General features: G+C 69.3%; 54 protein-coding genes (1 of these 54 only partly in view). 27 read left to right on the top strand and 27 right to left on the bottom strand.

Annotation, left to right across the window (positions count from 1 at the left end; translation table 11 throughout):
* Positions 1-314 (top strand): integrase core domain-containing protein (locus ACIBX3_RS49060; RefSeq protein ID WP_397127599.1); only part of this gene is annotated, 314 nt, incomplete at its 5' end.
* Positions 315-562: 248 nt separating this feature from the next.
* Here ACIBX3_RS49060 and ACIBX3_RS49055 read toward each other — a convergent pair.
* The 5 genes from ACIBX3_RS49055 to ACIBX3_RS49035 all read right to left on the bottom strand — a co-directional run bounded on the left by ACIBX3_RS49055 (position 563) and on the right by ACIBX3_RS49035 (position 5,164).
* Positions 563-838, bottom strand: coding sequence for a hypothetical protein (locus ACIBX3_RS49055; RefSeq protein ID WP_397127598.1), 276 nt, complete (start codon positions 836-838; stop codon positions 563-565).
* Between the two features lie 311 nt (positions 839-1,149).
* On the bottom strand, positions 1,150-3,360 hold the full coding sequence (locus ACIBX3_RS49050; protein ID WP_397127597.1) for a hypothetical protein: 2,211 nt from the start codon (positions 3,358-3,360) through the stop codon (positions 1,150-1,152).
* A complete protein-coding gene (locus ACIBX3_RS49045) occupies positions 3,357-3,599 on the bottom strand; it encodes a hypothetical protein (protein ID WP_397127596.1) in 243 nt (80 codons plus the stop codon). Before ACIBX3_RS49045 ends, ACIBX3_RS49050 begins: the two co-directional genes overlap by 4 nt.
* A 537-nt stretch (positions 3,600-4,136) precedes the next feature.
* Complete coding sequence (locus ACIBX3_RS49040) at positions 4,137-4,349, bottom strand: DUF397 domain-containing protein (RefSeq protein ID WP_397127595.1); 213 nt, start codon at positions 4,347-4,349, stop codon at positions 4,137-4,139.
* Positions 4,337-5,164 carry a helix-turn-helix domain-containing protein gene (locus ACIBX3_RS49035; RefSeq protein WP_397127594.1) on the bottom strand — a complete coding sequence of 276 codons (828 nt, stop codon included), beginning with the start codon at positions 5,162-5,164 and terminating at the stop codon, positions 4,337-4,339. Before ACIBX3_RS49035 ends, ACIBX3_RS49040 begins: the two co-directional genes overlap by 13 nt.
* 149 nt (positions 5,165-5,313) lie before the next feature.
* On the opposite strand from ACIBX3_RS49035, the gene ACIBX3_RS49030 reads away from it, so the two are divergent.
* The 6 genes from ACIBX3_RS49030 to ACIBX3_RS49005 all read left to right on the top strand — a co-directional run bounded on the left by ACIBX3_RS49030 (position 5,314) and on the right by ACIBX3_RS49005 (position 11,357).
* Entirely contained in the window at positions 5,314-5,805 is a 492-nt protein-coding gene (locus tag ACIBX3_RS49030) for an ATP-binding protein (protein WP_397127593.1), read from the top strand.
* A 187-nt stretch (positions 5,806-5,992) separates the two neighbouring features.
* Positions 5,993-6,268, top strand: coding sequence for a hypothetical protein (locus tag ACIBX3_RS49025; protein ID WP_397127592.1), 276 nt, complete (start codon positions 5,993-5,995; stop codon positions 6,266-6,268).
* Positions 6,265-6,663 (top strand): hypothetical protein, encoded by a 399-nt coding sequence (locus ACIBX3_RS49020; RefSeq protein ID WP_397127591.1) that lies wholly within the window; start codon positions 6,265-6,267, stop codon positions 6,661-6,663. Before ACIBX3_RS49025 ends, ACIBX3_RS49020 begins: the two co-directional genes overlap by 4 nt.
* 103 nt (positions 6,664-6,766) lie before the next feature.
* Entirely contained in the window at positions 6,767-7,492 is a 726-nt protein-coding gene (locus tag ACIBX3_RS49015) for a Mut7-C RNAse domain-containing protein (protein WP_397127590.1), read from the top strand.
* Positions 7,493-7,857: 365 nt separating this feature from the next.
* On the top strand, positions 7,858-8,424 hold the full coding sequence (locus ACIBX3_RS49010; RefSeq protein ID WP_397127589.1) for a hypothetical protein: 567 nt from the start codon (positions 7,858-7,860) through the stop codon (positions 8,422-8,424).
* 365 nt (positions 8,425-8,789) lie between these two features.
* Complete coding sequence (locus ACIBX3_RS49005) at positions 8,790-11,357, top strand: BTAD domain-containing putative transcriptional regulator (RefSeq protein WP_397127588.1); 2,568 nt, start codon at positions 8,790-8,792, stop codon at positions 11,355-11,357.
* A 23-nt stretch (positions 11,358-11,380) separates the two neighbouring features.
* Here ACIBX3_RS49005 and urtE read toward each other — a convergent pair whose 3' ends face one another.
* Genes urtE through urtA form a run of 5 tightly spaced genes read right to left on the bottom strand, consistent with a single transcriptional unit; the run spans position 11,381 to position 15,868 of the window.
* Positions 11,381-12,073 carry an urea ABC transporter ATP-binding subunit UrtE gene (gene urtE, locus ACIBX3_RS49000; RefSeq protein ID WP_397127587.1) on the bottom strand — a complete coding sequence of 231 codons (693 nt, stop codon included), beginning with the start codon at positions 12,071-12,073 and terminating at the stop codon, positions 11,381-11,383.
* Positions 12,048-12,800: an urea ABC transporter ATP-binding protein UrtD gene (gene urtD, locus ACIBX3_RS48995; RefSeq protein ID WP_397127586.1), complete on the bottom strand. Its 753-nt coding sequence runs from the start codon at positions 12,798-12,800 to the stop codon at positions 12,048-12,050. Before urtD ends, urtE begins: the two co-directional genes overlap by 26 nt.
* Positions 12,784-13,818, bottom strand: a complete 1,035-nt coding sequence (gene urtC, locus ACIBX3_RS48990; protein ID WP_397127585.1) for an urea ABC transporter permease subunit UrtC — start codon at positions 13,816-13,818, stop codon at positions 12,784-12,786. The genes urtD and urtC overlap by 17 nt, the downstream gene beginning before the upstream one ends.
* The gene (gene urtB / locus ACIBX3_RS48985) at positions 13,815-14,663 is read right to left on the bottom strand and encodes an urea ABC transporter permease subunit UrtB (protein WP_397127606.1); all 849 of its coding nucleotides are present in this window, start codon (positions 14,661-14,663) and stop codon (positions 13,815-13,817) included. The genes urtC and urtB overlap by 4 nt, the downstream gene beginning before the upstream one ends.
* Entirely contained in the window at positions 14,663-15,868 is a 1,206-nt protein-coding gene (gene urtA, locus ACIBX3_RS48980; protein WP_397127584.1) for an urea ABC transporter substrate-binding protein, read from the bottom strand. The genes urtB and urtA overlap by 1 nt, the downstream gene beginning before the upstream one ends.
* A gap of 198 nt (positions 15,869-16,066) precedes the next feature.
* On the opposite strand from urtA, the gene ACIBX3_RS48975 reads away from it, so the two are divergent.
* Genes ACIBX3_RS48975 through ACIBX3_RS48945 form a run of 7 tightly spaced genes read left to right on the top strand, consistent with a single transcriptional unit; the run spans position 16,067 to position 21,128 of the window.
* Positions 16,067-16,369 carry an urease subunit gamma gene (locus ACIBX3_RS48975; protein WP_397127583.1) on the top strand — a complete coding sequence of 101 codons (303 nt, stop codon included), beginning with the start codon at positions 16,067-16,069 and terminating at the stop codon, positions 16,367-16,369.
* A complete protein-coding gene (locus ACIBX3_RS48970) occupies positions 16,366-16,677 on the top strand; it encodes an urease subunit beta (protein WP_397127582.1) in 312 nt (103 codons plus the stop codon). Before ACIBX3_RS48975 ends, ACIBX3_RS48970 begins: the two co-directional genes overlap by 4 nt.
* Complete coding sequence (locus ACIBX3_RS48965) at positions 16,670-18,388, top strand: urease subunit alpha (protein WP_397127581.1); 1,719 nt, start codon at positions 16,670-16,672, stop codon at positions 18,386-18,388. The genes ACIBX3_RS48970 and ACIBX3_RS48965 overlap by 8 nt, the downstream gene beginning before the upstream one ends.
* Positions 18,388-19,152 (top strand): urease accessory protein UreF, encoded by a 765-nt coding sequence (locus tag ACIBX3_RS48960; RefSeq protein ID WP_397127580.1) that lies wholly within the window; start codon positions 18,388-18,390, stop codon positions 19,150-19,152. The genes ACIBX3_RS48965 and ACIBX3_RS48960 overlap by 1 nt, the downstream gene beginning before the upstream one ends.
* A 14-nt stretch (positions 19,153-19,166) precedes the next feature.
* Positions 19,167-19,841: an urease accessory protein UreG gene (ureG, locus tag ACIBX3_RS48955; RefSeq protein WP_397127579.1), complete on the top strand. Its 675-nt coding sequence runs from the start codon at positions 19,167-19,169 to the stop codon at positions 19,839-19,841.
* A gap of 47 nt (positions 19,842-19,888) precedes the next feature.
* Positions 19,889-20,650, top strand: coding sequence for an urease accessory protein UreD (locus ACIBX3_RS48950; RefSeq protein WP_397127578.1), 762 nt, complete (start codon positions 19,889-19,891; stop codon positions 20,648-20,650).
* Positions 20,651-20,654: 4 nt separating this feature from the next.
* On the top strand, positions 20,655-21,128 hold the full coding sequence (locus tag ACIBX3_RS48945; RefSeq protein WP_397127577.1) for a hypothetical protein: 474 nt from the start codon (positions 20,655-20,657) through the stop codon (positions 21,126-21,128).
* A 102-nt stretch (positions 21,129-21,230) separates the two neighbouring features.
* On the opposite strand, the gene era is transcribed toward ACIBX3_RS48945, so the two are convergent.
* The 8 genes from era to ACIBX3_RS48905 form a co-directional block, all read right to left on the bottom strand.
* Positions 21,231-22,139, bottom strand: coding sequence for a GTPase Era (gene era / locus ACIBX3_RS48940; RefSeq protein WP_397127576.1), 909 nt, complete (start codon positions 22,137-22,139; stop codon positions 21,231-21,233).
* Positions 22,140-22,157: 18 nt separating this feature from the next.
* Positions 22,158-22,634: an NUDIX domain-containing protein gene (locus tag ACIBX3_RS48935; RefSeq protein WP_397127575.1), complete on the bottom strand. Its 477-nt coding sequence runs from the start codon at positions 22,632-22,634 to the stop codon at positions 22,158-22,160.
* 1 nt (position 22,635) lies between these two features.
* The gene (locus ACIBX3_RS48930; protein ID WP_397127574.1) at positions 22,636-22,953 is read right to left on the bottom strand and encodes a cytidine deaminase; all 318 of its coding nucleotides are present in this window, start codon (positions 22,951-22,953) and stop codon (positions 22,636-22,638) included.
* 10 nt (positions 22,954-22,963) lie between these two features.
* Positions 22,964-23,596, bottom strand: a complete 633-nt coding sequence (locus ACIBX3_RS48925; RefSeq protein ID WP_397127573.1) for a hypothetical protein — start codon at positions 23,594-23,596, stop codon at positions 22,964-22,966.
* 410 nt (positions 23,597-24,006) lie between these two features.
* Positions 24,007-25,302 carry a hemolysin family protein gene (locus tag ACIBX3_RS48920; protein ID WP_397127572.1) on the bottom strand — a complete coding sequence of 432 codons (1,296 nt, stop codon included), beginning with the start codon at positions 25,300-25,302 and terminating at the stop codon, positions 24,007-24,009.
* A complete protein-coding gene (gene ybeY, locus ACIBX3_RS48915; protein ID WP_397127571.1) occupies positions 25,299-25,775 on the bottom strand; it encodes an rRNA maturation RNase YbeY in 477 nt (158 codons plus the stop codon). Before ybeY ends, ACIBX3_RS48920 begins: the two co-directional genes overlap by 4 nt.
* Entirely contained in the window at positions 25,772-26,812 is a 1,041-nt protein-coding gene (locus ACIBX3_RS48910) for a PhoH family protein (RefSeq protein WP_397127570.1), read from the bottom strand. The genes ybeY and ACIBX3_RS48910 overlap by 4 nt, the downstream gene beginning before the upstream one ends.
* A 129-nt stretch (positions 26,813-26,941) precedes the next feature.
* Positions 26,942-27,286, bottom strand: coding sequence for a histidine triad nucleotide-binding protein (locus ACIBX3_RS48905; RefSeq protein WP_397127569.1), 345 nt, complete (start codon positions 27,284-27,286; stop codon positions 26,942-26,944).
* A 279-nt stretch (positions 27,287-27,565) separates the two neighbouring features.
* On the opposite strand from ACIBX3_RS48905, the gene ACIBX3_RS48900 reads away from it, so the two are divergent.
* Positions 27,566-28,078 carry a SigE family RNA polymerase sigma factor gene (locus ACIBX3_RS48900; RefSeq protein ID WP_397127605.1) on the top strand — a complete coding sequence of 171 codons (513 nt, stop codon included), beginning with the start codon at positions 27,566-27,568 and terminating at the stop codon, positions 28,076-28,078.
* Positions 28,075-28,719, top strand: a complete 645-nt coding sequence (locus ACIBX3_RS48895) for a hypothetical protein (protein ID WP_397127568.1) — start codon at positions 28,075-28,077, stop codon at positions 28,717-28,719. The genes ACIBX3_RS48900 and ACIBX3_RS48895 overlap by 4 nt, the downstream gene beginning before the upstream one ends.
* Positions 28,720-28,723: 4 nt before the next feature.
* On the opposite strand, the gene ACIBX3_RS48890 is transcribed toward ACIBX3_RS48895, so the two are convergent.
* The 4 genes from ACIBX3_RS48890 to ACIBX3_RS48875 all read right to left on the bottom strand — a co-directional run bounded on the left by ACIBX3_RS48890 (position 28,724) and on the right by ACIBX3_RS48875 (position 32,037).
* Positions 28,724-29,449 (bottom strand): 16S rRNA (uracil(1498)-N(3))-methyltransferase, encoded by a 726-nt coding sequence (locus ACIBX3_RS48890; protein ID WP_397127567.1) that lies wholly within the window; start codon positions 29,447-29,449, stop codon positions 28,724-28,726.
* Positions 29,446-30,585, bottom strand: coding sequence for a molecular chaperone DnaJ (gene dnaJ, locus ACIBX3_RS48885; RefSeq protein WP_397127566.1), 1,140 nt, complete (start codon positions 30,583-30,585; stop codon positions 29,446-29,448). Before dnaJ ends, ACIBX3_RS48890 begins: the two co-directional genes overlap by 4 nt.
* 11 nt (positions 30,586-30,596) lie before the next feature.
* Positions 30,597-31,610, bottom strand: a complete 1,014-nt coding sequence (gene hrcA / locus ACIBX3_RS48880) for a heat-inducible transcriptional repressor HrcA (RefSeq protein ID WP_397127565.1) — start codon at positions 31,608-31,610, stop codon at positions 30,597-30,599.
* A gap of 169 nt (positions 31,611-31,779) precedes the next feature.
* Positions 31,780-32,037, bottom strand: a complete 258-nt coding sequence (locus tag ACIBX3_RS48875; protein ID WP_397127564.1) for a hypothetical protein — start codon at positions 32,035-32,037, stop codon at positions 31,780-31,782.
* Between the two features lie 90 nt (positions 32,038-32,127).
* Between ACIBX3_RS48875 and ACIBX3_RS48870 the strand changes: the two genes are divergently transcribed.
* The 3 genes from ACIBX3_RS48870 to ACIBX3_RS48860 are packed head-to-tail and all read left to right on the top strand — an operon-like array spanning position 32,128 to position 34,183.
* On the top strand, positions 32,128-32,628 hold the full coding sequence (locus ACIBX3_RS48870) for a hypothetical protein (protein ID WP_397127563.1): 501 nt from the start codon (positions 32,128-32,130) through the stop codon (positions 32,626-32,628).
* A gap of 17 nt (positions 32,629-32,645) precedes the next feature.
* Entirely contained in the window at positions 32,646-33,452 is an 807-nt protein-coding gene (locus ACIBX3_RS48865) for a DUF3097 domain-containing protein (protein WP_397127562.1), read from the top strand.
* Entirely contained in the window at positions 33,449-34,183 is a 735-nt protein-coding gene (locus tag ACIBX3_RS48860) for a DUF4870 domain-containing protein (protein ID WP_397127561.1), read from the top strand. The genes ACIBX3_RS48865 and ACIBX3_RS48860 overlap by 4 nt, the downstream gene beginning before the upstream one ends.
* 3 nt (positions 34,184-34,186) lie before the next feature.
* On the opposite strand, the gene hemW is transcribed toward ACIBX3_RS48860, so the two are convergent.
* The gene (gene hemW, locus ACIBX3_RS48855; RefSeq protein ID WP_397127560.1) at positions 34,187-35,407 is read right to left on the bottom strand and encodes a radical SAM family heme chaperone HemW; all 1,221 of its coding nucleotides are present in this window, start codon (positions 35,405-35,407) and stop codon (positions 34,187-34,189) included.
* Positions 35,408-35,615: 208 nt separating this feature from the next.
* Here hemW and ACIBX3_RS48850 point away from each other — a divergent pair, with 208 nt between their 5' ends.
* Positions 35,616-36,863: a glycoside hydrolase family 18 protein gene (locus ACIBX3_RS48850; protein ID WP_397127559.1), complete on the top strand. Its 1,248-nt coding sequence runs from the start codon at positions 35,616-35,618 to the stop codon at positions 36,861-36,863.
* Between the two features lie 27 nt (positions 36,864-36,890).
* On the opposite strand, the gene ACIBX3_RS48845 is transcribed toward ACIBX3_RS48850, so the two are convergent.
* Both ACIBX3_RS48845 and ACIBX3_RS48840 read right to left on the bottom strand, forming a co-directional pair.
* Entirely contained in the window at positions 36,891-37,529 is a 639-nt protein-coding gene (locus ACIBX3_RS48845; RefSeq protein ID WP_397127558.1) for an MOSC domain-containing protein, read from the bottom strand.
* A gap of 41 nt (positions 37,530-37,570) precedes the next feature.
* The gene (locus ACIBX3_RS48840) at positions 37,571-37,903 is read right to left on the bottom strand and encodes a hypothetical protein (RefSeq protein WP_397127557.1); all 333 of its coding nucleotides are present in this window, start codon (positions 37,901-37,903) and stop codon (positions 37,571-37,573) included.
* Positions 37,904-38,028: 125 nt separating this feature from the next.
* On the opposite strand from ACIBX3_RS48840, the gene ccmA reads away from it, so the two are divergent.
* Together ccmA and ACIBX3_RS48830 are read left to right on the top strand one after the other, a co-directional pair.
* Positions 38,029-38,652: a heme ABC exporter ATP-binding protein CcmA gene (ccmA, locus tag ACIBX3_RS48835; RefSeq protein WP_397127556.1), complete on the top strand. Its 624-nt coding sequence runs from the start codon at positions 38,029-38,031 to the stop codon at positions 38,650-38,652.
* 76 nt (positions 38,653-38,728) lie between these two features.
* The gene (locus tag ACIBX3_RS48830; protein WP_397127555.1) at positions 38,729-40,297 is read left to right on the top strand and encodes a DUF6297 family protein; all 1,569 of its coding nucleotides are present in this window, start codon (positions 38,729-38,731) and stop codon (positions 40,295-40,297) included.
* 8 nt (positions 40,298-40,305) lie between these two features.
* On the opposite strand, the gene ACIBX3_RS48825 is transcribed toward ACIBX3_RS48830, so the two are convergent.
* On the bottom strand, positions 40,306-40,797 hold the full coding sequence (locus ACIBX3_RS48825) for a GNAT family N-acetyltransferase (protein WP_397127554.1): 492 nt from the start codon (positions 40,795-40,797) through the stop codon (positions 40,306-40,308).
* Between the two features lie 59 nt (positions 40,798-40,856).
* On the opposite strand from ACIBX3_RS48825, the gene ACIBX3_RS48820 reads away from it, so the two are divergent.
* Both ACIBX3_RS48820 and ACIBX3_RS48815 read left to right on the top strand, forming a co-directional pair.
* Positions 40,857-41,150, top strand: a complete 294-nt coding sequence (locus tag ACIBX3_RS48820) for a hypothetical protein (protein ID WP_397127553.1) — start codon at positions 40,857-40,859, stop codon at positions 41,148-41,150.
* A complete protein-coding gene (locus ACIBX3_RS48815; protein ID WP_397127552.1) occupies positions 41,147-41,563 on the top strand; it encodes an acyl-CoA thioesterase in 417 nt (138 codons plus the stop codon). Before ACIBX3_RS48820 ends, ACIBX3_RS48815 begins: the two co-directional genes overlap by 4 nt.
* A 3-nt stretch (positions 41,564-41,566) precedes the next feature.
* Here the strand turns inward: ACIBX3_RS48815 and lepA are convergent, their stop codons facing one another.
* Positions 41,567-43,399: a translation elongation factor 4 gene (gene lepA / locus ACIBX3_RS48810; protein WP_397127551.1), complete on the bottom strand. Its 1,833-nt coding sequence runs from the start codon at positions 43,397-43,399 to the stop codon at positions 41,567-41,569.
* Positions 43,400-43,454: 55 nt separating this feature from the next.
* On the opposite strand from lepA, the gene ACIBX3_RS48805 reads away from it, so the two are divergent.
* The 3 genes from ACIBX3_RS48805 to ACIBX3_RS48795 all read left to right on the top strand — a co-directional run.
* The gene (locus ACIBX3_RS48805) at positions 43,455-44,453 is read left to right on the top strand and encodes a hypothetical protein (protein WP_397127550.1); all 999 of its coding nucleotides are present in this window, start codon (positions 43,455-43,457) and stop codon (positions 44,451-44,453) included.
* A 133-nt stretch (positions 44,454-44,586) separates the two neighbouring features.
* Positions 44,587-44,856: a 30S ribosomal protein S20 gene (rpsT, locus tag ACIBX3_RS48800; RefSeq protein ID WP_397127549.1), complete on the top strand. Its 270-nt coding sequence runs from the start codon at positions 44,587-44,589 to the stop codon at positions 44,854-44,856.
* A 174-nt stretch (positions 44,857-45,030) separates the two neighbouring features.
* Positions 45,031-45,515 carry the beginning of an FtsX-like permease family protein gene (locus ACIBX3_RS48795; RefSeq protein WP_397127548.1) on the top strand. 2,548 nt of this gene lie beyond the right edge of the window, so only the first 485 of its 3,033 coding nucleotides appear in the window; its start codon is at positions 45,031-45,033; its stop codon lies beyond the right edge, outside the window.

Below are 45,515 nucleotides of genomic sequence, written 5' to 3'. Positions count from 1 at the left end.
CTATTTTCCATTCCGATCGTGGGTCGAACTACACGTCGGGAGTCTTTGGTGAGAAGCTGAAGCGGATGGGTATGCGGCAGTCTGTGGGCCGGACCGGGGCGTGTTGGGATAATGCGATGGCCGAGTCGTTCTTCTCCGTTCTGAAGAACGAATGGCTCAGCCGGTTCACGTTCAGTACGCGAGATAAGGCCCGCCGTCAGGTTGTCCGTTACATCGAAGGGTTCTATAATCGCAAGCGTCTACATTCGGGACTCGGATATCAGACTCCCCAAGAAGTCGAAGACCAGTACCTGACCCGGCACTCCGCAGCGTAGGTCAGACCACCAGACGCTGTCCGGAATCTCCGAGGCCCCTCAGGGCATCGACGCCAACACCACCACGGCCGCCCTCAAGGCCATCATCTCCGCGGTGAATCGCGCTTCCCGCTGACCGGGTAAATTCCACGCCCGGCCCCGCAATGATCTGCGAGGCCGTCGCTCGGCACGCGCCCACAAGGCCACGCCCTGATCGCTCGACCGCGGCCCGTGATCAATGGGAGGCGCGGTCGAGTCGTTTGTGGGTTTTATGTGCCGGGAGTGCAGTCGTACAGGGCGCCGTAGCGTTTCTGGGCGATGCGCATGAGCTCGGTCATGTCCTTGATCGCATCCCTGCCTTTGGCGACCTGGGGCAGGTAGATGTCGATCAGTCGCTCTTTACTGCCGCAGCGGAACTTCGCGCTTACTCGGTACGGCTGGTCGGCGAACGGGGCACTCTGCACGAATGCGGCCAAGCCATCACCAAGGTCCTTGGGAAGCGTGACTCCGCCGTGCCTGGTGTAGACCGAACGCCTGTCGTCCATGAGAAAGTCCAAATGCTCTCGCGACATCCCGGGACCCTCCTGCATCCACCACACTCTGAGAGGCCGAGGGGTCGTATCAGAAGTCCTGCAGTCGCCATCTTTCTCGGTGCCGTTGGTTCTCTCGACGAGAGGTCCGGTCGCACCACTGACGAGGCGAAATGCCTGCTCTGGGAGGAACTTACAGACGTACGGTGCGGAATCCACGACCGGCTGTGGAACTGGGGCCGGCGTGGAGATGGTCTGCTTGTCTGGGGTACAGGCTGCGGTGAGCAACACGAGAGTGGTCAGAGCAACGTGTAGGCGAGAACATCTCATTTGCCACCTCCGGAGGAGGAGGGGATCTGAAGGCCGAGATAGTCATCCACCTCGCTGGTCCGGCGGAAGGTGCCGTTGAAACGATCCAGCAGGTCGTTACTTCCTCCCACTACGCGAGTCCACTCAAGGAACTCGCTGTATTCCTGTGGAGTCATCTCGGTGAAGGGCTTGAGTGTTGGTGGATTTCCGCTCACGAATGTCTGCTTGTGCAGGTTCAGTCCGTCAAGCAGGCCCTTGTCCAACATGGCTGTGGCAAGCATCTGCTCCGCGAGCCTCTCCACTGCTAGCCGATTGTCCGCCAGCGTCTGGTGCGTTTCGTCCAATCCTCGCTTTTGTTCGAACATCCGCTGAGCGACCTGTCTGGCCATCTCGTCATATGCGGCTCCGGCGAGCTTGTCGTATCCCTTTCCGAGCATTTCGCCGAAGGCGCCGGTGGCCAGTTGGCCCATCTGCTTGGCTCCCGGGACGGGGAGTAGCCCCAGCGCGTTGCCCACCATGTTCTTCAGCGCCTCGTCCGCCTTCTTGTCGTCCAGCCCTTGAGCGATCAGCACCTGGCGGCGGATCTCCACGATGTGGCCAAATGGACGCGCCTCCGCCACCGTCCGGTCCGTCAGGAATTGCTTAATGTCGGCCTTGTCGACCCGTCCATCCTCGTCGAAGTCGAACTCCTTGACGTCGGCCTTCGTGAAACCGAGCCGCTCGGCGTTGGCGGCGTTGAGCCCGACCGGAGGCACGGTCCCGAACGCCTCCCGCATGTGTTCGGTCTGCGCTCGAATCAGTGCCTCGAACGCGCGATCGTCAGCGGTGGCCAGCGCCAGCGCGTAGGACATCTCCTTGGCCGCGACCTGGCCGAAGGTCGCATGGTTCAGGAGGAGCCGGGAGACCTGGTCGATGTTGGCGGCGATCGCGCGGCCCAGGGCATAGCGCAGGGGGGCGTGACGATCGAATATGTCTCTGTTCTTGATCTCCAGGTTGCCGCTGTCGGCCTTGCCGAAGGCGCCCCGCACCTCGTCAGCGAGGGCCTTCGTCATTTCGGCGGCCAACTTCTTGGAGGTCGCGTCCTGGCCGGTCGTCGCGGTCACCAGCATGTCACTGATGGGCTTGTAGTCGTTCAGATAACGGGAAGCACCCCACCGAGTCGTCAGCAAATAATCCAGCACGGACTCCTTCCACCCAGCCGGGGTGTGGTCCAGGAGGGCGTGGGACGCCTCCCGGCTGAACTTCGCCGCATGGAAAAGGTCCTCCACCACCGATGATTGGCTCTTCACACCTGGACCGCCCATCTGCGCTCCCGGTCGCAGCATGGTGCCGAGGCCCAGCGCGCCGGCCAGGTCGACTATGGGGAGCTGAACGCCCCCGAACCTACCGCCCAGCGGATCCTTGCTCGCCGCCCATTCGCTCTTGCGCTGCTCGTTCTCGTAGACGATGACGTCGCGCCCGACGACCTCCATGAACTCCTTCGAAAACGGCGGCTTCCCGTCATGGGCCCGCCAGATGAGCGCCTGCGCCTGGTAACCCGAGTACTTCGTGCCACCACCCTTGTGCTCGGCCCGCCCCTCCTTCACCAGCTCCGTGAGGAAGTCATCGCCCATGTACGCGGGATTCTTCGGGTCGGTTCCCTTGGACAGAGCCGTGCTCAGCATGCCCAGCACCTTTTTGCCGTGGCTGGAGAGCTGGGCCATGCGAGCGGAGTCCCCACGAGCCCTGGCGTCGCGCAACTGCATGGCGAGCGAGCCTGGCACCCGCGTCACACCCCGGGGACCCAGCGCGGCGAGGAACGCCTTGACGAACTCCGGGTCCCCGATCCGTGACACGTACTTCTCCAGCTCGGCCCCAGCCTTGGCTGCATCTCCGTCCGCGGCCTTCACCGCGGCACGAGCCGCCAGTGTCCCGTCCAACAGCCCCTTGGCCGCATCCAGGCTGTCAGGCATCTCCAGGAAGCTCCCGGCAGGCGTGCTCCTGCCGAAGGTGACCTTCTGCCGTTGCAACTCGTGGACGAGCTTCTGCCGCCGCCGCAGATCTTCGGCCTGTGTGGTGACCCTCCCGGCCAGTTGCCGCAGCCGCGCCGCCGGAGCGGTGTCGAGCCCGGCCCCCTGCAGTTCACCGTGCAGAGCCTGCGCCAGCTCCTCCAGCCGCCTCGCACTCTCGGTGTGCTTGCTCGCCATCGTGTCGAACTCGGGCTGTTTGACCCCGGTGAACTCCGTCATGGCTTGTCCGGGAGCGACGCCAGCTTCTGGTTCGCGCTGTGGACGGCCTCCCTGAGCATGTCCCGCAGCTCCCGCTGGTCGGCGTGAACCTGAGCGTCGAACCGGCCACCCGCCGGCCCCACCCACGTGTCGTTCTCCATCAGGCGGCAGGACGGATCAAGCGCCCACCAGTGCTCGTCCGACAGCCGCTGGATCCGCTCCGCGACGGCCCGCATCGCCTGGCGGTCGAGGTCGGCCAAGATGATCCCCTCGTACGGCTCGCTGCACCAGAACAGATCAGGAGGCGGCGTCTCCCACGTCGTTCACACCGTAATCAACATCACGTCAACAGAACAAGCTTAAACGCAGTGAAAGGTATAGCACGTTCGAGGTTTGTTCGAGAATGAGGTGTTTTGCCTGATAGGCGCATACGGAGTCGATCTTCCGCCAAGCTTGCCGGGGAATAGTCGACTGCGACCCGCGGATCTTTTTCCCTCGACGGAAAATGAAATCGGCAGCGGTGATTGAACATCAACTGAAACAGAAGATCCCTGCCACCACGAGGCAGGCCGCGGCAGAGAGCGCAACTGAGCGCGGGCTACGTGCTCGAATACCGCCCAGGCCTACCGATTGCGGTGGTGGTGATGATGGTCAAGCGGACATCCGTCAACGCCGACGACGTCATCGAGCGGGCCAAGTGACAGGCCAAGGGAAGTGGGGGTACGCCGGATGGCTTGGGGACTCCCGAACGACGGTCAGCAGAGCCGCTGGCCGTGCCGGTGGGTGTCCGGTATGGGTTAGTCGAACTCGCCGGCTTTTACGCCGCCGATGAAGGCGTTCCATTCGCCTGGAGTAAAGACCAGTGCAGGTCCGGTAGGGTTCTTGCTGTCGCGGACGCCTCGGCGTCCACCGGACAGCTCCGCAACCTCGACGCAGTTGCCGCCGTCAGGTCCCGATCGGGTGGATTTGCGCCACGTGGCTGTGTTGAGTTCTCGGGTCAGCTCGTCCATTGCTGCAGCGTCTCCTTGATCAGATCTAGGGATTCGCGTTGGGGCAGTGCGTCGGAGCGAATCGCCTCATATCGATATGTTAGGACGCTTACGTCCTCCGGTCGCTCTGTTACTCGGCTCATGATCCCAGCGGATTCGACATAGGCCGTGTCGAATACCCCATGAGCTTGCGCGATGGCGAATCCGCCGGCAAGACCGGTGGTGGAGTAGGCATTGAGACGGAGGACTTGGATCGTGATCCGGGGAGCTTGGGCCGCTTCGATGAGGCGGGCAAGCTGCGCGGACATTACGGCGGGGCTGCCGATAGGGCGATGGAGGACAGCCTCATCGATCACGATCCACAACAACGGTGGTTTGGGCCGCCTGAGGATGCTCTGGCGTTCCATACGAGCGATCACATGCTCCTCGACCTGTTCAGAAGTCGCGCCGACATCGCCGCTCAGCACGGCCCTGGCATAGTCCTCGGTCTGAAGCAGGCCGGGCACCACCAGCGGCTCCCAAGTCCGGATCGCCTCCGCCGTGGCCTCCACGTCGAGCCAAGGCCGGAACCACGGCGGGGCCGACGCATGGCTGACCATCGGCCAGAGCCGCATCAGCGCCCCCTCCGCTTCCAGCGCCTCGTCGCACAGGCGGGCGAACTCCTCCGTCGGTGACCGCCTGGCCGTCTCGATCATGCTGATCGTCCCGACGGAGTACGACACCGCCTTCGACAGACGGAGCTGGGACCAGCCTCGGGCTTTGCGGTGTCGCCGCAACTCGAAGCCGAAGAGCGCCGTCGGCGAGTCGGCGGGGCAAAGCTCGCTTTCCCTCGGCACCTGACCTCCTGGGGGATCGCCACCGTTTCAACGAAGGTTTCAGCGGAACGGTTGATGCCATGTCGAAGTCAACTGACTACAGAGTGTAGCCAAATCTTGAGAGGGTGGACAAGGCAGATCGAGATCGGCTTCTTCAGGAAGGTGAAGTGATGAAAGCGAGCGTCGAGCCGAAGGTCGTCGGGTCGATCGATCTGGCGGCCATTCGCGAGTCCGTCTCGCGCGCACGCGCCGAAGTGCGCAGATGGCTGGGAGACGACCACCCCTCCGTCGAGGATGCCGCACTGGCCGCGTCCGAACTCCTGACGAACGCCCTCTGCCACTCCAATGCCAGGCCGTATGACCTCATCGGCCTCACCGTCGCCGTCACCGACGGAGTGATCTACGTGGAGGTACGCGACCCCGGTTCCACGTTCTCCGCGCCCTACCTCCGGCAGGAGCCGGAGGCCGAGACCGGTCGTGGGCTCCTGATCATCAGTAAGATCTCCCAGGACTGGGGGGTTCGAGAGCACGGCCGAGGGCTTGGCCGTACCGTCTGGTGCGCCATCCGGGCAGTCCCGCCTTCCCCTGGCCCGTCCGCTGCTCGTGGACCTCGAAGACCGTCTGCGCCGCGCGCTCACACAGTTCGTCGCGGTGCCTCCTGAGGCTGATCCAGCGATGATCGCCCTCAGGATGGGCCGATAGGGGAACGGACAGCTGCTCAGATTCCGCACGGCGAACGTGCGGTCACTATGTGACGAGCAAGAGCCGTTCTTCGTCGTCCCTGAGCATGAGCCAACGCGGCTTCGATGGTCGCGAGACACACAGCCCCCTACTGGGTAGGGTGCAGGTATGGCACAAAAGTTCTCCATGAGCCTCCCCGACGACGTGTACGACCTCGTCAAGGAGATGGCCGAGCAGGAAGGCACCACCGTATCCGGTTACCTCGCCGGCCTCGCGAAGGAGCGTGCTGACGCCGACCGGACGTCCCGCGAACGACTCGCCCGGCTGACCTCGAAGGATCGCGCCGCTGACCCCGACGCCTACGATCAGCGCCGCGAGGAGATCCGCCAGCGCATGCACGCCGCGAAAGCCGCAGCCGCCGTAAAGAAGATCAACGCCACGTGATCGCTGGATACGTCGCGGACCTCACGGCGGTGCTGCGGGTCCTGTCCGACAACGAGCAGGGCAGCGACGCCCGCCACGCCCTGGAAGTGCTCACTCAGGAGGGCGACGCCCTCCTGCTCCCCGTCACCACTCTCGCCCAGGCCGCAATCCTCGGGGACCCGGACCCCGCTCAGATCATGTGGCTGTTCGGGTTCCGGTCCTGCGTGATCGAGGACCTGACCAGACAGGAGGTCTTCCGGGTCGTCCGGCATGCCCGGCATGCGCCCCGCCCGCTCGATGTGCCCCTGCATCAGGCCCACACCGCCTACCTCGCCATGGATCGGGGCTGGCCGGTCCTTACGGGAGACGCCGCGAGCTGGGAGGGGTACGGTCACCTGGAGTTCTTTCAGGTCTAGTGGCCGATAGCGTTCGATGGTGGACACCCGCCCGCCGGCAGGGCGGCCCCCGAGCGGGGCACGCGCGTTATAGGTATGAATTCACGGTATCCGGTGACACAGAATGGATTTCGTGACCGCACGCCTGCGCATCGCCCCAGAGCTGAGGATGTTCCTGCCCGTGAGCCGCCGCCAGGAATGGCAGGAGGTGACGCCGGACGGCACCTCGACGCTGGGTCACCACGTCGAGTCGATCGGCATCCCGCTGACCGAGGTGGGACCGATGACCGTGAACGGCCGCGGCGTCGCGCCCGCCTACCAGCCGGCGGACGGCGATGTGGTGGAGGTGCGGCCGATGCCCCGGCCGCAGCAGTTGCCCGAGGAGCCGCGCTTCCTGCTGGACGTGCACCTGGGCACGCTGGCCCGGCGGCTGCGGCTGCTCGGCATCGACGCCGCGTACCACAACGACATGGACGACCCCGCCCTCGTGGTGCAGGCCAACGAGGAGCGCCGGGTGCTGCTCACCCAGGACCGCGGGCTGCTGCGCCGCCGCGCGCTGTGGCTGGGCGCGTACGTACGCGGCTCCAGCCCCACCGACCAGCTCCGCGACCTCCTCGAACGCTTCTCCCCACCGCTGCGCCCGTGGACGCGGTGCACGGCATGCAACGGCCGGCTGGAGCCGGTGGCCAAGCAGGAGGTGGCGCCTCTCCTGGAGGCGGGCACGAGGCGCAACTACGACGCGTACGGCCGATGCCTGGAGTGCGGCCAGGTCTACTGGCACGGTGCGCACAGCGACCGGCTGGAGGAAATCGTGCAGTCGGCACGTGCATGGACCAATAGCGCACATTAACGACTGTTCGCGCAAATAGGTAAGGGGACTTTCCTCATGAGCTCCTTCTAGAATGCACTTCGAGTTGATCTCCAAACGGCCACCTACCTGCACCTTCACCACCCATATCACCATTAGGTAGTTACCGTCACAAATCGTCTATCCGGGTGTATGCTGGGGCCGCCCAACGGGCACTTCAGAACAACTCTCACATTCGGCGTTAGCGCACTCCGGCGGTAACGCCATCTTGGCGTACCTAAAATCAGCAAGTATGGCATGATTCGCTGCACTTCACCGCACCAGGCCCCCAATACCGCTATTTTCCTCATATCGCATGCTTTGCCGTCTCCAGCCCGGCAATTCACCCAGAGGAGGATTTGCAGAATATGTCGGACAAATCGACGCCCGCCAACGACGCCGGGCTCGCCCCGGCTGGACGTTGGCACAGGTGGAAGAAGGCGACCGCCGTCATTGGCACGGCCACGGCACTGGTCGGCCTCACCAGCGCCGTGGTGTCCTTCACCCGGGTCAGCACCGGGGGCGACTCCCCCGCCATCATCATCACCGCACCAGAGACGGGAGCCGGCGCGACCGCGTCAGCCTGTCCCATGGTCCGAGGCACGGCCAAGGTAGCCGAGGGAATGGCCTTGATGGTCGCGGTACGCCGGACGACCGGCATGCCGCGGGCCAAGACGCAGTTCTACCGCGTCGACACCGTCCGCCCTACCGGGCAATGGAATGTGACGGTCTCCCTCGAAGCGAACAATCCCAAGACGGCGGGCCAGTGGTATTCGATCACGGCTTTCACCATGTCGTCCGCGTGGGCGGATTTCCTGGAAAGAGTGGACGGCACCGCGGACGGCGCGCTGATGGTCGCGTCCACGATGCCGCCCCATGAAGGCGAGACACCTTCCATCGATGTTCAGCGGGAAGCCGGTCAGGGCTTCTGCTGAGTGCGCTGCTGATTGCCTGGTCAGTGGCTCCATCACCGCCCAGGCAAACAGCGGCAGTGGAGAGAATAAACCATTACTACGTATAACTCTTCTTCTACGCGCGTTGTGACCGGGTGGCTTTTTCGTTACCTCTGACTAGCCCTCCGCCGAACACAGGTCGAAGAAGCGTCGGCGCTGTCGAACCTGGGCGCCTTGACCGCGACGCGCTCGCCGCCGAACCCGCACGCCTCGTGCACCACACCCCGGCCACCCGCGCCCAGCCGTCCGGACCACCAGTACTCGCCGAGCCGGTGCGGTCTGCGGGAGTGAACGGAGCCATCAGGTGTGCCATTCTGATCAACATCTCCCCCGTGAAAGAAGGTTGCATGGAATTTCGCATCATGGGGCCGCTCGAGGTGTGCGACGACGACGGCCAGGATCGGACGCCGACCGTGCCGAAGCACCGCGACCTGCTGGCGATGTTCCTCATGAACGCGGGACGGCCGCTGACCGTGGAAAGGCTGCGCAAGCTGCTGTGGCCGCGCGAGGACGGCGACCGGTCCGACTCCCTGATCCGGGGCTACGTGGGCCAGCTGCGCCGCCTGATCGGCCAGGACGTGATCACGACCGTGTCCGGCTCGTACGTCCTGAGTCTGGGCAATGCCGGGCTGGACGTCGACCGGTTCCGGCTGCTGGTGGACCGGGGAGCGTACGAGGAGGCCCTGGCCCTGTGGCGGGGCGAGGTCCTGGCGGACGTGGACCCCGAGGGCGAGCGCTGGGTGGAGACGCGGCGGTTACGCGAGGAGCTGGAGGAGCTGCGGCTGCTGGCCCTGGAGCGCAGGGTGCAGGCCGACCTGGACGCGGGCCGGCACCGGGAGCTGCTGGCGGAGCTGAAGCGGCTGACCAAGCAGCACCCGATGTGGCAGCGCTTCCGCGGCCAGTACATGCTGGCGCTCTACCGCAGCGGCCGCCGGGTGGACGCGCTGGCCGCGTACGCGGTGCTGCGCGACCAGCTCGACGGCGGCCACGCGATCGAGCCGGACCCGGAGCTGCAGCTGCTCTACCACCGCATGCTGCACGACGACGTGTCGTTGCACGTGTCGGCCGGGCCGCCGGTGCTGCTGCCGCCCGACGTGGCCGACTTCACCGGCCGGGCGGACCTGCTGGACAAGGTGATCGGCGGCCTGGTCGTGGTGCACGGCCAGGCGGGGGCGGGCAAGTCGGCGCTGGCCGTGCACGCGGCCTGGCGGTGGCGCGAGCGCTTCCCCGACGGCATCCTGTACGCCGACCTGCGCGAGACCACGGCCCCCGCGGCGGTGCTGGAGGACTTCCTGCGCTGGCTGGGCTGCCCGGCCCAGGCGATCCCGGCCTCGCTGGAGCAGCGCGAAAGGCTGTTCCGCACCTACGCCGCCAACCGCCGGCTGCTGGTGGTGCTGGACAACGCGGCCGGCGAGGCCCAGGTGCGGCCGCTGCTGAGCTCGTGCCCGACGGTCGTGACCAGCCGCTCCCCGCTCGGCGGCCTGACCGGCGCGCTGCGGCTGTCCGTGGGCGTGCTCGACGACGCCGACGCGCTGGAGCTGCTGATCAGGAGCTCGGGGCGGGCCGCGGATGACACCCTGCGCAGGCTTGCGCACTTCTGCGGCGGCCTGCCGATCGCGCTGCGCATCGCGGGCTCCCGGCTGGCGGCCCGCCCGGAGTGGACCGTCGACTACCTGGTGAGACTGCTGGAGGACGAGCACGAGCGGCTGGACCGGCTGCACGCGGGCGACCTGGCGGTGCGCAGCGTGTTCGCGATCGGGTTCGACGGGCTGCCCGAGGCGGCCAAGCTGACGCTGCGCGGGCTGGGCGCGCTGTCGGCGCCGGACTTCGCGGACTGGGTGACCGAGCGGCTGGGCGGGCAGGCGGAGGCGCTGGTGGACGCCGGGCTGCTGGAGACGCACGGCGTGGACGTGGCCGGCCAAATCCGCTACCGGCTGCACGACCTGACCCGGCTGTTCGCCCGCGAGCAGCCGGTGCCCGGCGTGCTGGCGAGGCTGTCGGAGGTGGTGCTGGGCCGGGTGCGGGCCTCGCGGTTCTCGCTGGTGTCGGGCGATCCTGCCACCACCGTGGCGACCAGGGACATCAGGGAGTCCGTCGAGTGGCTGGCGGCCGAGCGGGCGTTCCTGGTCAGCCTGGTCGCCGACCTGCACGAGGCGGGGCTGGACGACGCGTGCTGGCGGCTGTCGCACCTGCTGGCCCCGTTCCTGGAACGGCACCGGTTCCTGGACGACTGGCGCACCGTGACGACGCCGGCCATGGCGTCGGCCAGGCGCGCCGAAGACGACCGGGGCCAGGCACTCGTCCTGCTGGACCAGGGCGACCTGCACCTGGCGGAGCGGGAGTGGGAGCGCGCGCACGAGACGCTGAGGCCGGCGCTCGGCATGTTCTTGCGCCAAGGCCGCCCCCGCGACGTCAACCACACCAGGCGCCGGCTCGGCCGCGTGTACCTGGAGCTGGGCCGGTTGGAGGAGGCGGAGCGGGCCCTGCTCACCTGCCTGGAGGGCGCGGAGAACCAGCGCGACGCCGGGGACGCCGAGCAGGTGCTCGGCGTCGTGCTGCGCCGCGCGGGCCGGCTCGACGAGGCCGCCGACCGGCTGCGGGCCGCCGTCGGGCATCTGGCCGAGCTGGGTGACCGGCACCGGCAGGCCGACACGCTGCTGGAGCTGTCCGCGGTACGGCTGGCGCAGGGCGCCAAACCGGACGCCAGGGCCGCCGCCGAGCAGGCCAGGGGCATCGCCGTACGCCTCGGCGACCGGCTGCTCGACGCGAACGCCCTGCTGGCGCTGGCCAGGGTCAACCGGGCCGAGGGCGCGGCCGGTCGCTCGCGTGAGCTGGCCACGGCGGCGCTGGAGGTCTTCGAGCAGACCGGCGACCGCCAGGGCGGCGCGAACGCCCGGGCGCTGCTGGCGAGCTGATTGCCGAGCACCGCTCGGAGCGCTTAGACCGCCAGCAGGCGGCGGACGTCCTCGCGGTGCAGTTCCTCGGCGTCGCCGGTGCGTACGACGTGCCCGGCGTCGAGGATGAGGAACTGGTCGGCCAGCCGCAGCGCGATGTCCAGATACTGCTCCACGAGCAGCACCGCCAGCCCCGCGGCGTGCAGCCGCTCGATGGCCGCCTCGATCTCGAGGATGATCGACGGCTGGATGCCCTCGGTCGGCTCGTCCAGGATGAGCATCCTGGGCCGGGTCACCAGGGCTCGGGCCATGGCGAGCTGCTGTTGCTGCCCGCCCGACAGGTGGCCGGCGCTGCGCTTGAGCATGGGCTTGAGCGCGGGGAAGACGTCCAGGGCCTCGTCGAGGGCCTCCTTGGGCTGCTTGGCGGCCTCCATGGTCACCAGCAGGTTGCCGAGGACGGACAGCTGGGGGAAGCACTGGTGGCCCTGAGGGACGTACCCCATGCCGAGCCGCACCCGCTCGTGGGGTTTGAGCCTGGTGACGTCGCGGCCGTCGAAGGTGACCGTGCCGGCGGTCGCGGGCAGCACGCCCATGACGGTGTTGAGCAGGGTGGTCTTGCCGACGCCGTTGCGGCCCATGACGCAGACGAGCCGGCCCGGCCCGACCTCCAGCGACACTCCGAAGAGGACGCGCGCCCTCCCGTACCCCGACTCAAGATCGCTCACCGACAGCAGCATCGCTGGGTCTCCTCCCCAGATAGACCTCCTGCACCCGCGGGTCGGCGCTGACCTGGTCGACCGACCCCTCCACAAGCACTTTGCCCTCGTGCAGCACGCTCACCTTGGAGGCGTGCCGCCGCAGGAACTCCATGTCGTGCTCCACCACGATCACCGTGTGGTCGTCGGCGATCTCGGTGAGCAACCGGCCGGTGCGCTCGCGTTCGTCGCTGGACATGCCGGCCACCGGCTCGTCCAGGAGCAGCAGCCGGGGCCGCTGCGCCAGCAGCATCCCGATCTCCAGCCACTGCCGCTGGCCGTGGGAGAGAACGCCGGCTGAACGCTCGGCGAGCTCTTCGAGCCCGGTCCTGGCGAGTGCCTCCGCGACGGCCTCGGAGACGCCCTTGCGGCGCCGGGCCAGAGACCACAGCGGCTTGCGGAAGCTGGCGGCCAGGTCGAGGTTCTCGACGACGGTGAGCTCCTCGAACACGACCGAGGTCTGGAACGTGCGTCCGACGCCGAGCCGGACGATCTGGTGCTCCTTCCTGCCCACGAGGTCGTAGCCGGCGAACCGCACGGCGCCGGAGACGGGCTTCGTCAGGCCTGTGATCACGTCGATGAGGGTGGTCTTGCCGGCGCCGTTGGGGCCGATGAGGAAGCGCAGCTCGCCCTCGGGCACGGTCAGGTCGACGCCGTCGAGCGCGCGGAAACCGTCGAACTCCACCCGTACGTCACGTAGCTCGAGCACTTCGCAACCTCCCGACTATGCTGTGCGCCATTCCGGCGATGCCCTTCGGTGCCAGGGTCATGACCAGGATGAACAGCGCGCCCTGCAGGTAGAGCCAGCCGTCGGCGAACTGCTCGCTGAAGGCGGTCTTGGCGTACCCCATGACCACGGCGCCGAGCACGGCTCCGGCCAGCGCGTGCCGCCCGCCCACCGCCACCGCGACGACGAGCTCCAGCGACGGCACCACGCCGAGCAGCGCGGGCGAGATGATGCCGACCACCGGCACGAACAGCGCGCCCGCCAGCCCCGCCATGCCCGCCGAGACGGCGAAGGTGACGGTCTTGACCATGGCCGGGTCGTAGCCGAGGAAGCGCACCCGGTCCTCGCCGTCCCGCACGGCGACGAGCAGGCGGCCGTACCGGCTGTTGACGAGCTGCCGGGTGGCCAGGTAGAGCATCCCGAGCACGGAGGCCACCACCAGGTACAGCCCGCGCTGCGTGGAGTCCTGGGCGAGGTCCTGGCCGAACAGCTCGAAGAAGTTCGTCATGCCGTTGGTGCCGCCGGTCAGCCCCTGCTGCCCGACGAGCAGGATGACCAGGGCCGCGGCCAGCGCCTGGGTGAGGATCGCGAAGTACGCCCCGCGCACCCGCTGCCGGAACACCAGCGTGCCCAGGATCAGCGCGAGCGCCACTGGCCCGAGCACGGCCATCCCCAGGGCGAAGACGGGGTTGGCGAACGGCGCCCACAGCGCGGGCAGCTGCTCGACCCCGCTCCACACCATGAAGTCCGGCAGCCCGCCGCCGCCGGCCTCGGTGAGCTTCAGGTACATCGCCATCGAGTAGCCGCCGAGCCCGAAGAACACGCCCTGGCCGAGCGTGAGCATGCCGCCCTTCCCCCACGCCAGCCCGATCCCGAGCGCGACGATGGCGTAGCACAGGTATTTGGCCAGCAGCCCGAGCCGGAATGGCTCCAGCAGCAGCGGTGCCGCGACCAGCGCCACCACGGCGATGGCGGCGAACGGCAGGTTCCGTTTGATCATGTGAGCACCCTCGACCTGAGCACGAACATCCCCTGGGGCCGCACCTGCAGGAACGCGATGATCACCGCGAACACGATCACCTTCGCCAGCGAGGCGTCCGACCAGAACTCGGCGTAGGAGTTCAGCAGCCCGAGCCCGATCGCCGCGAGCACCGCCCCGCGCAGTTGCCCGAGCCCGCCCGCGACCACGACGAGGAACGCGTCCACGATGTAGTACGTGCCGAGCGCGGGCCCGACGGGCCCGATGAGCGTCAGCGCCACCCCGGCCACGCCCGCGAGCCCGGACCCGATGAAGAACGTCAGCATGTCCACCCGCCCGGTGTCGATCCCGCTGGTGGCGGCGAGCTGCCGGTTCTGCACCACGGCCTGCGTGCGCCGTCCGAGCCCGGTCCTGTTGAGGTAGACCCAGATGGCGACCACGCCCGTAATCGCCAGCCCCATGATGAACAGCCGGTTGTACGGCAGGATGCCCACCCCGCCCGCCAGCCACGAGGGGGCGGGCACCTGCACGTTCGGCGCCCCGAACAGGTCGCGGGCGAGCTGCTGCAGCACCAGGCTCACGCCCCAGGTGAGCAGCAGCGTGTCCAGCGGCCGGCCGTAGAAGTGCCGGATGGTGGCCCGCTCCAGGATGAGCCCCATGATCCCGGCCACCAGGAACGCGACCGGCAGCGCCAGCACCATGTCCTGCAGCAGGAACGCGGTGTACGCGCCCGCCATGATGAACTCGCCGTGCGCCATGTTGATCACGCCCATCTGCCCGAACGTGAACGTCAGCCCGAGCGCGATGAGCAGCAGCACCGCCCCGATCGACAGCCCGATCGGCAGCTGGTTGACGAAGGCCGGCATCAGGAGGTCGCCAGGCCGGCCGCCCACGGGTAGCCCTTGAGGTACGGGTCCGGCTTGATCGGCTTGCCGGAGTCCCAGACCTGCTTGATCAGGCCGTCGGGCTGGATGATGCCGATGCGGGCGGTCTTGTACATGTGCTGGTTCTCGCCGTCGATGGTGACCAGGCCTTCAGGGCGTTCGAGCGCGATGCCGGGCGCGGCCTTCTTGACGGCCTCGACCTCGGTCGTGCCGGCCTTCTTGACCGCCTCGGCCCACAGGTAGACGGCGTTGTAGCCGGCCTCCATGGGGTCGGACGTGACCTTGCCGGCGCCGTACTTGGCCTTGAAGGCCTTCACGAAGGCGTCGTTGGCCGGGGTCTCGGTGGTCTGGTAGTAGTTCCAGGCGACCGGCTGGCCGACGATGTTGTCCACGCCGATGCCGGTGACCTCCTCCTCGGCGATGCTCACCGACAGGACCGGCATGCTCTCGGCGGTGGCGCCGGCGCTCTTGAGCTGCTTGAAGAAGGCCACGTTGCTGTCGCCGTTGAGGGTGTTGAACACCGCGTCCGGCTTGGCCTGCATGACCTTGTTCACGAGCGTGGAGTACTCGGTGTGGCCGAGCGGGGTGTACTCCTCGCCGAGGATCTCCATCCCGTTGGCGGCCGCGTACGCCTTGATGATCTTGTTGGCGGTACGCGGGAAGACGTAGTCGCTGCCGACCAGGAAGATCTTCTTCTTGCCCTGCTCCTTCAGGTAGTCCAGGCCGGGGATGATCTGCTGGTTGGTGGTGGCGCCGGTGTAGAAGATGTACGGCGAGCTCTCCAGGCCCTCGTACTGCACCGGATACCACAGCAGCGCCTTGTAACGCTCGAAGACCGGCAGCATGGCCTTCCTGCTGGCCGAGGTCCAGCCGCCGAAGACGGTGGCGACCTTGTCCTGCCTGATGAGCTTGGTGGCCTTCTCGGCGAACGTCGGCCAGTCGGAGGCACCGTCCTCGACCACGGGGACGAGCTTCTTGCCGAGCACGCCTCCGGCCTTGTTGATCTCCTCGATCGCCAGCAGCTCGGCGTCGCGCACGGTGACCTCGCTGATCGCCATGGTGCCGCTGAGGGAGTGGAGGAGGCCCACCTTGATCTCGTTGGACTCGGCGGCGGGCTGAGCATCGGATCCACAGGCCGCGAGGGTGAGGACGACGAGCGCGGAGACGATCGCGCGAGATATGCGCACAGCGGTTCCTTCCTGCCGAGCGTTCATGCGAGAAAGGTGACTCCGCGAAATTTCCCAGGAAGATCCCGGGCGTTAAGAGGTATTTGCCAAACCTTCACAAATGCACATAATTCGCTGTGCTGGCGTTCCTCGCAGGGCGAAACCAACACGACATATAGCGGCAACAGCCCGGAAACGGCCGGTTCCTAGTGTCCGGCCATGCGGCTTACCCCACACGAGCAGGAACGGCTGCTCATCCACGTCGCCGCCGGGGTGGCGCGCGAGCGCCGGGCCAGGGGCCTGCGCCTCAACCACCCCGAGGCTACCGCCATCATCGCGTCGTTCCTCATGGAGGGCGCCAGGGACGGGCGCACCGTGGCCGAGCTCATGGAGACCGGCCGCTCGGTGCTCGGCCGGGCCGACGTCATGGAGGGCGTGCCGGAGATGCTGGAGAGCGTGCAGATCGAGGCCACGTTCCCGGACGGCACGAAGCTGGTCACCGTGCACAGGCCGATCCCGTGATCCCGGGCGAGTACGTACACCCCGACGGCTTCATCGCGCTCAACCCCGGGCGCGAGCGGGTGACGCTGCGGGTGGTCAACACGGCGGACCGGCCGGTGCAGGTGGGCTCGCACTACCACTTCGCGGCCGCCAATCCGGGGCTGGAATTCGACAGGAAGGCAGCCTGGGGAATGAGACTGGACGTCCCGGCCGGGACGGCGATCAGGTTCGAGCCCGGCGTGGAGCGGGACGTGACGCTGGTGCCGCTGGCCGGCCACCGGGTCGTGCCGGGGCTGCGGCCGGAGTGGGCGGGACCGCTCGATGACTGACGGAACTCGGATCTCGCGCGCCCGCTACGCGGCGCTGTACGGGCCCACCACCGGCGACCGGATCAGGCTGGCCGACACCGACCTGTTCGTGGAGGTCACCGAGGACCTGTCGATGGGACCGGCCGGCGCCGGCGACGAGGCGGTCTTCGGCGGCGGCAAGGTGATCCGCGAGTCCATGGGACAGGCACGGACCACGCGGGCCGAAGGCGCCGTCGACCTGGTCATCACCGGCGCGGTGATCCTCGACCACTGGGGCGTGGTGAAGGCCGACGTCGGCATCCGCGACGGCCGCATCCACACCATCGGCAAGGCCGGCAACCCCGACACGATGGACGGCGTGGACATCGTCATCGGGCCGTCCACGGAGGTCCTGGCCGGCAACGGCAAGATCCTCACCGCCGGGGCCGTCGACTCGCACGTCCACCTGATCTGCCCGCAGCTGCTCGACGAGGCCATAGGGTCCGGTGTCACCACGATCGTCGGGGGCGGCACAGGACCCGTCGAGGGCACCAAGGCGACGACCGTCACCGGCAGCTGGTACCTCGGCCGGATGCTGGAGTCGCTGGACACGTACCCGCTGAACTTCGCGCTGCTCGGCAAGGGCAACACGGTCGGCACCGACGCTCTCATGGAGCAGCTCAGGGCCGGTGCCTCGGGCTTCAAGCTGCACGAGGACTGGGGCACCACGCCGGCCGCCATCGACACCTGCCTGAGCGTGGCCGACGCGTCCGGCGTGCAGGTGACGATCCACACCGACACGCTGAACGAGGCCGGCTTCGTCGAGTCGACGCTCAAGGCGATCGGCGACCGGATGATCCACGCGTACCACACGGAGGGGGCGGGCGGCGGCCACGCGCCCGACATCATCCGCGTCGCCGCCTACGCCAACGTCCTGCCCTCCTCCACGAACCCCACCAGGCCGCACACCGTCAACACGCTCGACGAGCACCTCGACATGCTGATGGTCTGCCACCACCTCAACCCGTCGATCCCGGAGGACCTGGCCTTCGCCGAGTCCCGCATCCGGCCGACGACGATGGCCGCCGAGGACGTGCTGCACGACATGGGCGCGATCTCGATGATCGGTTCGGACTCGCAGGCCATGGGGCGGATCGGCGAGACGATCATCCGTACGTGGCAGACGGCTCATGTGATGAAGGCCCGGCGCGGCGCTCTCGGCGACGGCCCCGCGGACAACCTTCGCGCCCGCCGCTACATCGCGAAATACACGATCTGTCCCGCCATCGCCCATGGCCTGGACGCCGAGATCGGCTCCGTCGAGACCGGCAAGCTCGCCGACCTCGTCCTCTGGGACCCCGCCTTCTTCGGCGTCAAGCCGGACCTGGTGCTCAAGGGCGGCATGGTGGCCTGGGCCCAGATGGGCGACGCCAACGCCTCCATCCCGACCCCGCAGCCGGTGCTGCCCCGGCCCATGTTCGGCGCCTCGCCGGTCACGGCCGCGGCCACCTCGCTCCACTTCGTCGCGCCGCTCGCCCTGGAGTCGGGGCTCGCCGACCGGCTGGCCGTACGCCGCCGGCTGGTCCCGGTGGCGGACGTACGCCGGCGCGGCAAGTCCTCGATGCCGCTCAACGACGCCCTGCCCAGGATCGAGGTGGCGCCCGACACGTTCGAGGTCCGCGTCGACGGCGAGCTCATCGAGCCGTCCCCGGCCATGAGCCTGCCCATGGCCCAGCGTTACTTTCTGTTTTGATGAATCCAGCCCTGCTCCTTCTCGCCGACTCCCGCCTCCCGGCCGGCGGTCACGCCCACTCGGGCGGTACCGAACGCGCCATCGTGTCGGGGGCGGTGCACGATGTGCCGTCACTGGCCGGCTTCCTGCGGGGCCGCCTGCACACGGCCGGCATGCTCGCCGCCGCCCTCACCGCGGCGGCCGCCCTCCAGGCGTCCCGTACGGGCACGGGAGACCCGGTTCCCGGCGACGCCGGCACCGCCCGCGACGCGGACGCGGGTGGCGGGGATCGCTCTCCATGGGTGCTGCTGGACGACGAGATCGACGCCAGGACCGCCTCGCCCGCGCAGCGGGACGTCTCCAGGACGCAGGGCAGGCTGTTGCTCAGGGTCGCCCGGCGAGTGTGGCCGTCGGAGCTGCTGGACGAGCTGGCGCGGGCCGTGCCGAACCCGCATCACCCGATCGCGCTCGGCGTGGCGGCGCACGCGGCCGGGGCCACGCCCGAGGAGGCGGCCATGGCGGCGGCGTACCATGCGATCAGCGGCCCGGCCACGGCGGCGGTCCGGCTGCTGGGCCTTGACCCGGTCGCCGTACACGCCCTGCTGGCCGATTTCACCCCCGGCCTCACCGCCGTGGCCGCACAAGCCCACGTCGCCGCGACCAGCGCCTTCTCCGACCTCGACCGCGCCCCCCGCTGGGGCGCGTTGCCCGCGCACTCAGCACCAGCACTGGACCTCCTGGCCGAGCAGCATGCGCAGGCCGAGGTCAGGCTGTTCGTCTCATAGGAAGGACCTCGAACATGGGCGCCAATCATGACGACCATCACCACGCACCCGACGGCCGCGGCCGGGCGCTGCGGCTGGGGGTGGGCGGCCCGGTGGGCAGCGGCAAGACGGCCCTGGTGGCCGCGCTGTGCCGGACGCTGGGCTCATCCCTGTCCCTCGGAGTGGTGACGAACGACATCTACACCACCGAGGACGCCGACTTCCTGCGCCGGGCGGGCGTGCTGGACCCCGAGCGGATCCTCGCCGTCGAGACCGGCTGCTGCCCCCACACCGCCATCCGCGACGACATCGCCGCGAACCTCGACGCCGTCGAGACCCTGGAGCACCGGTTCGGGCCGCTGGACCTGGTGATCGTGGAGAGCGGCGGAGACAACCTGACGGCGACGTTCAGCCGGGGGCTGGCGGACGCGCAGATCTTCGTGCTGGACGTGTCGGGCGGCGACAAGGTGCCGCGCAAGGGCGGTCCCGGGGTGACGACGGCGGACCTGCTGGTCGTCAACAAGACCGACCTGGCGCCGATGGTGGACGCCGATCTGGGCGTGATGGCCCGCGACGCGGCGGCGGTACGCGGCCATCGGCCGGTCCTGTTCACGTCGATCCGGCAGGACCCCACCGCCGCCGCGATCGCCGACTGGGTCTCGGAGCAGGTGAAGGCCTGGTCCCACGCCCACGCCTCTCCCGTCTCCTGATGTCTCCCCAGCCCCTGGCCGCCCGGGCAGGGCGTGGAAGGCGTGCGATGCGGGCCGACGCCGCCGTGGCGACCGGCCTGTCCTCCGACGGCCGGACTGTGATCAGCCGCATGGCCTCGGCGCCGCCTTTGACGCTGCGCCAGACGGGCCCGTGCACTGTGCACCTGATCTCCACGGCGGCCGGACCGCTCGGCGGCGATCGGCTGGCGCTGGACCTGGACATCGCCCCCCGTACCACCCTGGAGCTGGGCTCGGTCGCCGCCACGCTCGTCCTGCCCGGCGAGGGCGAGTCCGAGATGCTGGTCACCGCCCGGGTCGGCGCGGGCGCGACGCTCCGCTTCACGCCCGAGCCGACGGTGCTCGCCGCCGGCTGCGATCACCGCTTGATCGTCCGGCTCATGCTGGAGCCGGACGCGACCGTGCTGTGGCGGGAGGAGATCGTCTTCGGCCGGTACGGCGAGGAGCCCGGCCGCTGCCACGCCCGCTTCGACGCCACCTCCGGCGACGGCCGCCCCGTGCTCAGGCAGGAGTTCACCGTCGGCGACCCGGCGCTCGGCACCTCATCGGCCGTCTTCGGCTCGGCCCGCTGCGTCGGCACCACGTTCCTGACGGCGACCGCCAAGTCGCCGCTGGTGGCGGACGGGGTCGCGGTCCTGCCTCTGGCGGCCTCCGGCACGCTGGTGTCGGCCCTGGCCGGGGATGCGGTCGAGCTGCGTTCGCGCCTGGAATGGGGGGAAAGAGCAGTGTGCGTCGATGGTGACGACCTCGTTGCGTTCAGTGGCCAGGGGCGTGCACCCCGCATACAGTGATCGTGTGGCCGAAGACCTCCAGCCCACGTCCGCCCAGCCGAGGACCCGCCGCGGCTACGCGCCGGCCCTGTCCGTCACCGTCACCGGTGCGCTCCTCGTGGTCTGCGCGGTCCTGCCCTGGGCGGGCACCGAGGCGAAGATCGGCTTGTTCGGCAGCGGGGTGACCACCGACGTGCGCGGCATCGACGACGCGTTCGGCGTCTACGCGCTGGTGGCCGGGCTGGTCGCGGTCGCCTGCGGCCTGGCGGGACTGCTGGCCCACCCGAGGCTCGCCGCTCTGGCCGTGGTCCCCGGGGCTGTCGCCGTGCCGGCGGTGGTGATGTTCATGACCCAGGGCGGCGGCGTGCAGGACCGGATCTCCATCGACCTGGGTGTGCTGTCGGTGGCACAGGTGATCAGGCTGGGCTGGTTCGCCGCGCTGGCATGCTCGCTCGGCGTGATCGTCCTCGGCGCCCTCGCGTTGTTCCGCCGTGCGTAGGCGGGCCGTGCATAGGGGCCGTGCGTAGGCGGGCCGTGCATAGGGGCCGTGCGTAGGCGGGCCGTGCATAGGGGCCGTGCGTAGGCGGGCCGCGCGGGACCGTCAGTCGTAGAAGCCCAGCCGCCGCAGTTGTTTGGGGTCGCGCTGCCAGTCCTTGAGGACGCTGATCCGCAGGTCCAGGTAGACGCGCGTGCCCAGCAGCGCCTCGATCTGCTTGCGGGCCTTGGTGCCCACGTCGCGCAGCCGCTCCCCCTTGTGCCCGATGACGATCGCCTTCTGCGAGGGCCGCTCCACGAACATGTGCGCGTAGATGTCCAGCAGATCGTCCCGCCCTTCGCGGGGCAGCATCTCGTCGACCACCACGGCGATCGAGTGCGGCAGCTCGTCGCGCACGCCCTCCAGCGCCGCCTCCCTGATCAGCTCCCCCACGAGCACCTGCTCCGGCTCGTCGGTGAGCTGCCCGCCCTCGTAGAGCGGCGGCGACTCGGGCAGGTGCTCGATGAGCACGTCCGCCAGCACGTCGAGCTGGTCGCCCGCCTGCGCGGACACCGGCACGATCGCGGCGAACTCCGCCACCTCCGACACCGCCAGCAACTGCTGGGCGATCTGCTCCTTGGACGCCAGATCGCACTTGGTCACCACGGCCACCAGCGGCGTCTTCTTCACCGCCGACAGCTTGTCGGCGATGAACCGGTCACCCTTGCCGATCGGCTCGTTGGCCGGCACGCAGAAGCCGATCGCGTCCACCTCGGTCAGCGTGGACAGCACCAGGCTGTCGAGCCGCTCGCCGAGCAGCGTGCGCGGCCGGTGCAGGCCAGGTGTGTCGACGATGATGAGCTGGGCGTCGGGGCGGTGCACGATGCCCCTGATGGCCCGCCTGGTGGTCTGCGGCTTGGACGAGGTGATCGCCACTTTGCTCCCGACCAGGGCGTTCATGAGCGTGGACTTGCCGACGTTCGGCCTTCCCACGAAGCAGGCGAATCCGGCGCGATGGTTGTCTGGCGAAGTCACATTCTGCATTGTGGCCCATCAACGAGCATGTTCACGCCACCAGGCGTACGCCTGGGGCGCCACGCCGGGTGTCCAGGTGGTCGTCCGCAGCCCGGAGAGCTCCTCTTCGGTCACCCACCGGTAGTCGGTGATCTCGACGCCGTCGGGCCGCGGGACGCCCGAGGCCAGCACGCAGCCGTAGACCGCGATGACGTAGCCGACCTGGTGGCCGTTCGGGTAGGTGGTGCGGAACTCGGGGCCGCCGTACACGCCGATCAGGCCGCGTACCTCGGTCTCGATGCCGAGCTCCTCGCGCAGCTCCCGCACCACGGCGTCCTGCGGGCGCTCGTCGGGGTCGATGCCGCCGCCCGGCGCCGCCCAGAGACCCACGTCGCCGTGGCGGGCCACGAGCAGCCTGCCCGCGTCGTCGAACACGAACCCGGCCGCCGACGGCAGCATGAGCAGCTCGGAGCCGACCTTCTCCCGCAACCTGGCCAGGAACGGCGACATCGGCATGTCAGCTCCGCAGCGCGCCGTCGGGGCCGGCCACGAGCAGCGACTTGACGCCCATTTCCGCGGCCACGGCCGCGTCGTCCGCGCCCGGCTCGCCGGCGGTCACGAGCGCGACGGCCTCAAGGGAACGCGCGCCGCTGGAGATCGCCATGGCCACCGCGACCTGCACCGCCGACAGGGTGAGCGAGGCCAGCTTCACATTGGTCGCCGCGTACGTGCGCCCGGTCTCGTCGCGCACGGCGGCCCCCTCCTCGGAGCCGTTGCGCGCCCTGGTCGCCCGCGCCAACGTGATGATCTTGCTGTCTTCAGGATCGAGAGTCACGTGGTCTAGATTATGCGCCGGCCATGGCTATGGCCGCGTCGACCACCTTCCGCGTGCGGGCGGTGTCCACTTGATTCATGCCCATGTGGACCACCGACACGAGGGTGTCGCCAACCCGGGAGAGCACGACGTCCAGCGCGTACGGGTAACCGTGCAGCCGCCCCTGCAGCCGCGCGCCCACGGACTCGTCCCCCGCGTCCTCGACCGGCAGCCTGCGCAGCCGCAGGTCGGTGCCGGAGGACGTGCGTACCGCACGGCACGACTCCAGCGCCGTGGCCAGCGCGTCGAGGTGCTCCTCGGCCACCTCGCCCGCGTACCGGGCCAGGCCCACCCCGGCCTGCTCCCCCAGCCCGTCGCCCTGGTAGCTGACGGCCGCCTGGGCGGTCAGCGCCTGGCCGGGCGCGCGCCCGGCGGCCGGTTCGAGCAACATCCGGCAGTTCCGGTCCACCGCGCCGAACGGCATCCGCCATGCCTGCTCCGGCCGGGCGGTGAAGCCGTCCGGCAGCCGCGGCTCCTTGCTGAGCACCTCGCGCAGCCGCGCCATGTCCTGCGGGTCGATGAAGCTCTCCGCGCCGTCGCCGCCGCATCCCGCCAGGGCGCAGGCGAGCACGGCACAGGCGACGATCCCCCGTCTTCGTCTCATGATCCCCCCTTGGCGCGAAACCTCCCCAACCGACTAATGCGGCAATCCATCGGAGTTTCCACCGACACGCAAAAAGGGTGCCCCCATCCGGCTTTCCGGACGAGAACACCCTTTACGCCGACCCGCGTCTCAGTCGGCCACCCGACCGGGACGCTGTCGTCCCCCCTGGATCCATCCTCCCGCCGCGAACCCCACCCGGCGATCGGATGCTTCCCCTCTGACACCCACCGCACTGGATGTCGTGATGAGAGAGTGCCGGACGTGGCTTGCAGAAGACTTATAAAACGCTTGCGGCCTCCGCCCACATTTGTCCCCACCCGCTCCACCTGCTCTCCCCCGAGAGGACAGCAGGGTGAACCACGGGAGAGGCAGGAGGAGGACGGCACGGGGAGCAGGACCCGCGTGAGGGGCTAGTCGCGTTCCGCGGCGGCCGGGACGACCTCGTCCTCCGGAGGCGTGACGCGGCGGACGACCACCGTGCTGATGCGGTTGCGGCGCCCCGCCAGCGTCTCCGCGGTGAGCGACAGGCCGTACACCTCCGCGGTGGACCCGGCGATCGGCACCCGGCCCAGCGCGTGGGCCAGCAGCCCGCCCACGGTCTCCACGTCGTCCACCTCGATCTCGGCGTCGAACAGCTCCGCCAGCTCGTCGACCGGCATCCGGGCCGTCACCCGGAGCCCGCCGCCGGCGACGTGCTCGACGCGGGGTGCCTCCTGGTCGTACTCGTCGGTGATCTCGCCGACGATCTCCTCCAGAACGTCCTCGATCGTGACGAGGCCGGCGGTGCCGCCGTACTCGTCGATGACGATGGCGATGTGGATCTGCCTGGCCTGCATCTCCCGCATGAGCTGGTCGATGGGCTTGCTCTCGGGCACGTACGCGGCCGAGCGCATGATCGACTCGACCGGCTCCTTGCCGCCGCCCTCGCCCGACTCGTGGATCTTGCGGGCGATGTCCTTGAGGTAGGCGATGCCGACGACGTCGTCCTCGTTCTCGCCCACGACCGGGATGCGGGAGAAGCCGCTGCGCAGCGCCAGCGACAGGGCCTGGCTGATGGACTTGCCGCGCTCGATGTAGACCATGTCGGTGCGCGGCACCATGACCTCGCGCACCAGCGTGTCACCCAGCTCGAAGACCGAGTGGATCATCTCGCGCTCGTCGGGCTCGATCACCCGGCGCTCCTCGGCCAGGTCGACCAGGTCACGCAGCTCGGCCTCGGAGGTGAACGGGCCGTCGCGGAACCCCTTGCCGGGGGTCAGGGCGTTGCCCAGCAGGATGAGCAGCTTGGGCAGGGGGCCGAAGATGCGGGTCAGGCCGTACACGATGGGGGCGCTGGCCAGCGCGATCGGCTCGGCGTGCTGGCGGCCCAGCGTCCGCGGCATGACGCCGACCACCACGTAGCTGACCACGATCATCACGGCCGCGGCCCAGACGTACGCCCAGCCCTGGTCGTGCATGACGTCGATGAACAGCAGCGTCGCGATCACCGTGGCGACCAGCTCGCAGCTCAGCCTGAGCAGCAGGAGCAGGTTGAGGTAGCGCGGCGGGTCGTTCTCGATCGCCTGCAGCCGCACGGCGCCGCGCCTGCTCTCGCGCACGTATTCCTCGGCGCGCACCCTGGAGATCCGCGTCAGTGCCGTTTCCGCACTGGCGATCAGGCCACCGACGATCACGAGGGCGACGGCCGACAACAACCAGGCGTTCACCGCGGGTTGCGCACCTCCTGCCACGACTCCAGGAGCTGCGCCTGGAGCCCGAACATCTCCTTGTGCTCCTCCGGCTCGGCGTGGTCGTAGCCGAGCAGGTGGAGGATGCCGTGCGTGCACAGCAGCTCGAGCTCGTCGGCGGTGCTGTGACCGGCCTCATCGGCCTGTCTGGCGGCCACCTGCGGGCACAGCACCACGTCCCCGAGGAGCGCGGGGTCGGCGGGGCTCTCGGAGTCGCCACGCGCCCCGCCACCGGGACGCAGCTCGTCCATCGGGAACGCCAGCACGTCGGTCGGGCCCGGCTCGCCCATCCACTTCTCGTGCAGCTCGGCCATGGCGTCCTCGTCGATCATCACGATGGACAGCTCGGCGAGCGGGTTGATGCCCATCTCGCCGAGCACGTGGGCGGCCAGGGCGACCAGGCTCTCCTCGTCGACGCCGACGCCCGACTCGTTGTTGATCTCGATGCTCACGGCCGTCGCTTTCCCCGGTGCTGGATGGGCTTCGGCTCCTGGGTGGCCTGCGTGGCGTCGTAGCGCCCGTAGGCGTCCACGATCTCGCCGACCAGCTTGTGCCGGACCACGTCGGCGCTGGTCAGCCGGGAGAAGTGGATGTCCTCGATGCCGTCCAGGATCTCCTGGACGACCCGCAGACCGCTCACCGTGCCCGTGGGCAGGTCGACCTGCGTCACGTCGCCGGTCACCACGATCTTGGAGTTGAACCCGAGCCTGGTGAGGAACATCTTCATCTGCTCGGCCGAGGAGTTCTGCGCCTCGTCGAGGATGATGAACGCGTCGTTCAAGGTGCGGCCGCGCATGTACGCCAGCGGCGCGACCTCGATCGTGCCGGCGGCCATCAGCTTGGGGATCGAGTCGGGATCGATCATGTCGTGCAGCGCGTCGTAGAGCGGCCGCAGGTAGGGATCGATCTTCTCGTAGAGGGTGCCGGGCAGGAAGCCCAGCCGCTCCCCCGCCTCGACGGCCGGGCGGGTCAGGATGATGCGGTTGACCCGCTTCTCCTGCAGCGCCCGCACGGCCTTGGCCATGGCGAGATAGGTCTTGCCGGTGCCGGCCGGGCCGATGCCGAACACGACCGTGTGCTTGTCGATCGCGTCGACGTAGCGCTTCTGGTTGACGGTCTTCGGCCTGATCGTGCGGCCGCGCGAGGACAGGATGTCGAGCGACAGCACTTCGGCGGGGCGGTCGGAGGTCATGCGGAGCATGGCGATGCTGCGCTCGACCGCGTCGGGGGTGAGCTCGCCGCCGCTGCGCAGCACCTCGACGAGCTCCTCGAAGAGCCGCACCACAGTGCCGCTCTCGTCGGGGCTGCCGGTGACGGTGATCTCGTTGCCTCGAACGTGGATGTCGGCCCTGAAAGCGCCCTCGATGACGCGTAGCAGCTCGTCGCGGGAGCCGAGGAGGCTGACCATCGGATATTCGTCCGGAATCAGCACCTTGGCTTGAGTGCGCGAGGGAGGTGCCGTGCGGCGGGATTCGTGTAGTTCGGACATGGGCAGGCCAGCGGCCTGATGCCTCCCGGTCTCTTTCGGTGTTCTTCTCCGCCCATCGTATCCGGGGCCAGGCGGATTGCTCGCGTCAATATCACGCGTTCCGGGCCGCAGTCCGTGAGGCGGGCTCGGCTATCCGGGAGGCCAGGTCAGGTCACGCCCGCCGAGAACGTGGGCGTGCACGTGGAAGACGGTCTGCCCGGCGGCGGGCCCGGTGTTGAAGACCACCCGGTAACCGGCCTCCGCCACCTGCTCCTGGGCGGCCACGGCGTGTGCGGTCTTCAGCACGTCGTCGGCCAGCCCGTCGTCGGCCTCGGCGAGCGCCGCGGCGTCGGCGTGGTGCTCCTTCGGGATCACCAGCACGTGGGTGGGGGCCTGCGGTTTGATGTCGCGGAACGCCAGTGTCCTGCCGGTTTCGTAGACGATCTCGGCGGGAAACTCTCTGGTAACGATTTTGCAGAAGAGACAGTCGTTCACAGCAGTAGCTTATCGAGCCTCCTCCTGCCGGCGAGTCCGTTGCGAATCGGTAATCCTCGGTGTCGTGCGTGGGAAGATCCACGCGGTTAGGGTGTGTGTGCGACACTTCAGCAAAAAAGACGATTCAGGGTCGGGCGAGCGCCACCTGGCGAGGACACGACTGGCGTAATGCAGCCTAAGGAACCGGGGAAACCTCCAGAACCGGAAGAGCGTAAACCCTCTGGGAAAGCCGCGCGTCCCACTGATGTGACCACCGAAACCCTCCTGGCCGACAGGTCGATGGGGGCGGTGCAGGTCGGGTGGGATGCCGACATGGCTGTTACCGCGCTGTACAGCGCGCACTTTCGGTCATTGGTGCGTCTCGCTGTGTTGCTCGTCCGCGACACGGCAACCGCCGAGGAGGTCGTGCAGGATGCGTTCGTGGCCATCCACGGTGCCTGGCGCAGGCTGCGTGACCCCGACAAAGCACTGGCCTACCTCCGTCAATCCGTCGTCAACCGGTCCCGTTCCGTGCTGCGTCACCGCGCGGTCGTCGAGAAGTACGCTCCCAAGGGCCTGCCCGACGCCCCGAGCGCCGAGAACGGCGCGATCGGCGAGCTGGAACGCTCCGCCGTCATCGAGGCGTTACGGGCCCTGCCGACCCGACAGAGAGAAGCACTGGTTCTGCGGTACTACGGTGATCTGTCCGAAGCTGAGATCGCCCACGCCATGGGCATCAGCAAGGGCGCGGTCAAGAGCCACACCGCACGTGGCATGGCCGCCTTGCGATCCGTTCTGGAGAAAATGTCATGACCCACCCCCCCGACGAGCACGGCGACCTCCTGCGCCGTGCGCTCCGCGCGGAGGCGGACGCGGTCGTGCCCTCGCCGGACGGACTGGAGATCATCCGCGCCCGCATCGAGCGGCGCGGCGTCCGTAATCTTTTCTGGTGGCGGGCCGGCGCGGCCGCCGTCAGTGCCGTCCTGGTGGCGGGGGCGATCGTGATGGCCGTCCCCGGGCTGCGCTCGCAGATCATCGAGGTCCCCGCGCAGGAAGCCGGCCACGAGACGTCGTCCAAGGTCCCGTCCAATTCCTCCACCACCCGCTCCCAGCAGCCGCCGCCGTCGACATCCGCCCCCGAGGAGCAGAACCTGGTAGTGGTCCCCGAGCCCAGCAGGTCCCCGTCCCCTCGTCCCGCCAAGACGGCCGACTCGACCAGCCGGCCGTCGCCGACCCGGACCACCACGACCAGCCCGTGCCCGTCGTCCGCCGAGCAGTCCGACGAGTCGGAGGAGTGCCCGTCGGCCTCGCCCACGCCGACGCCGACACCCACAGACATGGAGTCCCCCACGCAGCCCTCGGCGTGCCCTCTCGAGGAGTGCCCGCCCGACGACGCGACCGACGGCCCCACCGACGTGGCCAGCCCGCTCCTGGAGACCTCCAGCACGCCCTAGAGCGTCACCAGCGCCCGGTACGCGTGAGGAGCACCGCCGCCGCCGCGACCCCCGCCGTGGACGTACGCAGGACCGTCGGTCCCAGCAGCACGGGCACGGCCTTGGCCGCCCGGAACCTGGCCAGCTCCTCCTCCGAGACGCCCCCTTCCGGCCCCACGACCACCACGATGTCGCCTCCCGGAGGCAGCGCCACGCCTGAGAGCGGCTCGGCCGCCTCCTCGTGCAGCACCAACCCCAGCGCCGCGCCGGCCAGCAGCGCCTCGACCCGGGCGGTGGTGGCGGGCTCGGTCACCTCGGGCAGATGGAACCTGCGGGCCTGCTTGCCCGCCTCGCGAGCCGTCGAGCGCCACTTGTGCAGCCCCTTGGCGACCTTGTCGCCCTTCCACTGGGTGATGCTGCGCGCGGCCGCCCAGGGCACGATCACGTCGACGCCCGCCTCGGTCATCATCTCGACCGCCAGCTCGCCGCGGTCGCCCTTGGGCAGCCCCTGGACGACGACGAGCCGCGGCCGGGGCGCCTCGGCCTTGTAGCGGCCGATCACGTCGAGCCTGAGCGCGTCCTTGAGCACCTCACGCACGACGCATTCGGCGACCCGGCCGGCGCCGTCGGTCAGGTCCACACGCTCACCGGCGCGCAGGCGGCGCACAGAGGCCGCGTGCCGCCCCTCCGGGCCGTCGAGCGTCAGCTCGGGACCGTCGAGGTGCTCCGAGAGGAAGACGGGTGCGGTCACCGGCCGTTGAAGGCGTCGCGCAGGCGCGAGAAGAAGCCCTGCTGCCCCGGCGCGAACTTGCCCGGCGGCCGCTCCTCGCCCCGCTGCTTGGCCAGCTCCTTGAGCAGATCCTCCTGGGCGGTGTCGAGACGGGTCGGGGTCTCGACGTTGACGTGGATCAGCAGGTCGCCCCGGCCGGACTCGTTGAGCCGCTGCACGCCGCGCCCGTACATGGTGATGACCTGGCCGGACTGGGTGCCGGGGCGGACGTCGATCTCCTCGGCGCCGTCGAGGGTCTCCACCGTGAGTATGGTGCCGAGCGCGGCGGCCGTCATCGGGATCTGGACGGTGCAGTGGAGGTCGTCACCGCGCCGTTCGAAGATCTCGTGGGCCCGCTCGACGATCTCCAGGAACAGGTCTCCGGGCGGGCCGCCACCGGGTCCGACCTCGCCCTCGCCGGCGAGCTGGATGTGGGTGCCGTCCTCGACGCCCGCCGGGATGCGGACCTTGATCGTACGGCGGGTCCGCACGCGGCCGTCGCCGGAGCACTCCTGGCAGGGGTGGCGGATGATGGTGCCGAACCCACCGCACTGCGGGCACGGCCGCGAGGTCATGACCTGGCCCAGGAAAGAGCGGGTGACCTGGGAGATCTCGCCGCGCCCGTTGCACATGTCGCACGTGTCGGGGTGCGTGCCCGCCGCCGCCCCGGCGCCGTGGCAGACGTCGCAGAGCACGGCCGTGTCGACGACCAGCTCACGGGTGGTGCCGAACGCCGTCTCCCGCAGGTCCAGCTCGACCCGGATGGTGGCGTTGCGGCCACGGCGGGCGCGCGAGCGCGGACCACGGGCGCCCGCGGCGGTGCCGAAGAAGGCGTCCATGATGTCGCTGAACGGGAAGCCCGCCCCGAAACCTCCGGCGCCCGCGCCGGCTCCCGCGCCGGCGAAGGGATCGCCGCCCAGGTCGTACATCTGGCGCTTGCTCGGGTCCGACAGCACCTCGTAGGCCTGCGTGATCTCCTTGAACCGCTCCTGGGTCTCAGGGTCCGGATTCACGTCGGGGTGCAGCTCGCGGGCGAGGCGGCGGTACGCCTTCTTGATCTCGTCCTGACTGGCGTCACGCCGCACCCCGAGGGTGGCGTAGTAGTCGCTGTTTGCCACTTATCGACCTCTTATGATGCAGCCAGGATCTGGCTGACGTAGCGAGCGACCGCGCGTACGGCGCCCATCGTCACGGGATAGTCCATCCTGGTGGGCCCCAGCACACCGAGCCTGGCCAGTTGGTTGTCGCCAGAACCGTATCCGGTCGCGACGACGGATGTGCCCCGCAGGTAAGGGTTTTCCGAACCGATGCGCACGGTGAGCGCGGACGGGGTGTCTGAAGTAGTTTCGCCGAGCAACCGCATGAGCACGACCTGCTCCTCCAGCGCCTCCAGGACGTCGCGCAGGCCGGTGGAGAAGCCGGCGCCGGCGAGATTGGCCGCGCCGGCGAACACGATCTTCTCGTCGTGCCGCTCGACCAGCGTCTCGAGCAGCACCGACAGAATCGTGGCCGCGGCGGGCCGGTCTTCGGCGGGCAGGCGCTCCGGCAGGTCGGCGACCAGCTCGGGCACGGTGCTCAGGCCGCAGCCGTCGAGGCCGGTGTTGAGCACCGCGCGCAGGTGCGCGATGCGGGTCTCGTCGACCACCTCGGGCAGCTCGATCACGCGCTGCTCCACGCGGCCGGTGTTGGTGATGAGCACGAGCATGACCCGGCGGTCGTGCAGCGGCACCAGCTCGACGTGCCTGACGGTCGAACGCGTGAGCGTCGGGTATTGCACGACCGCCACCTGCCTGGTCAGCTGCGCGAGCAGCCGGACCGTGCGGGTGACCACGTCGTCGAGGTCGACGGCGCCGGCCAGGAACGTCTCGATCGCCCTGCGCTCGGCCCCCGAGAGGGGTTTGACCTGCGAGAGCCGGTCGACGAACAGGCGGTATCCCTTGTCCGTCGGCACGCGCCCCGCGCTGGTGTGGGGCTGGGTGATGTAGCCCTCCTCCTCCAGCGCGGCCATGTCGTTCCTGATCGTCGCCGGGGAGACCTTCAGGTTGTGGCGCTCGGCCAGCGCCTTGGAGCCCACCGGTTCGTTGGTGGACACGTAATCTTCGACAATGGCGCGGAGCACCGCCAATTTCCGATCGTCGAGCACGTGCTCACCTCCTGCCTCCTGCCTTACGGGGAACGCGGTGTCTAGCACTCTGTGTTCCCGAGTGCCAAGTGTACGGCTCTCACCCACAAGGTGCGATAACACCGGCTCCCATCCTGTTGCTAGCGCCTTACAAGCGACAGGCTTCACACTTGCGGACATGTCGGACGCTTCACAGCCCTCGCCGTACGGCCCGCCACCCGGACAGGGCCCCTACCACGGCCAACCACAGCCTCCTCAGCCCGGCTACGGTCCGCAACCCGGTTCCCAGCCCGGCTATGGCACACAGCCCGGCTCCCAGCCGGGTTACGGTACGCAACCCGGCTCCCAGCCCGGCTACGGTCCGCAACCCGGCTCCCAGCCCGGCCACGGCGCGCCGCCGCCGTACGGCCCGCCACAGTCCTATGGCCCACCACCTCAGTACGGACAATACGGCCAACCGCCTCAGTTCCCCCCAAGGATCGATTCCAAAGCCATAAAACCTAGTCTGTGGTGGATCGCGCTCGCCTGGGGTGTGGCCGTGGTGTGCGGGATCGCCGGCGTCGTCATCTTCGTCGGCGGGTTGGTCAACAGCGTGTCCGAGCTGGCCCCCAAGAAGACGTTCGCGCCGGGCGAGAGCATCACGTTGACCGTCGACCCGGCGGACAAGCCTGCCGTGTACATCGCCAACGACACACCGGTCACCTACGAGTGCCAGATCTCCGGCGGCTCCGGCCAGGCCAAGCTGGCCAAGACCGCGGGCTCCCAGACCCTCACGGTCGGCAGCGTGGTGTGGGAGCAGATCCTCGTGATCAACGTGCCGGCCAAGGGCGCCTACCAGCTGACCTGCACCAACCAGGAGACGGCCACCGTGCGGTACGGCGTGGGCAAGCCCCTGACCTCCGCCGCGGGCGGGCTCGTCGGCGGGACGGCCGCGCTGTTCCTGATCCCCGGCGCCGGGCTCCTCGTCGGGATCGCCGGCACCGTCGTCATCCTGATGCGCCGTGGCTCCGCCAGGAAGCGCCTTGCGGTCGGCGGGTGATTTGCTACGGTCCCCGTGTGTACGAGGGCGATGTGCTGGCGGGTAATTGGCGGCGGCCGGGCAAGGGCAAGATTCCGAAGGTGCCCGCCGAGCCGGGCCTCGTCGTGGAGGACGCCGACAGCGGCTTCTGCGGGGCGGTGGTGGCCTGCGACAAGGAGGCCGTCACGCTCGAGGACCGGTTCGGCAAGCGGCGGCTGTTCCCGCTGGCGCCGGCCGCGTTCCTGCTGGAGGGCGGGCCCGTGACCCTGGTTCGCCCCACGGCCGCCCCGGCGGGGCCCAGGCGCAGCGCGTCGGGCTCCATCGCCGTGGAAGGGCTGCGGGCGAGAGTGGCCAGGGAGAGCCGGATCTACGTGGAGGGCGTGCACGACGCCGCCCTCGTGGAGAAGATCTGGGGCCATGACCTGCGGGTCGAGGGGGTCGTGGTCGAATACCTGGAGGGCGTGGACGATCTGCCGGCCATCGTCGCCGAGTTCGGGCCCGAACCGGGGCGACGGCTCGGGGTGCTGGTCGACCATCTCGTTCCCGGCTCCAAGGAGAGCAGGATCGCCGCCGAGATCACCTCGCCGGACGTGCTCGTGGTGGGGCATCCGTTCGTCGACATCTGGCAGGCGGTCAAGCCTTCCGTGCTGCGCATCCAGGCCTGGCCCGACGTGCCGCGCGGGGTGCCGTGGAAGGAAGGCGTGATCGCCGCCCTGGGCTGGCGCGTGGAGCCCGCGGACGCGTGGCGACGCATCCTCGGCGCCGTCTCGACCTACACAGACCTGGAGCCGGAGTTGCTCGGCCGGGTCGAGGAACTGATCGACTTCGTAACGGAGGCATCATGAGCCAGGACCCGCCGCAACCGCCGCCGGACGACGACGCGACCCGGTACGTACCGCCGTCGGACATCCCGCCGCGCCAGGGCTCCGGCCCTCAGCAACCCGGCTACGGCCAGCAGCCCGGCTATGGGCAGCAGCCGCCGTCTCAGCCCGGCTACGGCTACGGGCAGCAACCGGGATCCCAGCCGGACTACGGCTACGGCCAGCAGCCCGGGCCGCAGCCGGGCTACGGTTACGGCCAGCAACCCGGGTCCCAGCCGGACTACGGCTACGGCCAGCCGCCGCAGGGCTACGGCCAGCCGCAATCCGGCGGCTACGCGCCCCAGCCCGGTTACGGTCCCGGGCCACAGCCGCCCGGCCACGGTTACCCGCCAGGACCGCGCGAGCCGTACATCCCCGGCCGGTACGGCCCCCGCCCGGGCACCGACGACACCACGATGGCCATGCTGTCGCACCTGCTCGGCCTGCTCGTCTCCTGGGTGGGCCCGCTGGTCATCTACCTGATGAAGAAGGACGAGTCCCCGTATGTCAGGGACCAGTCGGCCGAGGCGCTGAACTTCCAGATCACGATGTTCATCGGCTACATCGTCTCCGGCATCCTGATGATCATCTTCATCGGCGCCCTGCTCCTGCCGATCATCTGGATCGTGTCCCTGATCTTCCACATCCAGGCCGCGATGGCGGCGAACAAGGGCCAGAACTACCGCTATCCGATCTCCATCCGCATGATCACCTAGAACCTAGACCAGGAGATCCCTCACAAGGGCGTCGGCGAGCAACCGGCCCCGCAACGTGAGCACCATCAGCCCGGACCTGAACGGCTCGGGCTCCAGCAGGCCGCGCGCCAGCGCGCTCGCCACAGCCGTCCGCGCCCCGGGCGCCACCTCGGCCAGCGGGTAGCCGGAGACCAGCCGCAGCTCCAGCATCAGCCGTTCGGCGGCGCGGTCGTCCTCGCCGAGCACCTCGCGGGCGTGCGCGGGCGAGGAATGCGCGGCCAAACGCTGGGCGTACGCGGCCGGGTGCTTGACGTTCCACCAGCGCGTGCCGCCGACGTGGCTGTGGGCCCCCGGACCGGCCGCCCACCAGTCGCCGCCGGTCCAGTAGAGCAGGTTGTGGCGGCACCGCGCCGCGTCGGACACGGCCCAGTTGGACACCTCGTACCAGCGGAAACCGGCCTCTGCCAGCATCCGGTCGGCGATCAGGTAGCGGTCGGCGGCCACGTCGTCGTCGGGCATCGGCAGCTCGCCGCGCCTGATCCTGGCGGCCAGCCTGGTGCCTTCCTCGATGATCAGTGAGTACGCCGACACGTGGTCGGGCCCGGCCTCGATCGCCGCGGCCAGCGAGGCCCGCCAGTCGTCGTCGGACTCGCCGGGCGTGCTGTAGATCAGATCCAGATTGACGTGGTCGAACCCGGCCTGCCTGGCCTCGCGCACGGCCGCCGCGGGCCGTCCCGGCGTGTGCTTGCGATCGAGGACCTGGAGCACATGCTCGCGGGCGCTCTGCATGCCGAAGCTGATCCGGTTGAACCCGCCGTGGCGGAGCTTCTCCAGGGAAGAGGGGTCCACGGACTCCGGGTTGGCCTCCGTGGTGACCTCGGCCTCCGGCCGCAGCCCGAACTCGGAGTCGATCGCGGCCAGGATCCTGGCCAGGTCCTCCGGTGGAAGCAGGGTGGGCGTGCCGCCGCCGAAGAACACCGTCTCCACCGGCAGGTCGGCGTCGCCGAGGACGCGCCGCGCCAGGCGGATCTCCTCGACGACCGTGTCCGCGTAGTCCCGGTGCGAGGCGCCGGGGCCCAGCTCGCCGGCGGTGTAGGTGTTGAAGTCGCAGTAACCGCAGCGGGTCACGCAGAACGGCACATGGACGTAGAAGCCGAACGGACGCTCCCCGAGGCCGCTCAGGGCGCTCTCGGGCAGTTCGCCCGAGGTGGGCACGGGGTCGCCGTCAGGCAGGGTGGATGGCACGTATTCCAGTCTGCCGGGCCTCCAAGAGTGCTCCGAGCCGGCGGCAGGACGCCTGGCGTCCACTGCTGTCTCACCGATCAGTGATCGAAGGGGGAAACGCATGGCAGGCGTACTGAACCGGCTCGTTGACGCCATGGTGTGAGGGCTCTACGATCGGCCTCAACTTTTAGGAAAGTTTCCTAAAAGTTGAGGCTTCTCGGAGACGCTCGTGAAGAGAAAGATCCTGGTCACACTCTCGCTCCTGCTCGGCTTCACGGCGTTCTCCGTGCCGGCCGAGGCCAACACCGGTTTCAAGCGGGTCGCGTACTTCATCCAGTGGGGCATCTACGGCCGCGACTACCACGTCAAGGACGTGGACGTCACGGGCGCCGCGGCCAAGCTCACCCACCTCAACTACGCGTTCGGGTTCGTCAACGCCGAGGGCACGTGCTACTCGGCCGACCCGTGGGCGGACTGGCAGCGGCCGGTGCCGGCCGAGCAGAGCGTGGACGGCGTGGCCGACGCGCCGGGCCAGGCCCTGAACGGCAACCTCAACCAGTTGCGCAAGCTCAAGGCCAAGCACCCGGGACTCAAGGCGCTGATCTCGCTGGGCGGCTGGACCGGGTCCAAGCACTTCTCCGACGCCGTCCTCACCGCCGAGTCGCGGGCCAAGCTGGCGCAGTCCTGCGTCGACCTGTGGCTGCGCGGCAACCTGCCGGGGCTCGAGCCGGGCGCCGGGGCCGGCGTGTTCGACGGCATCGACCTGGACTGGGAGTGGCCGGGCTCGTCCGGGGCCGACGGGAACGTCATCAGGCCCGAGGACAAGCGGAACTTCACGCTGTTCGTCGAGGAACTGCGGGAACAGCTGACGGCGTTCTCGGGCTCGGCCCAGTTGACGGCCTTCCTGCCGGCCGCGGCCGCCAAGATCGACGCCGGGTTCGAGGTGCGGCGCGTGTTCAGAGCGCTCGACTTCGCCACGATCCAGGGGTACGACCTGCACGGCCCCTGGGAGCCGCAGACCGGGCACAACGGCAATCTGTTCACCGACCGGCGCGACCCGAACCCGGTGAGGTACAGCGTCGACCAGACCGTCCGCGACTACCTGTCGCGCGGGGCGCCCGGACGCAAGATCGTGGTCGGGGTGCCCGCGTACGGGCAGGGCTGGACCGGCGTCACCGGAGGCGGCGACGGCGTCTACAAGCCCGCCACCGGGCCCGCCCCCGGGAAGTGGGCGCCGGGCTCAGAGGACTACAAGGACCTGGTGAGCAAGCCCGGCAAGCGCTACCGGGACCTGCGCACCGGGGCGATGTGGCTCTACGACGGGAACGAGTTCTGGTCGTATGACGACCCGGCGATGCTGCGGCAGAAGGCGGCGTACATCCGGCTCAAGGGGCTGGGCGGCTCGATGATGTGGTCGATCGACCAGGACGACGCACGCGCCTCCCTCACGTCGGCGTTGTACTCCGTCCTGCGCTGAGGACCGGCGGCCGGGTGGAACCTGCCCCTACCCGGCCGCCCTCTCGCTGAGGACCTTCTCGGCCATGTCATCCCATTGGCTGTCATGTCCGGGAACAGCCAGGATGCGGCGTAGCGCGCCCCTGTCCCCGTGACGGGCCCGGAACCAGTCGGCCACCGTCACCCCGATCTCGGGCCGCGAGACGATCTCCACTTCGTCGCCGGCACCCAGCTCGCTGAGCTCGACCACCCTCAGGTAGGCCCCGGGACGCGCCGCATGGGTGAACCGCTTGACCCAGCCGGGCTCGTCCATCCAGTTGCGGAACACCACGCACGGCGTCCGGGGCCCGGTGACCTCCAGCACCGCGCTGCCCACCCGCCACCGCTCGCCGATCACGGCCCCGTTGACGTCGAGGCCGGAGGTGGTGAGGTTTTCTCCGAATCGCCCGTCACGCAGCTCCCGCCCGAGCTCCGCCTGCCACCAGTCGTAGTCCTCGCGCGCGTAGGAGTAGACGGCGTGGTCGGGTGCGCCGTGGTTTTCCTTGTCGGCCCGCTCGTCCCCGGCCAGCCCGTTGGGGCGCACCTCCACGCGAAGTGCGACGGCCTGCTTGTCGATCGCCGTACGCCCCATCTTCCCGGCCCACTCAGCGTCGACCGTTTTGCCCACATTTACGGAGAGAATTCGCATATCTGGACGGTAACCGAGCGATGCTTCGACCATCGACTCCTTTATCGGTCATGATCCCAGGCGGAGATCCCCGGGCTCGTCCCACCGGAGTTGAGCTGCGACTCGTCGTCGAACCCGGCCAGCTGCAACAACGTCTCCAGCGCCGCCTGCCGGGCCTCCTCCACCGAGTCGCCCTGCTCGCCGAAACACTCCGCCGCCACGTCCAGCAGCGCGGTGACGACCGCGGCGTCCGGATAGGGCACGTCGACCAGCACGGTGCCGTCGTCCCCCTCCTCACCCGCCGCGTCCAGATGGCGCCGCAGCAGCCGCCTGGCCTCCTCGGCCACAGCCACCCCCAGCACCGCGGCACGCTCGAATCGCTCAGAAGCAATCACGTCACCCTCCAGTCGCACAGGTGTTCGGGAATAGAAGGTAGACGGTGCCACCGACAGAATCCCTTGCGTCCACGGGGATCCCGCCGGACAACGCGGGCCGCGGGATGAGTCGTTAGGCTCGGACAGTGCACGATTCGATCATCAGTGTGGAGGACCTCACGGTCGAGCTCGGCGGCAACCCCGTGCTCCGGGAGATGCGCCTGACCGTGACCAGGGGTGAGATCGTGGCCGTGGTCGGGCCCAACGGATCCGGCAAGTCGACCCTGCTGCGCTGCCTGGCGGGGCTTCAGCCCGCAGCCGCCGGCAAGGTGCGGGTGTTCGGGAAGCCGCCCGCCGACGACGGTCCCTTCTGGCGCCGGGTGGCGCTGCTGGGCGACGAACCGGCCTGGTATCCGGGGCTGACCGCACGCGAGCACCTGGAACTGATGGCGGCGGTGCACCACCGGGCTCGTATGACGGTCGAGGCCGCGCTGGAGGTGTTCGCCCTGCTGGAGCGGGCCGACGCGCCACCGCTGAACCTGTCGACCGGCCAGCGCCAACGCCTCTCGCTGGCCGCCGCACTCCTCAGGCCCAGCACGCTGCTCCTGCTCGACGAGCCGGAACGCGGCCTGGACGCCGGCTTCCGCGGCCGCCTGGGCGACCTGCTCGGCGCCTACGCCGACGAGGGCGGCACCGTGGTCATGGCCACCCACGACCCAGGCCTCGCCACCCGCGCCCGCCAGGTCTCACCGTCGGGCGTGACCGCATGACCGCGTCAACGGCGCCCCCCGCCGGTCGGGGTGCGGCACGAGCGAGTGGACTGCAACCGCCGATCGGGGTGAGGGCGTGACGGGGTCCGAAGTCAGCGTGCGTTCGGTGCGGGCTTTCGTGCGCTCGCACAGCCGCACCCGATCCACCGGGCTCGACCGCTACGTGACCGGTTTCTGCGTCGCGATGTTCCTCGCCGTGTTCGGCGCTCCGCTCTCCGACGTGCTGGCGGGGCTGGCAGGGCCCGCCGACCCGGCGCGGATGGGCGCGGGGGCGGCGCTGGTCGCGCTGGCGATGGCCGGGTTCCTGGCGGCGGCCCGGGCGGCGGGACCCGTGCTGTTGCCGGGGCCCGACGCGTCCTGGCTGCTGTTGTCGCCACTGAATCGGCGGCACCTGCTCGGACGTACCGGACGGGCGCTCCTCCTGGTCGCGGTGGTGGCGGGGGCGGTGCTCGGACTGGGGGTGCTGGCGGTGCTCGGCGCGCCCGACCAGCTCGTGTGGCGGTTGCTCGGCGCGCTGGCGCTGGGGGTCTCGGCGACCGTGGGCGCGATGGCGCTGGCCGTGCTCGGGCAGGCTTCTCAGTCATGGCAGGTCTGGCTGACCGCCGCGACGGTCGCGCTGCTGGTGCTGGCGGTGATGGCCGTGAGCGGGCAGGCCCGTACGGTGCTGGCCATCGCCGCGAGCGCGCCCCTGACGGCGGTGACCGCCGTCGCCTCCGGCGCCGCCGTGGTCTCGGCCTTACTGGTACGGCAGGCGTGGGCATCGCTCCACAAGATCCCCGCCCGTGACATCCTGGCGACCTCCACCCGGGCGGGACACGTGACGAGCGCGGCCGTCGGCGTCGATCCCGGGGCGCTCACCTGGATCGCCGAGGACAACCACTGGCGGGCCAGGAAGCTCACCTCCCGTCGATGGCCGTCGCTGCCGGCGCCCTTCGCGCTGGCCTGGCAGGACTGGCGCCGCCTGGCCCGCAGGCCGGGGCGGCTGGCGACCATGTTCGCGACCGCCGCGTCGCCCGCCGTCCTGGCGCAGGCAGGCGGCCCTCCGGTGGCACTCGGGGCCGCCGTGCTGGCGGGCGGCCTGGTCGTGGCGGCTGCGAGCGCGTCGGGCGCCCGCCGCGACAGCGACAACCCGGCCCTGGCCAGGCTGCTCGGCGTGGGCCATCGCCCCGCACTGGCGGCCCGCTCGCTCCTGCCCGCCCTCCTCAGCGGCGCATGGGCGACGACGGCGCTGGCCGGCCTGACTCTGGCGGCCACCGGAGCCGCTGCGGCCGGGGGGAGTTCCGTAGCCGAGCCAGGGACCGGAGTGCCGGTCGCCGCCGGGGTCGGAGCAGGTTCCGAGGTGTGGTGGTTGTTCGGGCTGCTGGTCGCGCCCGCCCTGGCCGCCGCCGCGCTTCGGATGGCCCGGCGGGGTCCGGTCGACCACTCGCTTCCCGTCATCGACACGCCCGGCGGCGCGATCCCGCTCGGACCGGTGCTGTGGGCGGCCACGGGGCCGGATCTGGCCGTGGTCGGATGCCTGCCGGCCGCGGTCGCGCTGGTGTGTTCGCCGGCGGGGATCGGCGTGTTCCTGGCGGCTCAGGCCGTGACGGGCGTGGCGGTGCTGGCGGGTTATGTGTGGCGGGCGGGGAAGAGAAGCGCGAGCTGAGTGCCGTCTCAGGCGACGTACACGTCGCTGGGCACTCCCCCGTACGGGATCGTGCGGTCCTTGCGCATGCCCGCACGCTCCGCCACCCTGCGAGACGGCGCATTGATGTCGCGGATCACCGCGACCACCCTCCCGAGCCCTTCGCCGAGCCGCAGCGCCGCCTCGGCCAGCTCCAGCGCGTACCCGTGACCCCACGCCGACGGCCGGAATCGGTAATAGAGATTCAGCACCTCGTCCCCGTCGACGACGGCGCGGCGCAGGCCGCCGATGCCGATCACCTCCGGCTCCCCCAGGAGCCGCGCCGCCCAGTAGCCGAGCCCGCGCTCGTCCCAGTCGGCCAGCCACAGATCCAGCATGGCCCGGCTGGACTCCAGGTCGGGGGAAGGACCTGCGGGGTTGTACACGCTCGTACGCGGATCGGAGTGAATCTCGTGCACGGCCGGCAGGTCATCTGCTGTGACCCGTGACAGCAACATCCGAGCCGTTTGCACCACTTCCATGCTTTCAGAGTAGCCGTTACGATCGATAGGCAATCGCTACCGATCGATTAGGCGACGAGGTGGACGTATCGAAGATCCAGGCGGCGCTGAGGCTCATCGCGCGCGGACTGGAGGAGCTGGCGGGCGCGCTCGGCGAGCAGGAGGCGGGCGAGGACGAGCGGACGGCGCGCGTCATCCACGAGTGGGGGCGGCGGGGGCTCACCCAGAAGGAGGCGTCAGAGCTGTTCCAGCGGCACGGGTTCGCGCCTCAGACCACGGGTGGATGGGCGCGCGGCGACTGGGTGGAGATCGGCGACGACGGACTGCGTTACCTCACCGCCAAATCGCACGCCTGGCTGGAGGAGCGATCATGACCTTCTCGGTACGCATCGCCGTACGCGGCTACGAGCTCGACACGCAGGGCCACGTCAACGGCGCCGTCTACCACCAGTACGGCGACCACGCCCGCTGGGAGTGCCTGCGGGCCGCCGGCATCTCGGTCGACGACCTGCTGAGCGACGGCGTCGGTCCCGTGACGCTGGAGAACACGATCCGCTACCACCGGGAGCTGCGCGGCGGCGACGAGGTCGACGTGACCTGCGCGTTCGAGTGGGGCGAGGGAAAGACGTTCCTGGTCAGGCAGGAGTTCAGGCGCGCGGACGGCGCATTGGCGGCCGAGATGACGGGCGTCGGCGGGCTGATGGACCTGCGCGCCCGCCGGCTGCTCGACGACCCCATGGCACGCTGGCGCTCGCTGGCGCGCACGCCGGACGTACTGGGCCTCTGACCGTTACTTCTTGGCCTTGTCCGCGCCGCTGGAGTCGGTGGACAGCGCGGCGACGAAGGCCTCCTGGGGCACCTCGACGCGGCCGACCATCTTCATCCGCTTCTTGCCTTCCTTCTGCTTCTCCAGCAGCTTGCGCTTACGGGAGATGTCACCGCCGTAGCACTTGGCCAGGACGTCCTTGCGGATGGCACGGATGTTCTCGCGGGCGATGACCCTGGCGCCGATGGCGGCCTGGATCGGCACCTCGAACTGCTGCCGCGGGATCAGCTCGCGCAGCTTCTTCGCCATGTCGACACCGTATGTGTACGCCTTGTCCTTGTGGACGATCGCGCTGAACGCGTCCACGGGCTCGCCCTGCAGCAGGATGTCGACCTTGACCAGTTCGGCCTCCTGCTCCCCCGCCGGCTCGTAGTCGAGCGAGGCGTAGCCCCGGGTGCGCGACTTGAGCTGGTCGAAGAAGTCGAAGATGATCTCGCCGAGCGGCAGCGTGTAGCGGATCTCGACCCGGTCCTCCGACAGGTAGTCCATGCCGAGCAGCTGGCCGCGCCGCCCCTGGCAGATCTCCATGATCGCGCCGATGAACTCGGACGGGGCCAGGATCGTGGACTTGGTGACCGGCTCGAAGACCTGCGCGATCTTGCCGCCGGTCGGGAACTCCGACGGGTTGGTGACCGTGAGCTCCTTGCCGTCCTCCATGACGACGCGGTAGACGACGTTGGGCGCCGTCGAGATCAGCGACAGCCCGAACTCCCGCTCCAGCCGCTCGCGCACGATCTCCATGTGGAGCAGCCCGAGGAAGCCGACGCGGAAGCCGAAGCCGAGCGCGGCCGACGTCTCCGGCTCGTAGACGAGCGCGGCGTCGTTGAGCTGGAGCTTGTCGAGCGCCTCGCGCAGCTCGGGGTATTGGTCGCCGTCGATCGGATAGAGCCCGGAGAAGACCATGGGCTTCGGGTGCTCGTAGCCGGCCAGCATCTCGCGGGCGGGCTTGGTCGCCGAGGTGACCGTGTCACCCACGCGCGACTGGCGCACGTCCTTCACGCCGGTGATGAGGTAGCCCACCTCGCCGACGCCGAGGCCGAGGTCGGAGACCTTGGGCTCGGGCGAGATGACGCCGATCTCCAGCGTCTCGTGGGTGGCCATGGTGGACATCATGAGGATGCGCTCACGCTTGCCCAGGTGCCCGTCGATGACCCGGACGTACGTCACCACGCCGCGGTAGGTGTCGTAGACCGAGTCGAAGATCAGCGCCCGGGCGGCCGTGTCGGCGTTGCCGATCGGCGCGGGGACCGTCTGGACCACGTGGTCGAGCAGCTCGCGCACACCCGCGCCGGTCTTGCCCGACACCCTGAGCACGTCGGAGGGGTCGCAGCCGATCAGTCCGGCCAGCTCCTCGGCGAACTTCTCCGGCTGCGCCGCGGGCAGGTCGATCTTGTTGAGGACCGGGATGATGTGCAGGTCGGCGTTCATGGCCAGGTAGAGGTTGGCCAGCGTCTGCGCCTCGATGCCCTGGGCCGCGTCGACCAGCAGGACCGCGCCCTCGCACGCCTGCAGCGACCGGGACACCTCGTAGGTGAAGTCGACGTGCCCGGGAGTGTCGATCATGTTGAGTACGTGACCGTCCCACGGCAGCCGGACGGCCTGCGACTTGATCGTGATGCCGCGCTCGCGCTCGATGTCCATCCTGTCGAGGTATTGCGCGCGCATGGAGCGGTCGTCGACCACGCCGGTGATCTGCAGCATCCGGTCGGCAAGGGTCGACTTGCCATGGTCGATGTGCGCGATGATGCAGAAGTTGCGGATCAACGCGGGGTCGGTCTGGCCAGGCTGAGTGCGCACCGAAGTCCGTTTCGACAGGGTTGAGGTCAAGCGTCTTTCATGGTGACATGCCCGGGTGATAGCCCGAACCGTCATCCGCCGCGGCCTGCGCCTGCTCGCGCTTGCCTTGGTCATCGTGGTGGCGCTGGCCGGCCTCCTCGCCGCCGCGCTCCGTGTCCAGTTTACCGGTGCCCCGGAGGCCTGGGCGAAGAGCACCGGCAACGACGCCCTGTGGCTGGGCCACATGTGGGTGGACGGCCGCCGCGCGGAGCGCGACGTCGAGCAGCTGGCCGTGCGGCTGCGCACCACGGGCGTCAAGGACGTGTACGTCCACTCCGGCCCTTTCGAGTGGGACGGCAGCTTAGACCCCGCCAAATACCCCAACGCCGGAAATTTCGTGAAATGGATGCATAAGCACCTCCCCGCCGTCCGCGTCTCCGCCTGGCTCGGCCAGGCGGTCAAGAACGGCCTCGACCTCGACGACCCCAAGTCGCGCGACAACGTCCTGGCCGGCGTCGCCGCCATCGCGAAGCAGGGCTACGACGGCATCCACTACAACTTCGAGCCCATCGGCGACGGCGACACGGAGTTCCTGGAGCTGCTGGAACGGACCAGGCAGCACACGAAGCTCCTGTCCACCTCGGTCCCGCAGATCGAGCCGTACGCGGGCATGCGCCTGGCGACCAGGGCGATCCTGGGCCACGACAAATACTGGTCGGAGGGCTACTTCACGCAGGTCGTGAGCCGCGTCGACCAGGTCGCCATCATGACCTACGACTCGGGCACGCCCGCGCAGTCCCTCTACGGCGGCTATGTGGCCAGGCAGGCCGAGCTCGCCCTGGACCTGGTCCCCGAGGAGAAGCACCTGCTCATCGGCGCCCCGGCCTACCACGACCACGGACTGCCCTGGCTCGACGCGGCCGAGAGCGTCGCGATGGCCGCCGAGGGCGCCCGGCTGGCCCTGTCCGAGCACGGCCGCCGGGAACGCTACGGCCTGGCGCTCTACGTGGACTTCGCGGCCACCGAGGAGGACTGGCAGGAGTACATGACCCGGTGGATGGCCGTACACTCGTAGACACACCTCTTCGTCCGGGCCGTTGATTTGGGCAGCCGCCTGGATTATTGGTAATCTGTTCAACTGCGTGTGGCGCGCCCTCTCTCGAGCCCGCGCGCCCCATCCATCACCTGACCTTCACCGAGGCTTCTTCGTGGCGAACATCAAGTCCCAGATCAAGCGCAACAAGCAGAACGAGAAGGCTCGTCTGCGTAACAAGGCGGTCAAGTCCTCTCTGAAGACGGCTGTCCGCAAGTTCCGCGAGGCCGCCGAGCAGGGCGACGTCGCGCAGGCCGCGGCGCTGCAGAAGGCCGCCTCCCGCCAGCTGGACAAGGCCGTCAGCAAGGGCGTCATCCACAAGAACCAGGCCGCCAACCGCAAGTCCGCGATCGCCAAGCAGGCCGCGGCGCTGGCTGCCAAGTAAGGCCTGGCAGAACAGACGCCGCGCCCTCGGGGGTGCGGCGTTCTTGTTTTGCGCGCGCTTTTGTCACAATTTCGATATCACATGGGCATATCGGGTCCGTCACCGTTGCCTAGATCGTCTTGCCCTCTGTCCGGCCCCTCCCCGATGGTGCACTAAACGGGTGAAGGGGGACGGATGCGGGGGCCGTTGGTCGTCAAACGGGCGTTCAGCGAGCCGCTCCTCCTCCTGGCCGCGTTCGGGTCGATTCTGCTGGCCACGACCACGCTGGTCGCGCTGACCATGTACGCCTCCTCCATCGCCGATGCCGGTGTCCGCAGGACGATGGAGACGGCCTCGTACCACCAGACGGCCGCCACCATCAGCACCCTGGTCACCGCCGAGACCTTCCCCAGGTACGACCGGGCGGTACGCGACGAGCTCGCCCGCGCCTACACCAGGGCCCCGGCCATCACCACCAGCTTCCGCTCCGACTCGTACGTCATGCCGGGGCAGGACGGCAAGGAACTGCCCGAGCTGCTCAGGTTCGGCAGTCACGACGGGCTCGACCGGCACGCCGAGCTGGTCTCCGGCACCTGGCCGCAGGCCGGCGCGTCGCCGGTCGAGGCGGCGATCTCGCTGCCGGCGGCCTCGGCCACCGGGTTCGAGGTCGGCAGGGAGTT

The organism is Nonomuraea sp. NPDC049480, assembly GCF_044465905.1.
Lineage (GTDB): Bacteria > Actinomycetota > Actinomycetes > Streptosporangiales > Streptosporangiaceae > Nonomuraea.
Note: the sequence above shows the minus strand (reverse complement) of the source record. Positions and strands in the feature narration are given on the sequence as shown.

What these genes read in the sequence shown, in the direction of transcription:
- ACIBX3_RS49055 (WP_397127598.1), bottom strand. Translation starts at nt 838, where the DNA reads ATGGACGACAGGCGTTCGGTCTACACCAGGCACGGCGGAGTCACGCTT.
- ACIBX3_RS49050 (WP_397127597.1), bottom strand. Translation starts at nt 3,360, where the DNA reads ATGACGGAGTTCACCGGGGTCAAACAGCCCGAGTTCGACACGATGGCG.
- ACIBX3_RS49040 (WP_397127595.1), bottom strand. Translation starts at nt 4,349, where the DNA reads ATGGACGAGCTGACCCGAGAACTCAACACAGCCACGTGGCGCAAATCC.
- ACIBX3_RS49030 (WP_397127593.1), top strand. Translation starts at nt 5,314, where the DNA reads ATGAAAGCGAGCGTCGAGCCGAAGGTCGTCGGGTCGATCGATCTGGCG.
- ACIBX3_RS49025 (WP_397127592.1), top strand. Translation starts at nt 5,993, where the DNA reads ATGGCACAAAAGTTCTCCATGAGCCTCCCCGACGACGTGTACGACCTC.
- ACIBX3_RS49015 (WP_397127590.1), top strand. Translation starts at nt 6,767, where the DNA reads ATGGATTTCGTGACCGCACGCCTGCGCATCGCCCCAGAGCTGAGGATG.
- ACIBX3_RS49010 (WP_397127589.1), top strand. Translation starts at nt 7,858, where the DNA reads ATGTCGGACAAATCGACGCCCGCCAACGACGCCGGGCTCGCCCCGGCT.
- ACIBX3_RS49005 (WP_397127588.1), top strand. Translation starts at nt 8,790, where the DNA reads ATGGAATTTCGCATCATGGGGCCGCTCGAGGTGTGCGACGACGACGGC.
- urtE (WP_397127587.1), bottom strand. Translation starts at nt 12,073, where the DNA reads ATGCTGCTGTCGGTGAGCGATCTTGAGTCGGGGTACGGGAGGGCGCGC.
- urtC (WP_397127585.1), bottom strand. Translation starts at nt 13,818, where the DNA reads ATGATCAAACGGAACCTGCCGTTCGCCGCCATCGCCGTGGTGGCGCTG.
- urtB (WP_397127606.1), bottom strand. Translation starts at nt 14,663, where the DNA reads ATGCCGGCCTTCGTCAACCAGCTGCCGATCGGGCTGTCGATCGGGGCG.
- ACIBX3_RS48975 (WP_397127583.1), top strand. Translation starts at nt 16,067, where the DNA reads ATGCGGCTTACCCCACACGAGCAGGAACGGCTGCTCATCCACGTCGCC.
- ACIBX3_RS48965 (WP_397127581.1), top strand. Translation starts at nt 16,670, where the DNA reads ATGACTGACGGAACTCGGATCTCGCGCGCCCGCTACGCGGCGCTGTAC.
- ACIBX3_RS48960 (WP_397127580.1), top strand. Translation starts at nt 18,388, where the DNA reads ATGAATCCAGCCCTGCTCCTTCTCGCCGACTCCCGCCTCCCGGCCGGC.
- ureG (WP_397127579.1), top strand. Translation starts at nt 19,167, where the DNA reads ATGGGCGCCAATCATGACGACCATCACCACGCACCCGACGGCCGCGGC.
- ACIBX3_RS48950 (WP_397127578.1), top strand. Translation starts at nt 19,889, where the DNA reads ATGCGGGCCGACGCCGCCGTGGCGACCGGCCTGTCCTCCGACGGCCGG.
- ACIBX3_RS48935 (WP_397127575.1), bottom strand. Translation starts at nt 22,634, where the DNA reads ATGCCGATGTCGCCGTTCCTGGCCAGGTTGCGGGAGAAGGTCGGCTCC.
- ACIBX3_RS48925 (WP_397127573.1), bottom strand. Translation starts at nt 23,596, where the DNA reads ATGAGACGAAGACGGGGGATCGTCGCCTGTGCCGTGCTCGCCTGCGCC.
- ACIBX3_RS48910 (WP_397127570.1), bottom strand. Translation starts at nt 26,812, where the DNA reads ATGTCCGAACTACACGAATCCCGCCGCACGGCACCTCCCTCGCGCACT.
- ACIBX3_RS48900 (WP_397127605.1), top strand. Translation starts at nt 27,566, where the DNA reads ATGGGGGCGGTGCAGGTCGGGTGGGATGCCGACATGGCTGTTACCGCG.
- ACIBX3_RS48895 (WP_397127568.1), top strand. Translation starts at nt 28,075, where the DNA reads ATGACCCACCCCCCCGACGAGCACGGCGACCTCCTGCGCCGTGCGCTC.
- ACIBX3_RS48860 (WP_397127561.1), top strand. Translation starts at nt 33,449, where the DNA reads ATGAGCCAGGACCCGCCGCAACCGCCGCCGGACGACGACGCGACCCGG.
- ACIBX3_RS48845 (WP_397127558.1), bottom strand. Translation starts at nt 37,529, where the DNA reads ATGCGAATTCTCTCCGTAAATGTGGGCAAAACGGTCGACGCTGAGTGG.
- ACIBX3_RS48825 (WP_397127554.1), bottom strand. Translation starts at nt 40,797, where the DNA reads ATGGAAGTGGTGCAAACGGCTCGGATGTTGCTGTCACGGGTCACAGCA.
- ACIBX3_RS48815 (WP_397127552.1), top strand. Translation starts at nt 41,147, where the DNA reads ATGACCTTCTCGGTACGCATCGCCGTACGCGGCTACGAGCTCGACACG.